This is a genomic window from Kitasatospora sp. NPDC051702, from assembly GCF_040681575.1.
Taxonomy (GTDB): domain Bacteria; phylum Actinomycetota; class Actinomycetes; order Streptomycetales; family Streptomycetaceae; genus Kitasatospora.
Genome location: NZ_JBFAZB010000053.1, coordinates 1 through 57,671 on the forward strand (window position 1 = coordinate 1; position 57,671 = coordinate 57,671).

Genomic DNA, 57,671 nt, shown 5'->3' on the forward strand with positions numbered 1-57,671 from the left:
CACCAGGCGCTTCGCCCTCCCGGAAGTCGGCGGGTGACTTTGCTGAAATGGGTCGGCCGCCCGGGTGCGCTGCGCGGGGACGGCGGGGTCGTCGGTGCGCCGTCCCGCGTCCTGGTACGGCGTTCTCGCCCGCTGCCCGGCCATGCGCACTTCCCTCGGTCGATTCGGCTGCCACGGCGCGTGCACGCCGTCCTGCGTGCCGGGACGCGGTCGTCCCGGCGGCGACTCCCACCGGCTCCGGTCCGGTGGAGCCCGGACCGGAGCCGACCGACCCATTTCAGCAAAGTCACCCGCCGACTTCCGGGAGGGCGAAGCGCCTGGTGGGCCGTCGTGAGGACGGGCATGATCCCCGCCACGTCGGCACACCATCAGGAACGCGCCAGAGGAGCGGAGCGTCACCATGTCGGAGGGTCCGGAGGACCTCGCGGACGGGGCGGCCGGCCTCGGCCGCGGCCACGGCGGGGTGGTCGGGCGGCGCCCGGCGGAGGTCGGCGACGTGGGCGACGACCGCACGGACGGCAGGTGCGACGGCGTCTTCGACACCGTTGTCGAGCATCCGCGGGAGCTCCCGGGCGGCCTCGACGGGGCGCACGGGCCCGCCGAGTAGCCTGCAACGGGGCACGATCACCGGTGCGAGGGTCGCACACGGGTACGGGACGACGGGGAGGGCCGGAAGCGGTGAGCGAGGAGCAGCAGGGGCCGCGCTGGGGGCGCTGGCTGGTCGTCGGCGTCCTGGTCGCGGCCGGCTGGGGCATCGTGCGCGGCGGTGGCCATCCGACCGACCCGGTGCCGTCCGGCGCCCCGTCGACGTCCGCGCCCGCCGACGCGGGCCGGGCCCCGGGGGCCGCCGACGGGCCGTCCGCGTCCGCCGCGCCGGCGAAGCCCTCGAAGCCGTCCGGGCGCTACGACCCGGCCGACTACGCGGCCCCGGTGCGCCGGTTCGCCGCCGAGGCCGGGGTCAACCCCCAGCTGCTGATGGCGATCCTCTACAACGAGTCCTACAAGCCGCACGACCCCGAGCTCGAACGGGCCTGGCAGCGCGGCAAGCCGGACGCCTCCTTCGGCATCGCCAACATGCACCGCGCCGCCTTCGACGACACCAAACCGGGCCGCCCGTTCGCCTCCCGGCAGTGGGAGGAGCTGCCCGACGACCGCGACCTGGCCGTCCAGGCCGCCGCCTGGCACCTGCACGACCTGGCCGCCCAGCTGCCGGCCCGCGTGAGTGCGCCGCTGAACCACGACGAGCTCCTCGCGCTGGGCTACAACGCCGGCGCCGGGAACATGCTGGCCTTCGCCCGCGGCGTCAAGGTGGGCGCGCAGGCGCAGTCCTACCTCGACCGCCTGCACGACAACTGGGCGAAGTCGGGCACCGCCGTGCAGTGAGGCCTGCCGCGGCCCGCGGGGCGGACCGCCCCGGGTGCCCGAACGCGGGGCCCGGGGCGGGCGGCGCGGCGGCCCCGGGCCGGGGCCGCCGCGGTGTCCGTCAGCTGGCGCCGAGGCGGGCGGTCCACGCGGCCCGCCAGGCGAGGGCGTCGGCGACCCCCTCGGCGATGCCGCGCTGCGGCTTCCAGCCGAGCAGCTCGCGGGCGGTGTCGACGGCGGCGTAGCAGCCGATCACGTCGCCGGGGCGCGGCCCGGCCTCGCGGACGTCCAGCTCGGCGCCGACGGCCTGCTCGAAGGCGGTGACGAGCTCCCGGACGGTGGTGCCCTCGCCCGTCCCCACGTTGACGACCCGGTAGCGGTCCGCGGCGCCGTCGGCGATCACCTCGTCGAACCGGGTGAGCGCCGCGACGTGCGCCTCGGCGAGGTCCTGGACGTGGATGTAGTCGCGGATGCCGGAGCCGTCCCTGGTCGGCCAGTCCACGCCGGTGACGGTGAACGGGGTGCCCTCGGTGTGCGCCTCGATCAGCTTGCCGAGGACGTGGGTGGGCTGCAGGTTCTGCAGGCCGGTACGGAGCTGCGGGTCGGCGCCGATCGGGTTGAAGTACCGCAGGGCGATCACCCGCTGCCGCTCGGCGCCCTCCCCCCGGGTCCAGTCCTCGAGGACCTGCTCCATCATCTGCTTGGTGCGCGCGTAGGGGCTGCCGGCGTCGACCGGGCTGCTCTCGTCGACCCGGGCGTCCGGGGTGGGCGCGTAGATGGAGGCGGAGCTGCTGAAGACCACCCGGGTGCAGCCGTGGCGCTGGAGGGCCTCCAGCAGCTCGACGGTCTTGGCGACGTTCTCCCGGTAGTAGTACAGCGGTTTGGCCACCGACTCCGGGACGACGATCCGGGCCGCGCAGTGCACGGTGGCGTCGATGTCGGGGTGCTCGGTGAAGATCCGCTCGAGCAGCGCGGCGTCGGCGATGTCGCCCCGGTAGAAGACCCGGCCCTCGACGAACTCGGCGCGGCCCTGGGAGAGGTCGTCGAGGACGACCGGGGTGACGCCCCGGTCCAGCAGGGCGGAGGCCACCGTACTGCCGATGAATCCCGCACCACCGGTGATCAGGACCTTCTTCATGCGCGGACGCTCCCTCGCGGTCGGCCGGGCGCCCGGTGGCGCCCGGTGACCACTGGGACGGTGGTTCGGGCCCGATGGTTCCCCGGCGGGCCGGCGACGGCCCGCCCGGGGGGGGGTGTTTACGGCCGCGAGCGGGGGGGTGCTACGGCCGCGAGCGGCGGCGGAGCCAGAAGCCGGTGGCGACCAGCAGGACGGCCGCGACGGCGGTGCCGATGGCGGCCCAGGTGGCGGAGTCGGGGGTGTCGGCGGAGTCGGCGCCGCGGGCCGGGTCGGTGCCCCCCGCGACCAGCGGGACGGCCGGAGCGGTCGAGCCGGTCGGGGCCGTCGAGCCGGTGGCCGAGCCGGTCGGAGCGGTCGTCGGGGCCGTCGAACCGACGCCGACGGTCGGCCGGGGTATCGGCGGGGCCGGGCTCGGCGTGGTGCCCGTCGTGCCCGTCGAGCCTGTCGAGCCTGTCGTACCCGTCGAGCCTGTCGTGCCCGTGGTACCCGCCGGGCCCGTGCCCGGCCCGGTCGCGCCGGTGGAGCCCGTCAGCGGCGGGTCGCTGATCACCGCCTGCTCGACGTCGAGTTCGCGCTCGGCGTGCCCCAGCGAGGGGAACGCACAGTCGACGGTCACCCGCCAGTGGCCGGCCGGGACGATCTCCCGGGTGGTGTACGTGCCCGGCTCGCCCGGGACGGCGACCAGGCGCCAGGGGCCGATCGAGCGGCCGTCCGGGGAGGTCGCGGACAGCGAGCCGGCGAACTCCTCGGTGACGAGGTCGTGGTCGTTCTCCCAGGTGGCGACGGTGGTCACGTGGCCGTTGCGCTGGCCGGAGACGTCGAGGTGGACGGTGTCGCCGTGGGCGGCGGCCGGTGCGGCTGCGGGCAGCAGGGCGGCGAGGGCGAGGGCGGGAGCCAGGGCGGCGACGAGGGGGCGGGTTCGCATGGCGGGCATTCCTCGTGGGTGGGGGCGGGGAGCGGCAGCGCCGGGCCCGGACGCCACCGTGGGGTGGTGGCGTCCGGGCCCGGCGTCCCGGGGCGGTCTCAGCTGGTCTTCAGCAGCGACCAGCTCTGGTAGGGCTTGCCGTTCGGCTGCTGCAGCTCCAACAGCCAACCACCGTAGTACCAGCGGTCGCTGAGCCCGAGCACCAGCGATCCGCCGTTCGCCGTGACGGTGAACCCGCCGTCCTTGGCGGCGAGCTGCCACTGCTGCGCGGCGTTGCCGGAGCAGGGCTGCTGCGCGACGTACTGGCCGGCGACGGGCGTGCCGCCGAGCTGGAGGCACTTGCCGGAGCGCGCGGACTTGATCCGCACGGCGCCGTTGCCGGCGTCCTCGAACTGCCACTTCTGGTTGGCGTAGCCGGTGCGCTGGTAGGCGATGGCGACGGTGCCGTCGTTCATCGAGCTGCCCCACAGGTCGGCGGCCTGGCCGGTGAGGCCGTTGACCATCGTGTAGTTGGCGCCGGGCTGCGGGCGGCCCGCGTCGGCCAGGGTGCGGAAGGTCGCGGCCCGGCCGGGCTTGCCGACGGTGCCGGCGGCGTCGCGGGCGGCGATCGCCACGGTGTACGAGGTGTCGGGCGCGAGGCGGACGACGCCGACCAGGGTGGCCTTGACGGTGCCGATGGCCTGGCCGTTCAGCAGGACGTCGTAGCCCGCGGCGGAGTTGACCGCCGGCCAGCTCAGCACGACGGAGTTCTGGGTGATCTGACTGGTCGTCACGTCAGGGCCCGCCGTCCCCGAGGTCGGGGTGGCGGTCGGCGACGGGGTGCCGGTCGGCGTGGCGGTGGGGCTGCCGGTCGGCGTCGGGGTCGGCGAGGCCGTGCGGGTGGGCGTTGCCGTCGCGGTCGGCGAGGGCGTGCCGGTCGGCGACTTGGTCGGCGTCGGGGTCGCGGTCGGCGTCGGGGTCGGGTTGGGCCCGGTGCCGTTGCCGGCGATCAGGAAGCGGTTGTTGGCGACGTTCCAGTGCGTGGCCAGGTAACTGCCCGGCTCGGGCGAGGTGTTGTAGTAGTCGTCGTGGCGGCAGTCCAGCCGGTCGTCGTGCGAGCGGTCCGGGCAGACGGTCCGCATCTGCGGGTAGTTGGGCGCGTCCGAGTAGCACATGATGTCCCACTCGTCGACGCAGTGGCCGGCCTTGCTCGAGTTGGGCGCGCTGTTGTTCACCGCGCCGAGGTTGTGGCCGAGTTCGTGCGCCGCGGTGCTCCCGCCCCAGCAGCCGGAGTCGGTGCGGCCGTAGGAGGGGCCGAAGTTGCTGATGTTGTCCTGGCCGGGGCGCTCGTCACCGGCGAAGGTGCCGATGCCGCAGTACACCTTGGCGTCGGTGAACATCATGTACTTGCGGTCCTTGCGGTTGTACCCCTGCGCGGCCAGCGCGCGGTTGCTCGCGTTGAAGTCCTGGATCTCGGAGTCGGAGATCTGGACGTTCAGGACCGAGGCGGTGCAGTCGGACTCGGTGACGAAGCGCACGTGGCGCACGCCGCCGGTCTCCTGGGCGCTGGCGTTGTAGATGGTGTCCACGTCCGCCGCCCACTTCTTGAACGAGGGCAGGTACTGGGCGAACCGGTCGTTCCCGGGGGTGTGCACGTACACCGCCTGGACGCGGTTGCCGCTGCTGCCGTCACCCTCGCAGACCAGGCCCGACCCGGCGGGCGCGGCCGCGCCCTGGGGGGAGGAGGAGGGGCCGGCCGCCGCGCCGGGCTCGCTGAGCAGCGTCTTCCCGGCGGCGTCGATGACGGGCGCGCCGCCCTTCAGCAGGTCGGCCGCGGCCGGCGCCTGGGCGTTGGCGGTGGGGGTGAGCGCGGGCGCCTGGGCGGCGGCCGCGACCGGCGGGACGTCCTTGCGGATGTCGACGTCCTTCGGCGGCACGTCCGGGCCGTGGCTGCACTGGCTGTTGTCGCCGGCGACCTCCAGGGTTCCGGCGCAGCGGTCGCTGCTGGGCAGGCTCAGACCCGTGTAGACCAGACCGCGGTCGGGCTGGTCCTTGGGTATCTCCTTGATCGGAGTGGCCTTCTGGTCGTGCTTGGGCGTGGGCGGGCGGGTGCCGCCCTCGGCCGTGCCGGTCTCGCCCGGGCGGCTGCCGTCGGCGGAGACCTCGCCGGCCTGATCCGCCCCCGCGCGGTCGGCCGATCCGCTCGCCGCGGTGACCGAGCTGCTCATACCGGCCGGCTCCAGCGCGCTGCGGATGCCGAGCGTCCCCACGACCAGTCCGGCCGCCACTGCCACGGCGACCAGGGTGCTCTTGCGGGTGAGCCGCCGACGTCGGCGCCGGCGAAGCTCCGTGCTCCGGTGTCCCATCGCGTTCCTTTCCTCGTGCGACGGTCCGGGCCCCCCGTGGTGACGGGGGCTCGGACCTTCCGACACTCCGGAGAGCGGATGGGACGGGTGGGGATAACAGAAACCTTTTTCGAAATTTCCGGACCGGTGTGCGAGGAGGCTCGACCGGGTAGAGAAAAGGGCCGCCGGGACGGCCGCGGGAACGGGCCCGGACGCGACGGTGCCGGGGAGCGCGCCCCTCCGCGGGCACTCCCCGGCACGGGGTGGCGACGGGCGCCCGCCCGGGGCGCCCGCGCGGGCGACTCCCCCACCGGACGGCCCGGCTGACGGTCCCGCAGGAACGCCCCGCCGGCCCGGCGACGGGCGGCTCCTTCCGGCCCGAACCAAGCCCGAACCAAGCCCGGACCGAGCCCCGCACGCGCCCGGACCGAGCCCCGGCCAACCGGGCTCCCGGGCCCGGCTCAGGCCGCCGCGTACGCCGGTTCCGACCGCGCGGCCCCCGACCGCACCACCGCGTCCCGCCCGCCCGCGCAGCCGCCGTGGATCCGGCGCAGCCCGTCGGCCAGCACCGCGCCGTCCCCGGCGAGCCACAGCCGCAGCGCGGCGGAGAGCGCCGCACTGGCCGGGCTCGCCGCCGGGCCCGCCGTGCGCGCGATCCGCTCGCCCAGCAGCGGCAGCAGGTCCGCGACCGGGGAGGGCAGCCAGAGGGTCACGGCGCAGGGGGCGGGTCTGGCCAGGACCCGCCGCAGCGGGAGGACGGAGGCGTCGTCGTGCAGCGCCGGGATGACCTCCAGCAGGCCGTCCACGGCCACCTCGGAGACGTCCCCGCCGTGGCCGCGGGCGAGCGCCCGCAGCAGCGCGCGCTCGCCGGCGGTGATCCGGACGGTCAGCATGACCTCGTCGCAGTCCATGGTCCCGGTTCCCCTGTCGTGGCAGTGGTGGAAGTCGTGGCGGCCGTGGCGGTGGTGGCCGTCAGGACCGTCGTGGTGCGTGCGTGCCGTCCGGTCTCCTGCCCGTCAACGGGCTTGCGATACCGGCGTTATCAGGCCGTAGTGGCCGTCGTAGCGGCGGTAGAGGACCCGGGTGCGGCCGACACCACCACCGGAGCCGCCGCCGTCACCCGCCGGGGCCGCGGCCTCGGCCTCGGCGTACGGGACGAACGGGGCGCCGGTGAGCCAGAGCCGCCGGGCCGCCTCGGCGAGGCCGTCCGGCCGGCCGTCGTCGGCGCCGGTGGGCCACGGCTCGACGGCACCGCTCAGCGGGCAGCGCCGGACCAGGCCGTCCCGGCCGGTCGCGGCGTCCGTGAAGAGGTGGAAGCGCCGGTCCAGCGCCAGCAGTTCGCGGGCGGCCTGCTCCGGCGTGCGGCGGGTGAGGACGACGGCCTTGCGCCGGGCGATCCGCCGCTCGGCGAGCGGACGGGCGGCGTACTGCGGGCGGTAGACGCTCTCGTGGACGGCGGCGAACCCGATGTCGCCCTGCTCGCGCATTCGGGCGGCGCGGCCGGCGAGGGTGCCCAGGGCGAGGTCGACGGCCTCCCGGGCCGCGCGGGTGGCGAGCTGCACCCGGACCGGTCCGGCACCGTCCAGGTCGACGTCGGCCTGGGCGAGCACGGGCCGGGTCACCGACGGATGCAGGGCCCGGGTGAGCCGGATGCGCAGCAGCCGGGTGCCGGGGCCGAGCGCGGCCGCCGTCTCCAGCGCCTGCGCCCGCGCGTACTCGGCGTCCTCGTGCGGGAGCTCGCCGCGGATCTCCACCCGGACGTCGAGTGCGGACGGGTGGCGCAGACGGGTCATCAGGTTCCTCCTTCTCCGCCACCATGCTGGCCTCCGCACGGCCGGGCGGCGAGGGTCCAAAGACCCTGCCCGCCGGGTCCGCTACGGGACTTCCGGACGGATCCGTCGTCGCAGGTCAGCGCCGTCCCGGGGGGCGGTCCGGGGTGGTCCGGGCGCTGGCCCGTTGGAGTGATCCGCCCGCGTTCGGCGCAACGCCCGTCCAACCCGGCGCGTTTCCCATGGCGTGCGCCCTCTGGCGAAGGTGCGCGCGGGGGTCCCGCGCTGGCCGGCCCCCGCCTCCCGGCCGGCTGCCGGTGCCCCTCCCGGCACCGGTCGCACCGGCCCCTCTGGTGAGAGGTGATGTCATGACCCTGATGACCGAGACCCGGAAACCGGTCGTCCCCCCGAGAGCCGCGCCGCCCTCGCCCGGACCGGCCCGCACGGCCGTCCCCCCGCTCGCCCCGGGCGCCGTCCCCGGGCTCGGCCACGCCGGCGCGCTGCTGCGCGATCCGCTGGGCTTCCTCGGCTCGCTCGCCCGCCACGGCGGGGTCGTCCGCGTCCGTCTCGGGCCGCGCACCGTCTGCGTGGTCACCGACGCCCGGCTGGTCCACACCCTGCTCGTCGCGCTCGCCCACGACTGCCCGCGCGGCGCCGTCCAGGACACCCTCAGGACGGCCTTCGGCGACGGCCTGCTGATGTCCGAGGGCCAGGCCCACCGCGACCGGCGCCGGGTCCTGCAGCCCGCGTTCGGGCCGGACCGGATGGCCGAGTACCTCGCCGTGATGCACCAGGTCACCGAGGAGCGGGCCGGCCGCTGGCGCAGCGGGCAGGTCCTCGACGTGGCGAAGGAGATGAACCACCTCGCCCTCGAGATCGTCACCCGCTCGCTGTTCGACGCCCGGCTCAGCGAGGACGCCACCCAGGCCTTCCACCGGGCGCTTCCGGACCTGGTGAAGGGCCAGATCGTCCAGTCGCTCTACCCGCACCCGGCCCTCGCCCGACTGCCGCTTCCGGTCAACCGGCGCTTCGACGCCGCGGTCCGGGTGCTCAACCGGGTCGTCGACCAGGCCGTCCACGGGACGGAACGCGGCGAGCGGCCGGCCGCGGGCCACGGCGCCACCCTGCCCGCGCTGCTGCGCGCCGCCACCGACCCGGCCACCGGGCGCCCGCTCACCGAGGCGGACGTCCGCTCCGAGGCGATCACCATGTTCGGCGCCGGCACCGAGACCGTCTCCACCACGCTGACCTGGCTGCTCGACGAACTCCTGCGCCACCCCGAGGTGGAGACCCGGCTGCTGGCCGAACTCGACCGGCACCTGCCCGCCGGCACCGTGCCCACCCCGGAGGCGCTCGGCCGGCTCGCCTACACCCGCAGCGTCACCCAGGAGGTGGTGCGGCTGCACGCCCCCAACGCCTTCCTCATGCGCACCGCGCGGGTGCCGGTGGAGCTCGGACCGTACCGGATCCCGGCCGGCACCGAGCTGCTGTACAGCCTCACCGCCCTGCACCGCGACCCGCACCTCCACCCGGACCCGCTGCGGTTCCGCCCGGAGCGCTGGCAGGACGGCGGCGGCGCCGGGCGGCCGTCCTTCCTGCCGTTCGGGGCGGGCAAGCACAAGTGCATCGGGGAGGCCTTCGCCTGGGCCGAGCTGACCGTCGCGGCGGCCGCGATCCTGCGCCGGTGGCGGCCGCTGGCCCTGCCCGGGGCTCGGGCCCGCGAGGTGGTCTGGACGACGGTGCAGGCCCAGGGGCTGCGGGTCCGGCTGGTCCCGCGCGGCCCCGGGGGCCCGCGTCCGGACGGGGCGGCCGACGCCGGGGCGGACGCGCTGGCGACCCGACCGGCGGGCGGCGCCCGGCCGGTGGACCGGTGCCCGGTCACCGCGCCCCCGCCGCCACCCCCGTCACCACGCACCCCGGCCACCGCAGCCGCCCCGGCGCCCGTGCCCGTGCCCGTGCCCGTGCCAGCCTCGCCCCTGCGGCACCGAGCCCCGCGCCGCCCCGGCGAACTGCACACCGCCGGGCTCCGGCACGCGGACTGGGTGCTCGAGCGGGGCCTGCTCACCCCGGCCGAACTGCCCCGCTACCGCGCCTACGCCCTGCACCGGCTGATCGGCCACGCCTTCCCGCGCACCCGCGGCGACGACCTCGACCTGCTGGTGGACGTCCTGGGCTGGTTCACGATCCTCGACGACCGCTTCGACGGCCGGCCCGGGCGCCGACCCGCCGAGGCCCGCGCCCTCGTCGATCCGCTGACCGCCGTGCTGCACGGCACCCCCGGCCCCGCGGAGCACCGCCCGCAGGCCGTCGGCCGGACCGGTCCGGAGCCCGACGGGGACGACCGGCTGCTCGGCGCCTGGCGGGACCTGTGGGACCGCCAGACCCGCGGAATGTCCCCCGCCTGGCGCGCCCGGGCCGCGCTGGAGTGGCAGACCTGCCTGGAGACGTTCCCCGCCGAGGCCGGGCACCGCTCCCGCGGTACCGTCCCCGCCCTCGGCCTGCCCGAGACGATGCGCCTGCGCCGCCACGGCAGCTGCCTCTACCCGTTCATGAACATACTGGAACGGGTCCACGGCGCCGACGCCCCCGCCGCACTCCACGCGGACCCGGCGCTGCACCGGCTGCGCGCCAACACCGCCGACGCCGCCACGCTGATCAACGACCTCTACTCGCTGGAGCGGGAGGAGCGCCAGAGCGCGGCCGCCTTCAACACCGTGCTCACCGTGCAGCGGGCCCGCGGCTGCACCCGTGGCCGGGCCGTCGGCGCCGTCCGGGCCCGGATCGCCCGGTTGCGGAGGCAGAGCGACGCGCTGCGCGCCGAGCTGGGCCGCCGCCACCCGGCGGGGCGCTGGTACCTGGACGGCACCCGCGAGCTGGTCGAGGGCGCCCAGGCGTGGACCAGCACCAGCGACCGCTACCTGGTGGCGGAGGACGCGGGCCACTGAGGCGCACGCCCGGCGGCCGCGCAGCGGCGGTCGATCACCGGCCGTCGATCACCGGCAGCCGCTCACCGGCCATCGCTCAGTGGCGGTCGCCGAGCGCGAACAGCAGCAGGACGAAGCCCGCGAACAGGTGCGTGGCGAAGATGTAGATGCCGGCCCGGATCAGCATGGCCCGGCGCCTGTTCCGCTCCTCGCTGGTGCCGTCGCCCGGCCGGGCGGCGGTGCCGTCGCTGCTGTCGCTCATGGGCGGGGTTCTCCTCGGGTCGGCCGGCCGGTGGGCGCGGGCTCAGCGGGTCGGCCGGCCGCCGGCGGCGCGCAGCTCGGTGAGCAGCGCGCCCTGGTCGGTGATCAGCTCGGTCAGGATCCGTCGTGCGGCGCGCAGCAGGTCGGCCACGTCCGGGGTGCTGAGCGCGTACACCACGGTGTTGCCCTCGCGGGTGGCCACGACCAGCTGGGTGCGACGCAGCACCGCGAGCTGCTGGGAGAGGTTCGACGGTTCGACCTCGATCTCGGCCAGCAGCTCGCGGACGGGGCGGGGCCCGTCCTGGAGCAGTTCCAGCACCCGGATGCGGACCGGGTGGCCGAGGGTGCGGAAGAACTCCGCCTTGGCCTGGTACAGCGGGACCGGCATCGTCCGCGTCTCTCCCCTCGGGTGCGGCTGGGTGGGCGTCCGGCCGGGCGTCCGCACCGCGGCCGGCAAGCATCATCGCGACGGATGAAGATTTCTTCAAGTCGTCACAGTGATCGCGAACGGGCGGCACCCTGCGGCCGAGGAGCCCGCCGGCGTGCCGTCGCCCCACCGCCAGGGCGCGCCCGGCGGAGCCCGCCGGGCGCACGACGCCGCGCGGAAACACCGGAAGCCGAGCCCGGGACGCTGCCAACTCCCGGACTCGGCCGTCATGGTGACGTCCCGTCAGCAGACTACAGGTACATCCACCGTGACCGGGGCCGGACCCCGCCAGATCGCTTCCACACCGAAGGTCGCGTGGACGGTGGAGCCGCACGGGGCCGTGGCGGCGATGCCGTCGACCCGCAGGGCGCCGCCCGTGAACACGGCACGCCCGTGCACCGAACCGAGCTGGGCACCGCCGACGACCTCGGCCGACAGGGTGGTCAGCAGCTCCTGCGGCTTCGGCGGCCACGGGGTGTCCGGGGTGGGCGGACCGGCCAGGCCGATCTTCCCGTAGATCACGACGCCGTCGCCGGTGACGTCGGCGCAGACCTTGGTGGACAGCCCGGCCTGCAGGCCGCTGTAGCCGCAGGTGGTGACCGTGGCGGTGTCGGCGGCCGCGGCGGCCGGTGCGGCGAGCGCCGGGACGGGCGCGCCGAGCAGGGCGACGGCACCGGCCGCGCCCACCGCGATCCGGGTGATGCGGTTCATGGGCTCCTCCTTCGGAGGGTGTGAGGAAACGGATCAGAACAGGTGATGTGGCACATGTGACATTTCACAGCTGCCAGAAGGAAACTTTGCCATGCGATTCCTTTGCCATGACTCGCTTTGACCCTTGGAAGTACCGAGCGGACTCAAATCCGACCTTCGATGGCGCAATCACGCCCCGGGCCCACCCGGGGCCCTCCGCCCCGGTTCACCCGGCTCAGGACGGGGCTCGCCCGGCTCAGGACAGCGAGGCGCGCAGGTCGTCGATCCGGGCCACGGCCGCCGCGAAGGCGCCGCGGTCGAGACGGCCCGAGCCCAGCGCCGCGGCGAGCGCCTCGGTGGCCTGCTCGGCCTGCTGCGGATCACGCGCCGAGCAGAGGATCAGGTCCATCCCGGCCGCGGCGGCGGCCACCGCGCGGGCCCCGGTGTCCCCGTAGGGGTCGAGGGCGCCGGCCTCCAGGGCATCCGTGACGGTGACGCCCTCGAAGCCCAGGCGCTCGCGCAGCTCGCCCTGCACCACGGTGGGCGACAGCCCCGCCGGGCGGGCCGGGTCGAGCGCCGGATAGACCGCCCAGGAGGCCATCACCAGGCGCACGCCCGCCGCGATGGCCGCCCGGTAGGGCTCCTCGCCGCGGGCGCGCAACTCCTCCAGCGGCACCGGCAGGGTGACCGGGCGCGCGTCGGTGTTCTCCTCCTGCGCGGCCGACCCCAGCCCGGGGAAGTGCTTGGCGGTGGCGGCGACGCCCAGGCCCTGCTGGGCGGCCAGGAACGCGCTGCCCAGCCGGGCGACCACGGACGGGTCCCGCCCGAAGGAGCGCTCGTGGTGGTCGATGAAGTCGTCCGGGGCGCCGGAGACGTCGAGCACGGGGGCGAGGTTGACGTTCAGTCCGGCGTCCGTGAGGGTGGCGGCCGCGCCTGCGCCGGCCTCGGTCGCCGCGTGCAGCGGGTTCGGGGCGGCGCCGACCCGGCGGGCGGAGAGCTCGGGCGCACCGGGCAGCCGGCGCACCCTGCCACCCTCCTGGTCGGTCATCAGCAGCAGCGCCCCCGGAACGCGGGACTCGGCCGCCGCCTGACGCAACTGCCCGACCGCTTGAGCCAGTTGTTCGGGGCTCTGGACGTTCTCGCCGAACAGGATGACCCCGGCCGCCCGGCCCTCCCGAATGGTCCGCAGCACCTCGGGCGGCGGGGTCGGGCCGGCGTAGGAGAGCACGATCCGGCGCCCCGCCAGCTGTCGGTCCCGCTGCTGCGCGTCCGCTCCGGACACCGCCACCGTCCTCTCCGCAGGCGCCCGCCGCGACACCGGGGCCGACCCGGCCGGCACCGGCCCGAGCACGGCCGACAGCACCACCAGCACCGCCCCGAGTCGGACGGTGTACCGGAGCGGGTTCATCACGCCTCCAAGGGGGCGGGGGGTACGGTCCGTCAGCGTACCCAAGCCCGGCCGCCGCGGCGGCCCGCGCCACGCGCGGCCGCGGGCCCCGTCCGGCCCGGCCTCCTGCCGGCCTCCTGCCGGTCGGCGCCGGCGACCGGCCGGCGACCGCGCGGGGCGGCGGTACCGGCCGGTCGTCGGCGCGCGGCATCAGGTGGCCAGGCTGGCCACCGGCTCCAGGCCGTAGGTGCGGGCGTAGCCGTTCTCGACGCCCACCAGCAGGTCCACGACCTCGAAGTAGCGTTCCCAGAAAGGGGTTTCGCGCAGTGCGTCGATCAGCAGCCGGTAGGCGTCGTGGTCGTCCGCCTCCCAGACCCAGACGTCGGTGACCCGTGCCGAGTAGAACTCCGTGTCGTAGAAGCGGGAGCGGACGCCGCGGGTACGGGCCTCGATCACCGGGACGACCCGGGTGGTGAAGGCCTCGACGCGTTCGGCCACCGTCATCGCCAGCCACTCGGGCGTGGTCTTGACCAGGATGAACGCGGTGACGGGTGCGGTGCGGTCAGTGGACATCGGTGGCCTCCGGGGCGGCGAGGACGGCGGGCTTGAGGGTCTGTGCGCACCACTGCGCGAATCCGGTGGCCGGGCCCGCCAGCGGCGAGCGCTCGACGCCCGAGTCCAGGCCCTCGTCCTTGGCCCGCTTCATCTCGACGAGGGCCTCGACGAACGCCCCGTCGAGGCCGTGGCCCAGCAGGTCGGACCGCAGCTCCTCGAGCGGCTGGCGCCGGTAGCGGACCGGCCGGCCCAGCTCCTCCGTCATGATGCGGGCCAGGTCGTCGGGCGACAGGTCCTGCGGGCCGAGCACCGGGACGCTTCCGACGCCGCTCCACGAGCGGTCCAGCAGCAGCCCGGCCGCCGTCGCGGCGATGTCGGCGACGGCCACCAGCGGCACCGGGCGGTCCGCGGCGAGGGTGTCGGTGAAGACGCCCTCCGCGCGGATCGAGTCGGCCTCCTCCAGCAGGTTCTCGTAGAAGGACGGGTTGGCCAGGGCGCGGTAGGCCACGCCCGAGCCGGCGATCAGGTCGTCCATGGCCAGGGAGGCGGTGACCAGTCCGGCCCGGGCGGCCAGCGGGGTGCCGCGGCCCAGCGCCGAGACGCCGACGACGTGGCCGACGCCGAGGGCGGCGAACGCCCGGGCGGCCGGGCGGGTGAAGCCGCTGAACCCCGCCTCGGGCGTGACCGAGGCGTCCGGGGGCACCAGCCAGAAGACGGCGTCGGCCCCGGTGAAGGCGCGCTCGACGGTCGCGGGGTCGCCGTGCGAGCCGGTGACCACCTCGACCCGGCCGCGCACGGCCGCGGGGAGCCGGGCGGGATCGCGGACCACGACCCGCAGCTCCTCTCCGTGGGCGGGCGCGGCCTCGACCAGCAGCGACAGCAGTCGCCTGCCGATGTTTCCGGTGGGGGCGGTGATGACGATCATGAAAACCTCTGTGTCCGGATCGGATCTCTGGGGCCCCCTCATCGTGCGGACCGCCACCGCATTGCCACAATGGGAACCTCAGCAAGGAATCATTGCCCGAAACGGAACGATGCCGGTGAGCAGCCCAGTCCCGAACCTCGACGCCAATCTCGCCGTCGCCCTCGACGCCCTGCTGGCCGAGCAGAGCGTCACCCGTGCCGCCGCGCGGCTGCGCACCTCCCCGGCGGCGATGAGCCGCACCCTGGCCCGGCTGCGCCGGGTGCTCCAGGACCCGCTCCTGGTGCGGGCGGGGCAGGCGATGGTGCCCACGCCCCGCGCCGAGGAACTGCGGGACGAGGCCGCAGCGGTGGTCCGGCGGCTGGAGGCACTGCTCGCCCCCGGTGGCGGGATCGACCCCGCCGAGCTGCGGCGCACCTTCACCGTCCAGGCCTCTGACCTGGTCGGCGCGGCGCTGGCGCCCGGTCTGCTCGGCCTGGCCGCGCTGCAGGCGCCGGGCGTCTCGCTGCGGGTGCTGGCCGAGGAGTGGGAGGCCGGGCCGGCCCTGCGCGAGGGCCGGGTCGACCTGGAGGTCGGGGCCATCGACCACGTCGACCCGGAGACCCGGGTCGACGAGCTGGTCACGCTGCGCATGGCGGCCGGCGTCCGGGCCGGACACCCGCTCGCCGAAGGGCCCCTGACGCCCGCCCGGCTGGCCGCGGCCGAGCACGTGGCGGTCAGCCGGCGGGGGCGCTTCACCGGCCCGCTGGACGCGGCCCTGGCCGACCACGGGCTCAGCCGCCGGGTCAGCGCCGTCCTGCCCGGGCACCTGGCGGCGATGACGCTGGCCGCGGCCGGCGACGTGGTCTGCCTGGTACCGACCGCGCTGCCGGGCGAGCCCCCCACCCCGCTCAGCGACGCGGCGCACGCGCTGGGGCTGCGCCTGCTGGAGATCCCGGTACCGCTGCCGCCCCTGTCGATCGGCATGGCCTGGCACCCGCGGCACACCGCCGACGCGGGCCACCGGTGGCTGCGCGGCGCCGTGCGCCGGGTGATCCGGCCGGGCCGCGCCGCGGGGAGGGGCGGGTCCGACGCGTCCTGAGCCGCACGGCCGCGGCGCGGACCGCGGGGCCGTCCGCTGCTCACCGTCACCCACCACCGACCGTCGGGTGCCCGGCCGGGTGACCGGCTCGCGGCCGGCCCCTCGGTTCGCCGTCGCCGTCACCGGCGGGTGAGGCGCCCCAGTACCGCGATCCCCTCCTCGATCTCCCCCGGCGCACCGGCCGCGTAGCCCAGCACCAGCCCCGGCGGGTAGGGCAACCGGGTGTGCCAGGACAACGGGTGCACCTTCACCCCGTGCGCCAGGGCCGCCGCGGCCAGCTCGGTGTCGGAGCCGTGTGCTCCGGGCGGGAGGGTGACCATCAGGTGCAGGCCGGCCGCCGCCCCGTGGACGGTGGCACCGGGCAGGTGGGTCCGGACGGCCGCGATCATCGCGTCCCGGCGGCGGCGGTGGCGGCGGCGCAACAGCCGCAGGTGGCGCTCGAGTCCGCCGGACTCCATCAGGCGGGCCAGCACCAGTTGCGGCAGTACCGGGTTGCCCAGGTCGGCGAAGCGCTTGGCCTCCAGCACCGCCGCCCGCAGCCGCGGCGGCACCAGCAGCCACCCGGTGCGCAGGGCGGGAGCGAGCAGCTTGGAGACGCTGCCCGCGTAGCAGACCTGCTCGGGCAGCACGGCGCGCAGCGCGGGCAGCGGCGGGCGGTCGTAGCGGTGCTCGGCGTCGTAGTCGTCCTCGATGACCAGGCCGCCCTCACCCGCCCAGCGCAGCAGTTCGCGCCGCCGCTCGCCGCCCAGGACGACGCCGGTCGGGTACTGGTGAGCGGGCGTGAGCAGGACGGCGGAGGCTCCGGTGGCGCGCAGCATGTCGACCTGGATGCCCTCCGCGTCGACCGGGACGGGCGGGGTCGCGTCCAGCCAGTGCGCGAGGTGCTGGCGGGCACCGAGCGAGCCCGGGTCCTCGACGGCGACCTCGGTGACGCCCGTACGGCCGAGCGCCCGCCCCAGCAGGGCGAGGGCCTGGGCCGTCCCGGCGACGACTAGCACCTCGTCCGGGTCGGCGCGCACGCCCCGGTTGCGGGCCAGCCAGCGGGTGACGGCCAGCCGCAGCTCGGGGGTGCCGCGGACGTCGCCGTAGCCGAGGTCGTGGGCCGCGAGGCCGTCCAGGACGGCACGCTCGGCGCGCAGCCAGGCCGCGCGGGGGAAGGCGGTGAGGTCGGGGCGGCCGGGGGTGAGGTCGATCCGCGCGGGGGTGCCGCGCAGCAGGTCGAAGACCTCGGCGTCGGGCTCGCCCCGGAAGAGCTCCGGCGCCACGCGGTCGGGCGGGGCGGGCGAGTGCGGGGCGGACGAGTGCGGGGCGGGCGCGGGCGGGGCGGGCGCGGGCGGGGCGGGCGCGGGCGGCGCCGGGTCCGCGACGACGACTGTGCCGCCCCGGCCCCGGCCGGCGAGCCGGCCCTCCTCCGTCAGCCGCCGGTAGGCATCGGTCACCACCCCGCGGGAGACGCCGAGTTCGGCCGCCAGCACGCGGGTGGCGGGCAGCCTGCCGCCGGCCGGGAGGCGGCCGTCGGCGACGGCCTCGCGGAGCCGGCCGGCCAGCCAGTCGGTGAGGCCGCCGCGCGGGGCGTCGGCGGTGTCCAGCTGGAGGAAGTCGGCACCCGGATCCGCCGTTATGGACCTCTCGGCCCGCGTGTCTTTGGACCTGTTCACCGGGCCATTGTGGCGCGAGGGTGGGGCCATGACCACGGAGACGGCAGGACGGAACGATCAGCGGGACGACGCGGCGACGGCGTACGTCCACGGGTACTCGGACACCGAGGCGCAGCGGCTCGGCGACCAGGCGGACACCCTCGCGGAACTGCTGCACGCGGGCACGGCGTACCCGGCGGGCAGCCGGGTGCTGGAGGCGGGCTGCGGGGTCGGGGCCCAGACGGTGCACCTGCTGGCCGCCAGCCCGGGCGTGCTGCTGACGGCGGCGGACATCTCGGCGGACTCGCTGGCGCAGGCCCGCGTCCGGGTCGCCGCGCAGGCGCCCGCCGCACGGGTCTCCTGGCACCACGGGGACCTGCACCGACTGCCTTTCGCGGACGGCGCCTTCGACCACGTCTTCCTCTGCTTCGTGCTGGAGCACCTGGCCGATCCGGCCGCCGCGCTGACCGCGCTGCGCCGGGTGCTTCGGCCCGGCGGCACGATCACGGTGATCGAGGGCGACCACGGCTCGGCCTTCTTCCACCCGCGGAGCCGGGCGGCCGACGACGCGGTCGAGCTGCTGGTGCGGCTCCAGGCCCGGGCGGGCGGCGACGCCCTGGTGGGGCGCCGCCTGCACCCGCTGCTGGCGGACGCCGGATTCCAGGACGTGACGGTCCGGCCGCGCACGGTCTACGCCGACGGCGCCCGCCCCGCGCTGGTGGAGGGCTTCACCCGGCGCACCTTCGTCCCGATGGTCGGGGCCGTCCGCGCGGAGGCACTGGCGGCCGGGCTGACCACCCCGGAGGCCTTCGACCGGGGCGTCGCCGAGCTCGGCCGCGCCGCCGAGCCGGGCGGGACCTTCCACTACACCTTCTTCAAGGCCGTGGCGGTCAACCCGTAGCGACGCCCGGCGGGTGGAGCGGGGCGCCGCTCCGCGACGACCGGGAACGGCAGCGCTGCTCCGCGACCACCGGGAACGGCAGCGCCGCCCCTGGCACGGGCAACCCCGGTGCCGCCCAGCACCCACGGGAACGTCAGCGCTGCTCCGGACTGTCGTCGAGGGCGGCCAGCATGGCGCGCATCGCGTCGACGAGGGCGGCCGTCCGGGCCTCGTCGAGGCCCGCGAGCAGCCGGCGCTCGGTGGCCAGGTGGTCGGGCAGCGCGCGGTCGATCAGCGCGTGGCCCTCGGGGGTGAGGCCGACGACGCGGCTGCGGCCGTCCTGGTCGCTCTGGGTCCGGGTGACCAGGCCACGGGCCTCCAGCCGGTCGAGGCGCTGGGTGATCGCGCCGGAGGTGACCATCGCGGACTGCATCAGGCCGGTGGGGGTGAGGCGGTAGGGCGGGCCGCTGCGGCGCAGGGTGGCGAGGACGTCGAAGGAGGCGGCGTCCAGGCCGTGCTCGCCGAAGGTGCGGTTGAGCTCCCCGTCGACGAGCCGGTACAGCCGCTTGAGCCGGCCGAGCACCTCCATCGGGGAGACGTCCAGGTCTGGCCGCTCGGCGGCCCATTGCGCGACTACTCGGTCCACGTGATCTGCCACGGGTTCAGGGTAGGGGATGCCGCCCGAATTCCTTAGCAGTGAGATAACTGTGAGCCATGTCACGCCGGACCGGCCGTCACATGCTTTAGCGCTGAGATATATTGGCTTAGTGCTAAGGAATCGACTCGGAATCGTGCTGGTGACCGCCATCGCCCCCGCAGTGTGGGGGTCGACCTACCTCGTCACCACCGAACTGCTCCCGCCCGGCCGCCCGCTCCTCGCCGGCGTCCTCCGCGCCCTGCCCGCCGGGCTGCTGCTGATCGCCCTCACCCGCACGCTGCCGAAGGGCAGCTGGTGGTGGCGCTCACTGGTCCTCGGCGCACTGAACATCGGCGCCTTCCTCGCCCTCCTCTTCATCGCCGCCTACCGCCTCCCCGGCGGAGTCGCCGCCACCGTCGGCGCCGTCCAGCCGCTCATCGCCGCCGGGCTCTCCGCCGCACTGCTCGGCGACCGGCTCACCCTGCGCACGGTGCTGTCCGGCATCGCCGGCATCGCGGGCGTCAGCCTGCTCGTCCTGCGGGCGAGCGCCCGGCTCGACGCCGTCGGCGTGGCCGCCGCCCTCGGCGGCGCGGTGGTGATGGCCACCGGTGTCGTCCTCGCCAAGCGCTGGACCTCGCCCGCCCCGCTGCTCGCCACCACCGGCTGGCAGCTCACCGCCGGCGGCCTGCTGCTCGTCCCCGTCGCCCTGGTCGTCGAAGGCGCCCCGCCCTCCCACCTCAGCGCCGCCAACCTGCTCGGCTACGGCTACCTGAGCCTGATCGGCGCGGCCGTCACCTACGCGCTCTGGTTCCGCGGGATCCGCGCCCTGCCGCCCACCTCCGTCGCCTTCCTCGGCCTGCTCAGCCCCGTCGTCGCCACCGCACTCGGCTGGCTGGCGCTCGGCCAGGACCTCTCCCCGCTCCAGGCCCTCGGCGCCGTCGTCGTCCTCGGCTCGCTGCTCGCCGCCCAGACCCAGCGCCCGCGCCCCGCCGCCGCCCCGGCGGCCGCCACCGCACCCGAACCGGCGGCCGCCACCGGCCCGCAGCTCCGGTCGGCCGGCGAGGCGCTCCGCGAGAACGCCTGACCCCTCGCAACACCCGCCTCACCGCACCCGCACCCGCACCCGCACCACCAACCCGAGGAGATCCCCATGCGCATCACCGTGTTCGGCGCCACCGGCAACGTCGGCCGACGCGTGGTCGCCGAAGCGCTCGCCCGCGGCCACCGGGTCACCGCCGTCCTGCGCGACCCGGCCAAGCCGCACGGCCTCCCGCCGGCCGTCACCCTCGCCGTCGGCGACGCCCGCCGGCCCGAGGACGTCACCCGTCTCGCCGCCGGGCAGGACCTCGTCGTCAGCGCCACCCGTCCGGCCCCCGGCAACGAGCCCGAACTGGCCGCCGCCACCCGCGGCCTGCTGGCCGGACTCGCCGGGTCGGACGTCCGGCTGCTCGTCGTCGGCGGCGCCGGCAGCCTCACCCTCCCCGACGGCACCCCGCTGGCCGACGCACCCGACTTCCCCGCCGAGATCCTGCCGATCGCCCGCGCCTGCAACGAGCAGCTGGACCTCTACCGGGCGGACACCGTCGTCGACTGGACGTACCTCAGCCCCGCCGCCCTGCTCGAACCGGGCGAGCGCACCGGCCGCTTCCGCCTCGGCCGGGACGAACTGCTCGTCGACGGCGACGGCGCCTCGACGATCTCCATGGAGGACCTCGCCGTCGCCCTACTCGACGAGGCCGAGCAGCCCGCGCACCGCCGCGCCCGGTTCACCGCCGCCTACTGAACCGGGGGCGGGCCGCAGGTCCGGGGTGTACCCAGCACCACCCCGGACACGGACGCGGGCATGATCGACCGTCACGAGGCGCTCGGACAGGATCGACTCCGTGAACACCACGCCTGACAACGCCCAGCACAGCACCCGGACCAGCGCCAGGGCCGGCGCCGAGGCGACCGCCCCCGCACTGCGGGCGGTCGCCTCCCGCGTCCGCCGCGCCGCGGTGACCGTCGCCGCCGCCACCGCCGTGCTCACCGGCCTCGCCCTGCCGGCCGGCGCGGCCCCGACCGGCAACCCCGGCGACTCCGACCCGGCACCCGCCCGCTACACCCGGCAGACGCTCGCCTGGGCACCCTGCGCGCAGCAACCCGCCCTGGAGTGCGCCACCATGGCCGCCCCGCGCGACTGGCACCACCCCGGCACCGGGGCCGACCTCACCATCGCCGTCTCCCGGCACCGCGCCACCGACCCGGCCGCGCGGAAGGGCACCCTGCTGATGGCCGCCGGCGGCCCCGGCGGCTCGGGCCTGCTGCGCCCGGCCGACCTCGCCACCGCCGCACCCGCCGTCGGCGCCGCCTACGACATCGTGGGCTTCGACCAGCGGGGCGTCGGCGCGAGCACCCGCGCGGTGTGCCAGACCCCGCAGGAGTTCCAGGACTTCCTGGCCGGCGACTACCGGGACCAGTCCCCCGCCGCGATCGACCGCGTCATCGCCAACTCCCGTAAGCTGGCCGCCGGTTGCCAGGAGCGCAGCGGCGACCTGCTGCCCTATCTGAACACCGGGCAGACCGCCCACGACATCGACCTCTTCCGCTCCCTGCTCGGCGAACGGAAGATCAGCTACTACGGCCCGTCCTACGCCTCGATGATCGGCGCCTACTACGGGACGCTCTTCCCGCGCCGCGTCGAACGGATGGTCCTGGACAGCAACATCGGCTTCGACGGCAGCTGGGAGACCTTCGAGCTGGGCCAGCCGATGAGCTTCCAGCGCCGCTTCGACGAGGACTTCGTGCCCTGGCTCGCGGCCCGCGACGCCACCTACCACTGGGGTTCCACGCCCGAGCAGGTGCAGGCGCACTGGGAGCAGCGGCGCGCCGCGCTGCACGACCGGCCGATCGTCGACGGGCCGTTGACGATCGGTCCGAACCAGCTCGACAATGGCGCGATCAGCGCGATCTACCGGGCCGACTTCTTCCCGCTGCTCGCGCAGGCACTGACCGCCGTCGACGACTGGCAGACCGCCGACCCGGCGGCCAAGGCGATGGCCCGGAAGGCCTTCGGCCAGTACCTCAGCCCGGAGTTCCTCGCCGAGTACTTCTCGGTGACCTGCTCCGACACCCCGTGGACCAGGGACCTCGACACCTGGGTCGAGCGCGGCGCGCAGAACGCCGCCCGCTGGCCGCTGGCGGGTGCGCGCACCCTCGCCTTCAGCGCCGTCTGCGCGGCCTGGCCGGTCGCGCCCGCCCCCGAGGTCACCGTCACCGGCGCGCACCTGCCGCCGGTGCTGATGCTCAACTCGGTGCACGACCCGGCCACGTACTACGAGGCCGCGGTCGGCGCCCACCGGGCCCTGCGCGGCTCCCGGCTGGTCACCGTCACCGGGAACGGCGACCACGGCCAGTACCCGGGCACCAACTCCTGTGTCACGCAGACCGTCGAGCGCTACCTGCTGGACGGCCGCGCCCCGGAGCACGACCTGGTCTGCCCCTCCCCGCAGGCGGGGTGACCGGCCGGCGGCCGCTCGGGCGCGAGCTCAGGCCTGAGCCCCGGACCGCAGCCTCGTGCGGAGCCAGGCGCAGGCGGCCGCCAGCCCCGCGAATCCGCCGACGACGAGCTTGATGCCGGCCTTCGCGACCATCCAGCCGATCCACGGGACCCCGAAGCCCAACCAGTGGAACACGGCCAGCAGCACGGCCGCACCGCACACGGCGGCCAGCACCGTGGTGACCACGGCGGCGGTCCGCGAGAGCTCCCGCGGACCGTCGTCGGGGCCGCCCGTCGGGTCGGGCGTCAACTCGGCCGCCCGGTCGGCGAGTCCGTCCGCCGGACCGTGCGGCTTCTCCATCGGAACGCCCACCGGGCCACCGGTCCGGCCGGCCGTCCTGTCGTTCGTGTCCCCATCACCCATGCGGGCGATCCTACTCAGCGGCCTCAGCGGCGGCCGTGACGGGTGGCGCCCTCAGCGGCCTCAGCGGCGGCCGTGATGGGTGTCGCCGAGGTGCTCGCCGGTCTCGTCGTCGGGAAAGCTGACGGCCAGGGTCACCCGGTACTCGTACACGTCGTCCCGGTGCCCGGGCACCCGCGCCCAGGCGAGCGAGTGCACCTCCGCCTCGGGGGCCTGCCGGCACCAGGAGGCGGCCTCCTCCAGCGCCCGGGCCGCCGAGCGGCCCGTGCAGACCACGGCGGTGTACGCGGCGACGGCGACGTCCCCGCCGCCGCGGCCGACCCTCGACACCGCCCGCACCGCGGCGGCGGCCTGGGTCAGGTCGCGGGCCAGGTCGTCGACCACCCGGCGGGGCGCGGGCAGGACGAGCGTGCCGTCGGCGGCGACGGTCTCCGGCAGGTTCGCGCTCACGGTCTGGGCCTCCATCCGCATCGTCACGGGGCACAGCATGCCGGGCGGTGATTCCTGGCATGCCCACTTTCACCAGAACGTCACCCGTCCAGGGCGGAGTTGGGGCCGCCCCCTGGCGTCCGGGCACCCGTCCTGCTAAGGCACGCCGATCGGGGCGCCAGGCATCGGCGCAGGTCAGCGCGGTCGCCGGCGGGCGCCGCCGGGGAGCCCGGAACGACGCGCACGTACCACCCCCGTGCCCCGGACCGCCCGTCCGGCCCCCTCCGCGCGCGGCCCTCCGTCGTTACGCTCCCGGTCAACTCCCGTTACGGAAACCGGAGATCCCGCCGACCTCCAGCCCGTAGCATCCCTGCCTGTACCGCCTCCGCGAGCCGATCGGGCCCGACGGACAGGACTTTGGGGGAATCGCATGCACCGCAACTCGGTTATCCGGTACGGCCGTCGGCTCGCCTGGGTGCCGGCCGCCGCACTCACGGCCGCCGTCCTGACCGGCTGCTCGTCGTCCTCCCCGAAGAACGACTCCGCCGCCCCGCCCGCGACGACCGCCGCCACCGCGCCCGCCACCGGCGCCACCGAGCCCGCCACCACCGCGGGCACCCCGCCGACCGGTGCGCCCGCCGCGACCGGCGCGCCCACCGCGGCCACGCCCCCGACCGGCGCGCCCGGCACCCCGGCACCCGCCGGGAAGCGCCCCGCCGACGCCTGCACCCTGCTGACCTCCCCGCAGGTCGTCCAGGCCATCGGCACGACCGGCCCCTTCACCGGCACCCACCCCGACCCGGGCACCGACGGCACCCGCCCCTGGGGGTGCACCTGGGGCTCCCGCGAGTCCTACGCCGCCGTCCGCGAGGTCCCGCCGTCCACCCTCGCCACCGTGCAGGCCGACCCCGACCTGACCGTCACCCCGATCAACGGCGCGGGCCGCCAGGCCGTCCTCGCGACCCGCAAGGGCGGCGGCCACCCGGTCGTCTACCTCCAGGCGGACGGGCACGTCTACTCCGTCGAGGCCGTCAAGAGCCGCGCCCCCGGCGACGAGGCGAACGCCCCGGCCGAGGTCGTCGCGGAGACCGTGCTCGCCGGGGTCCTGGCCACCCGGCTGGCCTCCTGACCCGCACTGACCTGCGGCGTCGGCCCGGCCGCCGCAACCCGCAGGCCGTCCGGCGGCCTCTCCGCCGTCAGATCGTCGTGATACTAATCGTTGCGACGGTGGGAGCCGTCGGCCGACGGCGGGCACGATGACGTGTACCCGTCCGTTCCGGGGAGGAGCGGACGGCAATGGGGAGGGGCAGGGCATGACGACGAGGTTCGGCAAGGCCCGGGGCGGGCGTGCGACGCGGCTAGGCAAGCGGGTCACGGGGACGGCGGCGGCCTTCACCGCACTCGCCGCCCTGACCGGCTCTCAGGTGACGGGCCTCGGCCTCGCCTCCGTCGCGGCCGCCGACGCGGCCACGCCGCCCGGCGCCACCACCCAGGGCGGCGACCGCTACGGCACCGCCTCCGCCCCGGTCGGCACCGCCACCCCGGGCGGCACCTTCGGCACCGGCGTCCCGGCCGACGGCGGCGGCACCGTCCTGCTGCCGCAGCCCCCGAACACCCTGCCCGGCGCGCCGGCGCCCGGCCCCTTCGCCGCCACCGGGCCGGCCCTGCCCTCGACGGTGTTCGCCGCCTACCGCCAGGCCGAGGCCTCCGCCGCCCAGCGCTCCCCCGGCTGCCACCTGCCCTGGCAGCTCCTGGCGGCGATCGGCCAGGTCGAGTCCGGCCAGGCCAACGGCGGCCAGGTGGACGCGGCCGGCACCACCCTCACCCCGATCCTCGGCCCGGCCCTCGACGGCAACGGCTTCGCCGCGATAGCCGACACCGACGGCGGTCGCTTCGACGGCGACGCACGCTGGGACCGCGCCGTCGGACCGATGCAGTTCATCCCCTCCACCTGGGCGACGTGGGGCGCGGACGCCAACGGCGACGGCAAGGCCGACCCGAACAACGTCTTCGACGCCGCCGAGAGCGCCGGCCGCTACCTCTGCGCCGGCGGCCGGGACCTCGCCGACCCGGCGCAGCTGGACCGCGCGGTCCTCAGCTACAACAACTCCGGCGAGTACCTGCGGACGGTCCGCACCTGGATGGCGCACTTCGGCAGCGGCACCGTCACCACCGTGCCGAACCGGCCCTCCCCGCTGCTCCCGACCACCTCCTCGCCCTCGCCGCTGCTGCGCCCGACCGGCGCCGCCACCGGCACCACGGGCGGCGCCGGCACCACCGGACCGGTCGCCCCGAGCACCGTCGCCCCGAGCACCGTCGCCCCGAGCCCGAGCGCGCAGCCGACCTCCCCGGCCCCGACCCAGCAGTCGGACCAGCCCTCGCCGCAGCAGCCGGCTCCGCAGCCGACGACCAGCCCGAGCGCCACCCCCACGGAGACGCCCGGCACCGCGCCCGCGCCGACCACCACGCCGACGGGCACCACCTCGCCGTCGGCCACCCCGACGGGCACTCCCAGCGGCACCGCGTCCCCGAGCGCCACCCCGACCGGGACGCCGAGCGGCACGCCGACGGCCACCCCCAGCGGCACGCCCACCGCGACGCCCACCGGTTGCCCGAGCCCGACCGCCACGGCCACCGCCACGCCGACCGGCACGCCGTCCCCGACCGCCACCCCGAGCGGGACTCCGGCGGCCACCCCCAGCGGCACGCCCACCGGCACGCCCACAGGCTGCGCCACCGCGACGCCCACCGCCGCGGCCACGCCGACCGGCACCCCGTCGGTCCCGTCCGCCGCGACCGCCCCGGGAGCGGGCACGACGCCGAGCGCGTCCCTCTCCCCCTCGGCCGCTCCGACGGCCCGCTGACGGCACGACGAAGGCGGCGGCCCGCACCGGGTGGTGCGGGCCGCCGCCTTCGTCGTCCTGCAGTGGCCGTGCCGTGGCCGTCGTGTCACCGTCGCCGTGTCACCGTCTCCGTGTCACCGTCGCCGTGCCGCGGCTGCCACGCCCTCGCCGTCCGCTCGCGCCATCCGCTCGCGCGCGGCCGGGCCGCGGCGGCCCGGTCACAGGTGCTTGACCAGCTCCGGCATCAGGTCCTGGAACGTCCGCCCGCTGGCCGGCTGCCCGATCGCCGTCATCTGCCAACCGGCCGGCGTGCGCTGCACCTTCGCCATGATCTGCGCGGTGTACGGTCCGCCGCCGGTCAGCGTGTAGCGGGCCAGCTCGGCCCCGGTCTGCTCGTCGACCAGCCGGCAGAACGCCGCCTCGACCTCCTGGAAGGTCTGGCCGGTGAAGGAGTTGACGGTGAAGACGATCTGGTCGACCTCGGCGGCCATCCGGGTCAGGTCGACGGTGATCGACTCGTCGTCGGTCGCGTCGCCGGCGCCGCCGACCAGGTTGTCGCCGCTGTGCCGGACGGATCCGTCGTTGCTGGTGAGGTGCTGGAAGAAGACCACGTCGACCGGCCGCCCCTGGGAGAAGAGCACCGCCGAGGCGTCCAGGTCGATCTCCCGGCCGGCGGCCAGCAGCTTGGCGAAGAAGCCCTTGGGCTGCGCGGCCTTCCAGCCGAGGCCCATCCGGACCACACCCAGCTGCCCGCCGCCCGGCTTCTCCAGGCTGATCTTCTGCCCCTTGGCCAGCGAAACGCTCATCGCGCCCTCCTCGTTCCTGCCGCCGCTCGTGCCGCGTTCCCGTCGCGCCCGGCCGCCGCTCGTGCCGTGAATCTACAGCACTGTCGAAGGCGTTCCGATCATCCGACGGGCGTACTGCGCAACCCCTACCCCGCAGCCCCGCGCCCCTCACCACCTGCACTGGTCCGAACACTGTCAAGCGCCGCGGGGAGGACCCGCCCTCCGTACCCGAGCGATCCGGCTCGCCCAACCGGGGACACGGCGGTCCGACGTCTGGCGTAGCCGTCGACGCGGCCCGAACACCCGGGCGATCCGGCGTCTAGGGTCGGCGCGGAGGCGCCGCCCACCGGGAGCACGGCCGCCTCCGCACCGAGCGCACCGCGCACGTTCCCGGGATCCGCCGACTCACGCTGGGGGACCACCATGTCCGAACCCGAAGGAACACCGCCCGCACCCGCCACCTCCCGCCCCGGCCGCCGCCGCCTGCTGCGGGCCGGCCTCGGCACCGGCGGCGCACTCGCCGCCGTCCGCCTGCTGCCCGGCGGCCGGGCCTGGGCCGCCGCCCCCGCCGCCGGCCCGAGACCCGCCCCGGCGGCCCCGGCGGCCCCAACCACTACGACGGGCGCGGCGGGCGGGGCCCAACCCTGGCCGGACTGGGCCCGGTTCGCCCGGATCGCCGACGGCACCTTCAACGAGCCCGCCGACATGCAGAGCGCCGTCGACGCGCTGAAGGCGCAGAACGTCAGCGTCATCGAGCTCGACACCCTGCTCTCCAACTGGCTCACCGACGCCGAGTTCGCCGCCCACATGGCCGAGGTGAAGACCTTCACCGGCCTCGCGCACGCCGCCGGCCTGAAGGTCGTCATGTACTACCCGTCACTGGAGCTGATCTCCCCCGGCGGCGAGAAGGGCCGCTCGTTCTACAAGAACGACCAGGGCGGGAACTGGGTCCAACGCGACCTCGCCGGCCGGCCCAACGTGTTCTACGGCAGCGTGGTGGTCTGGGTCGACCCGGGCGACGAGAGCGTCTGGCTCAGCCCGAACTCGCCCTGGCGGGACTACTACCTCAAGCGGATCAAGGGCGTCGCCGCGACCGGCGTGGACGGCATCTGGCCGGACGTCCCGATCTACTTCGACGGCGTGCTCTCCTGGTGCGACGCCTCCACCTGGGGCGCGGCAGCCTTCAGGGCCGACACCGGCCTCGCCCTCCCCAAGGCCGCGGACTTCGCCGACCCGACGTTCCGCCGCTACGTCGAGTGGCGCCACCGCAACCTGCTCCGGTTCCAGCTCGACATCGCCGCCGCCGGCCGCTCCGTCAACCCCGACCTCGTCACCTTCGTCGAGACCGTCTCGATGGACTACCGCTACGCCACCTCGATCGGCCTCGACGGCGGCTACCTGCGCCAGGCCGAGGGCGCCGTCAGCCAGGTCTGGGAGGTGGACATCCTCGGCAACTACGACGGCATGCGGCACGCCACCGCCACCGACTGGGTCTGCCTGATCTCGATGTACAAGTACGCACGCGGCGCCAGCGGCACCAAACCCGCCTGGGCCTTCTCCTACGGCTGGCAGGCCGACGACGCCTCCCTGGTGATGTCCCAGCTGATCGCCGCCGGCTGCAACCCGTACGAGGTGAAGACCCCGTTCAAGAACGACACCGTCGACGCCGCGATGCGCACCCGGATGTACGCCTTCGTCCGCGCCAACCAGGAACGCCTCTACGACGCCGCCCCGATCGCCGAGGTCGGCGTCTACCACTCCAGCCCGTCCCGCGACTACGTCGCCCCGGGCGCGGGCATCGGCATGTACGCCAACGCCACCGCACCCGCCGGGATCACCGACTGGTGGGGCGGCGACGACCCGGAGCAGAGCTGCGCCGCCGTCCCCTGGCTGGGCGAGTTCCGCGGCACCGTGAAGGCCCTCGTGTACGCGCACGTCCCCTTCGACACGGTGCCCAGCCCCGGCCTCACCGCCGCCGACCTCACCCGCTTCAAGGTCCTGCTGCTGCCCGACCTGCAGGCCGTCTCCGACGCCGAAGCGGCCGCGCTGCGCGGCTTCGTCGCCGCCGGCGGCACCATCGTCATCACCGGCCCGGCCCCCACCGCACTCGACGAACTCGGCGGCCAGAGAACCGAGTTCGCCCTCTCCGACGTCCTCGGCCTGCGCCGCGCCGACCCGCTCCCCGCCACCCGGCAGAACACCTACGGCGCCGGCACCTGCTGGTACGTCCGCAACCGGGCCGGCCTCAGCTACCTGACCAGGACCGACCAGGCCTCCGCCGACCAACTGCTCGCCGCCGTACGGCAGTCCGCCCCGCCCGCCGTCACCCTGGCCGGCGACCGCCGGATCTACCTCGACGCCCGGCGGCTCGGCGCCGACACCGTCGTCCACCTGGTCAACTTCACCAACTTCGGCGACACCCCGGCCGCCTTCCGCACCACCCCCGCCAACTGCACCCTCTCCTACACCCTCCCGCCCGGCACCACCCCCACCGCCGTCACCGTCGCCACCCCCGACGGCACCGACCCCACCCCCAAACCCGCCCCCCACACCGTCACCGGCACCACCCTCAGCATCCCCCTCACCCTCACCCAGTACTCCGTCGTCACCATCACCACCCGCTAGAACGCCCGCGGGGCGGCGCCCCGAACCACCCGGAGCCCCGCCCCACGGACGTCCTCGTTCACCTCATCGCGGCCTCACGGCCGTCCCCTTCAGGGAGTGTGCTGCTCGTACTGCAGGCTCCACTGCTGGTTGGCCTGCACACCGGGGCAGTCCCAGATGCCGAGCCGGGTGCCCTGATCGGTGGCCCACCCGGGCAGCTCGAGGCACCGGCCACCCGGGTTGCCGGCGGGATCCACCGTGGCGGGCAGCACGATCCTGCCGTCGGAACGGACGCTCCACTTCTGGCCACTGCCACCGGTGCAGGTCGCGAGGACGACCCGGGTGCCGTTGCCGAGCGCGTCGTCCTTGGTGGACAGGCAGTAACTGCCCGCACGGATGGTGCCGTCCGTCGCCGGGCTGAACCGCTGGGCGGCCGTCTCCCAGCAGCTGTAGATGGCGACCTCGGCACCGTCGTGGGGCCCGCCGACGGCATCCATGCACTGCCAGCTCGCGGTGGCGGGGTGCACGGAGACACTGGCGTCGGCGTAGCCGAGGAACTGCCAGTCACCGAACCCGTCGACCTTGTTCCTGGTGCCGTCGCTGCTCTTCCCGGGGAAGACGGTGATGGCGTTCGCGCCGTTCACCGCCCAGAGGTCCGGGTAGCCGTCGTTGTTGAGATCGGCGGCACCGACCTGCGGCTGGGCCGCGGTGGTCCAGTTGGCGCCGGTCAGGATCGGTGTGCCGGCGTCGGGCCTGGTCAGCGCGGAGTAGTCGACGGTGCCGTCGGCCTTCCAGGTGAGCGGGTAGGCGTAGACGGTGCCGTTGGTGCGGTGCCGCGCCCATATGGTGGTCTGGTACGTGGTGTTCGCCGTCCCGGGCACCGTGGTCGCGCCGTTGGCCGAGCCGGGGGTGAGGATCTCGTAGTCCGACCAGGTGCCGCTCGTGGTGGGGATCAGCGTCGCGCTGTCGAGGCCGTCGCTGAGGCCGTTCGGTTGGAAGAGGTAGAGGTTCCCGTTCTCCACGGTCAGGAGGGAGGTCTGGGTCATCATGACCCGGTGGGAGGGGTTGTTGGGCTCGCCGCCGACCGACTCGCCCTCCGGGGTGCCGATCGCCACGACCTGGGAGACGTTGCTCCAGACCTTCTGCGTGTAGGCGGCGCAGCGTGCGCCGGTGCCGTAGGTGGTGCAGCTGGTGGGGCGGTTCAGCGAGGCCGATGCCTGGGCGCCGAATCGGCCCGTGCCGTCGTTCGGGATCAGGTACATGGCGTCCTTCAGCTGCGGCGCCTTGTCCTTGGTGTAGTGCGCGACGATCTGGTCGACCGGCTGGCCGACGGCGAAGGTGCCGTGATGGCTGATCTGGAAGTCGGCCCAGGTGGCGCCGAAGTCACGGTTGCCCGGCGCCGCGGAGGCGGGGGCGGCCAGGGAGTTCGCCGGGTCCGTGGTGCCGCCGATGATCCGCAGGTCGCCGTTCTTGTCGGCCAGGACGATGTCCGGCTGCTGGTCGTTGGTGACGTCACCGAACAGCGGCTGGGTGCCGGGCTTCCAGGGGACGTAGAAGTTGTAGAGCGCCGGCTGGCTGTAGTTGCCGGCGTTGTCCATGGCCCACGCGTAGAGCGTGTTGGTGCCCCACTGCCGCGGCTGGTAGTCGTAGGGCTGCCCGGGCGCGAGCGTCCCGTTCTGCCCGCAACGCCAACCGACGACCGGGGTCGGGTCGGTGCTGACTCGCACGCAGGCGATGCCGGAGGCCTGCAGACCCTGGCCGGGGGCCGGGTCCTCGGCGTTGACGGTGAACCTGCCCCAGTCGTTCATGTACTTGGCCGGAGTCGGGTTCGGAGTGCCGGAGGGCGGGAAGTCGGTGGAGCCGATGCTCACCCGGGGGTTGGTCCGGTCGATGCGGAAGTAGCACGCGGCGCTGCCGGGCGAGCTGAGGATGCCGTCGCTGGACTGGGCGTACCAGCCGTACTGGTGGCCGTCGCTCAGTGCGCCGGGGGAGACGGCTTCGGCGGGGCTGTTGTAGGGGCCGCCCCAGTGTCCTTCGGTGAAGGAGTAGTTGCCGTCATTGTCGTCCCACATCCGGTAGCTGGTGTAGAGGGACTGACCGGCCGGGGAGTAGCTGTTCGCAATCAACGAGATGCTCTGATTGCTGCTGATCCAACCGGGGTTGTCCCAGGGGTGGGTACCACCGCTGGTGCACTCATTGGTGCTGTTGTTCCACGCGAAGCCGGGTGCGGGGCTGGTCCGCGGGTACCAGACGGTCGGCGTGATGTCGTACGTGGTGGTGATGAACGGGTTGTTGGCGAGGTAGTGGCGGTACGAGGCCTCGAACTCGTTGTTCATCGGCGCGATCCCGACGGTCCACCAAGGCCACTGGCCGGCGACGGCCTGCTTCATCATGGCGGTGACGTCGACGGCCAGTGGGCCGGTGCCCTTGAGCCACTGGCCGTTGACCGTCGGGCAGTTCTCCATCACGACGGTCTTGCTCGTGCCGCAGGGCTGGTCGTTCCAACTGGTGTGCTCGTGGATGGGCTTGGGCGCCGAGTACACCACGAACGGCGTGTCCGTGTCAGGGCTGGAGGCACCGGTGACCTGGGCGCTGAGCGTGGAGGTGGAGATGGTGGGCGGGCTCTCCGCCCCACCGGGCTTGGTGTAGAGCGCGGGGTTGATGCCGAACTGGAAGTAGGCGCGCTGACGTCCGGTCACGCCGCAGTCCAGCGCCGGGTCGCTGCTGTGGTAGCCGCAGAACCCGGTGGCCAGGTTGGTCTTCTTGTTGAAGTTCTCGGCGGTCTTGTGGTTCTCCTGGACCTCCACCGACCCCTGGACCGAGCTGGTCGCGACCAGGGACGGGTCGAGGTACCACGGGCCGGTGCCCGACCCGAGTGCGCCCTGGTTCGGCGTCAGCTCGATCGCCGCCGGGGTGACCTTCGTCCCGATGGCGGCCACGTTCGCCCCGTCGCCTGGCGCCTCGGCGGAGGAGCGGATACCGCCCGCCGGCGCAGGCCCGGGGTCGGCCGCGGGTGCCGCCGCGGCAGCGGCCTTCGCGGCCTTCGGCGCCGTGGCGGGCGCCGCGGTCGTCGACGAGTCCCACTGCAGCGCCGACGGGGAGCGGAAGCGCAGGGCGCCCTTGTCGTCCTTGACGTCGATGCGGCCCTGGTCGTCGGAGGTGACCGTCAGGCCCTGGGCGGTGATCGGGAAGCGCAGGGTCTTCAGTGCCGGGTTGACCGCCGCCTCCGGCGTGCGGACCACGATCACGTCGCGCCATCCCCCGATGGGCAGCGCGGTCAGCTGCAGGTCGACGCCGGGCAGGACGTCGGCGTAGGTGGCGGTGGATCCGTTCAGCGCCGGCTTGGGCAGGGGGAACGGGGCACCGACCGAAAGCTTCTTCCCGTCGGCGGTGGAGATCGTGGCCATGGGTCCGCCGCCACCGCCCGAGAGCGCCAGGGCCGTGTTCGAGACGGCGGGGCCGACGGTGCCGTCCGCGTTCGCTCGCAGGGTCGGGTCGAGGTCGGCCCAGGCACCGTTCTGCCGGGTTCGCACCGGCTGGGCGTTGTCCGTCGTGGTGAGGGTGCCGTTCGCGTTGGCGACGGTCTTCGACACCTCGTTGGTCATGGCCTCCACGACGACCGCCTTGCCGGTCGACCGGGCCTTGGCGACGGCGTCCACCATCGCCTGCTGCAGGGGTGTTCGGGCCGGGCCCTGCGTCGGGGGCACCAGCGGCGGGACAGTGCCGCTCGGGCCGTGCGGGGCGGGCGGTGCGGCATCGGCGGCGACCGCGGCAGGCGCGGTCAGCAGACCGACGCTCAGGGCGCAGCTCGCCGCGAGGGCGGCGAGTCGCGCCGCTCCCCGACGCGCCGAGCGCGGTGGAGGCATGTTCGGAAATGTTCGCGAAGTGATGGACATGTCTGCTTCTGGGCTCCCCTCCCATGCGCGATCCCCCTCCGGGAGATGCGTTCGGGTCGGAACGATGCGTCCTGACCAGCGGGTAGGTCAAACGCTTTGCAGGATTGGGTTGACATGTCCGGATAAGGCCGGACCTCCAAGTCAAGACTTCGCAAACATCCCCTGCACGGCTCTCGAACTGCCTGGCGACGTGTCAGAGGCGGCACGTAGTGTCACGTCCAATCTGGCACACAGCTATGTCCATGTGACGCTGTGTCGACATCAGCGAGGGAGCGCAGGTGGGGGTCTTGTCTGCCCGGAAACGGGCTCGAACGACAGCAGCACGAGGCCGGTGGCGGTCACCCGTCACGGCCGCCATGGTCGCGCTGGCCATGACTGGGGTGGCCGTGCCACCCGCGGCGGCGTGGACCTATCCGGCGCCCGAGGGGGAGGTCTGGACACCGCCCCGCACACCGCTGGGCGGCGCCACCACCTCCGTGGAGGGACACGACGCCAAACCGGCGGCCAAACCCGCCGCGAAGCCGGCCGACTGGAAGCCGGAGACGGCACCGCCCGTGGTGACCGGGACGGAGACCGTGACGCTCGGCCCGGACAGCCCGGGGGCGAAGTCCGCCCGGTCGGCGACCGGCGGCGCCTCCCCGGCCTCCGGCGGTGGCACCGGCTCCAAGGCCGGGGCACTCGCCGTCTCGGTCGCACCCGGAAACGGCACGGGCGAGAGCGCTCATACCGTCACCGTCCAGGTGACCGGTCAGGACACGGGCAAGGCCGCCGGTATCACCGGCCCCCTCGTCGCCCTGACCGACGCCGAGGCGCCGGGCACGGGTGACGGACGCGCGGCGAGCGTCACGCTCGACCTCAAGGCGCTCCAGGCCGCAGGCTGGTCGGACCGCGCCACGCTCGTGGCACTGCCCTCGTGCGCGCTGACCACCCCGGAGCGGGAAGAGTGCCGAACCCGGACACCCGTCCCGGCGGCGCTCGACGGACACGGCAAGGTCACCGCCGACGTCAGGCTGCCCTCCGCATCCAGCCCGCAGCAGCCTTCAGGAAAGGCCAACCCGCAGGACGCCGTCAACGCGTCCTTCACATCCGCGCAGAGCCCGGCCACCGCTCCCGCACCGGCCGGGCGAGCGCTCGTGCTGGCAGTGGCTCCCGCTCCGTCCGGCCCCGGCGGGTCGTACACCGCGACACCGCTCTCGCCATCGGCGGGGTGGAAGGCAGGGTCGAACTCGGGCAACTTCACGTACAGCTACCCGATCCAGGTACCGCCGTCCCTCGGCGGCGCCGCCCCGGCCGTGGGACTCGACTACAACTCGGCCGCGGTGGACGGCAGGACGTCGGCCACCAACTCCCAGTCCTCGTGGGTCGGTGACGGCTGGGGCTACGAACCCGGCTACATCGAGCGGTCCTACCGCGGCTGTGACAAGGCCGGCATCACCGGCTCCGCCGACCAGTGCTGGGCCGGCCAGAACGCCACGCTCTCGCTCGGCAGCCGCTCCGGCACCATCGTGCGCGATGACGCCACCGGCCTCTGGCACCTGCAGAGTGACGACGGTTCCAAGATCGAGCAGCTCACCGGCGCACCCAAGGCGGCCGGCGACACCGACTACCGGGACATGGAGTACTGGCGGATCACCACGACCGACGGTATCCAGTACTACTTCGGCCGCAACCACCTCCCCGGCGGCGACGGCAGCGATCCGTCCGCGAACTCGGTCCTGACCACCCCGGTCTACTCGCCGAACAGCGGCGACCCCTGCTACGGCGCGGGCTCCGGCAAGAACTCGTGGTGCCAGATGGCCTGGCGCTGGCAGCTCGACTACGTCGTCGACCCGCACGGCAACCTGACCACGTACAAGTACGCCACCGAGGGCAACAAGTACAGCCGCGGCGGCGCCCAGAACAACGGCAACGGCAGCCTCACCGACTACCAGCGGGCCGGCTACCTCACGGAGATCGGCTACGGCCAGCGCCTGGACGACCAGAAGGCCGCCAAGGGGGCGCTCAACCCCGCCGCCAAGGTCCTCTTCACGGTCGACGAGCGCTGCAAGGCCTCCGGCTCGATCACGTGCGCGGAGAGCCAGCGCACCACCGCCAACGCCGACGCCTGGCCCGACGTGCCGATCGACCAGATCTGCACCGGTTCCGGGGCGTGCTCGAACTACGCGCCGACCTTCTTCACCACCAAGCGCCTGACCGCGATCACCACCCAGGTCCTCGTCGACTCCGCCTACCGCGACGTCGACACGTGGGCGCTGTCCCAGTCCCTCGCCGACCCCGGTGACGGAACCAAGCGCACCCTGCAGCTCGACTCCGTCCAGCGCACCGGCTCCAACGGCCAGGCGCCGATCAGCCTGCCGGCCGTCTCGTTCAGCTACGTGATGATGGCCAACCGCGTGGACGGCCTCGTCCCGGCCGCGCCGATGTTCATGCGCCCGCGCATCCAGGGCATCACGACCGAGACCGGCGGCCGCATCAACGTCATCTACAGCGACCCCGAGTGCTCCCGGGTCAACAACCACATGCCCGCCTCCGAGGACAACAACTCCATGGCGTGCATGCCGGTCAAGTGGTACCTCCCGGGCCAGTCCTCGCCCGACCCGGTCAACGACTGGTTCAACAAGCCGCTCGTCAGAACCATCACCGAGCAGGACCTCGTCGCCACTCCGCCGATCGGCAGGACCACCGAGTACACCTACAACGGCGGCGCCGCCTGGCACCGCAACGACGCCGAGTTCACCGACCCCAAGACCCGTACCTGGGACAACTTCCGCGGCTACCAGTCGGTGACCACCACCACCGGCAGCGGCTCGGTCAGCGAGGCACCCAAGACCCAGCAGACCACCACCTACCTGCGCGGCATGGACGGGGACTACCTCCGCAACGGCAGCCAGCGCAGCGTCCAGGTGGCAAGCCCCCTCGGCGGGAACGTCGCCGACAACGACTGGCTCGGCGGCCGCGTCGTCGCCACCGAGACCTACGACAAGGCCGGCGGCAGCGTCCAGTCCGTCTCCGGCACCACCTACAACGGCCAGCAGATCACCGCGACCCACACCCAGAGTGCAGGCTCGTCGAAGGTCTACGCCCGCTACCCGGACTCCCAGACCACGGACGTCTCCAAGGCGAAGCTCGCCGACGGCAGCTGGCGCACCTCCACGGTGACCACGACCACCGACCCGACCCGCGGAAACCGGGTGACCCAGGTCAACGACAAGGGCGACGGCAGCGCCACCGCCCCCGAGACCTGCACCACCTCCGGCTACGCGACCAGCGACAACCAGCAACGGCTCATGCTGGTCTCGGAGATCGTGACCGTCCAGGGCCCGTGCGGCACCGCGCCGTCGGCCTCGAACACGGTCGCAGGAAACCGGACGCTCTACGACGGCAAGCCGTTCGGCCAGGCGGGCGCCACCGGTGACCCGACCAGTACCCAGGTGCTCGACCACTTCGACCAGGCCGGCGGCCCCGTCTACGCCCACCAGGGCAGCGCGGCCTTCGACGCCTACGGGCGGAGCACCACGTCCGGGACCACCGACGGATCCACCTACGACCGCTCCGGCAAGCAGCTGAGCGGCCCCTCGGTCACCCCGGCCGTCACGACCTCCGCCATCAGCCCGGCCTCCGGCGCCCTGCCCACCGAGGTCCGGAGCACCGGCCCGCTCGGGTCCGACTGGACGACGACCGTCACCCAGGACCCGGCCCGCGGCTCCCCGTTGACCAGCCGGGACCTCAACGACCGCGTCACCACCGCGCAGTACGACGCCCTCGGCCGCATCACCGCGGTGTGGGCGCCGGACCGGCCGACCGACGGCGCGGCGAGCAAAAAGTTCACGTACACCGTGCGGGGCACGGACGGGCCGGCAGCCGTCAAGACCGAGACGATCAACGACGACGGCGTCACCTACTCCGCGACCATCGACCTGCTCGACGGCCTCGGGCGCCCGCGCCAGAGCCAGAGCACCAGTGCCGCCTACCCGACCGGCCGACTGATCACCGACACCGTCTACGACACCCACGGGTGGGTCATCAAGACCTCCAACCCGTACTACGAAGGCGGCTCGTTCCCCACCGAGTCCATCTTCGTCCCGGTCGGCGACGGCCAGATCCCCGGCCAGACCTGGAACACCTACGACGGCACGGGCCGGGTACTGCGCGCGGAGTTCCGCTCCTACGGCAACCTCCAGTGGGCCAGCACCAACGCCTACCCCGGCGCCGACCGCACCGACGTCACCCCGCCCACGGGCGCGACCCCGACCTCGACCGTCACCGACGCCCGCGGCCGCACCGCGGCCGTGTGGCAGTACCGCACTCCCACCGCCACCGGCAACGCCGCCGACGCTGACGTCACCACCTACGGCTACACCCCGGGCGGCCTCGCCTCCCGGCGCACCGACAGCAGCGGCAACACCTGGAACTACACCTTCGACCTGCGAGGCCGCCAGACCTCCGCGTCCGACCCCGACACGGGCACGACCCGGACCTTCTACGACGCCAACTCCCGCGTCGACCACACCACCGACGCCAAGAACACCACCCTCGCCTACACCTACGACCTCCTCGGCCGCAGGACCGGCTCGTACAACGGCAGCGTCGCACCGGCGAACCAACTGGCCTCCTGGACGTACGACACGATCCTCAAGGGCCAGCCGACGGCGTCGACCCGCTACGTCGGCGGCTCCGACGGCGCCGCCTACACCAAGGCCGTCACCGGCTACGACACCGCGTACCGGCCGCTCGGCAGCTCCGTCACCATCCCTTCCGCCGAGGGAGCACTGGCAGGCACCTACACCACCGCCAACACCTACAGCGACGTCATCGGCGCCCTGAAGAGGGTCAGCATCCCCGCCGCGGGCGGCCTGCCGGCCGAGACCGTCAGCTACGGCACCACCATCACCGGACTGGTCACCTCGGCGGCCAGCCTCGGCAAGGCGGTGATCGCCAAGGTGAGCTACGACGCGCTCGCCAGGCCCGTCCGGTCGACCGTCGGCGAGTACGGCACCCAGGTCGTCGCCACCACGCAGTACGACTGGGCGACCGGGCGCGTCATCAACAACTTCGTCGACCGCCAGCTCGGGACGGTGTCGGTCGACCAGACCAGCTACACCTACACCCCGTCCGGCCGGATCACCTCGGCCACCACGGTGCAGGACGCCACCGCCACCGACACCCAGTGCTTCACGTACGACTACCTCGGGCGGCTGACCGGCGCCTGGACCGACACGGGCGGCACCTCCACCACGGCGGACTGGACCGACTCCGCCGGTGCGACGCACGGCACCGGAAGCTCCTCCACCGTCCCCGGAGTCGGCGGCTGCAACAACGCCAACGGCCCCGCCACCACCAACCCCGGCGGACGCAGCATCGGCGGCCCCGCCCCGTACTGGACGACGTACAGCTACGACGCGACCGGCAACCGTACCAGCCTCGTCCAGCGCGACATCACCGGAAACAGCCTCAACGACAGCACCACCACCCAGACCTTCGGAGCCGCGAAGAGCACCAACAGCCCCACCAACGCGCCCAACACCGGCGGCGGAACCGGCGGGCCCCACGCCCTCCTCACCTCCACCAGCACCGGGCCGGCCGGCACCAAGACCGTCTCGTACCAGTACGACGCCAAGGGCCGGACCACCTCCATCACCGACACCGGCGGCACCAGCACCCTCACCTGGAACGGCGAGGACAAGCTCGACAACCTCGCCAGGACCGGGCAGACCGACGCCACCACCTACCTGTACGACGCGGACGGCAACCAGCTCATCCGCCGCAACCCGGGCAAGACCACGCTCAGCCTCGCCACCGACGAGCTCACGCTCGACACCGGCAGCGGCTCGCTGAGCAACGTCCGCACCATCGCCGCCCCCGGCGGCCTCACCTACACCCGCGTCACCGCGGCCATCGGCGGCGGCAAGGTCCTCATCCAGGCCTCCGACCCGCACGGCACAGCCAACCTCCAGATCAACACCACGTCCGACCAGGCCGTCACCCGCCGGCCCAGCGACCCGTTCGGCAACCCCCGCGGCACCCAGCCGCAGACCTCCGACTGGGCCGGCACCAAGGGCTTCATCGGCGGCAGCAAGGACGACACCACGGGCCTCACCAGCCTCGGAGCCCGCCAGTACGACCCGGCGACGGGACGCTTCATCAGCCCCGACCCGATCCTCGACGCCGCGAACCCGCAGCAGTGGAACGGCTACGCCTACAGCGAGAACGACCCCGTCAACCTCAGCGACCCGAGCGGTCTCAAGTCTGAGGAATGCGGCACGCTCTACGACTGCCACGGCGGAACCATCACGGTCAGCAACACGGCGGCGACCAGTGACTACGTCAGCGTCGACGCCCAGCACCGCTACTACGAGACGGCTGTCGACACCAGCCGGGCGTCGAACCGGGAATACGTCTACACCCAGGTCCTGAAGAACGGCAGGGTCAAGGACCGCCGTGCGAGCGGCTTCGACGTGGTCAAGGGCTTTGCGAGGGCCGGATGGGCCATCGCGAAGGAGGTCACACCGCTCGGCGACGCCCAGGGATGCATCGAGGGGGACAAGGCCTCCTGCTTCTGGGCCGCCACCTCGCTCGTCAAGGGCAAGTGGGTTGCGGAGATCGCCGGAACAGTCATCAAGGACCTCCGAAAGGCGCCGGAGATCCCGACCCCGAAGACGCCGCACGGCGGATCCGCGCCGGCCGGTTGCCCGTGGCCCGCGCACAGCTTCCCTCCGAGCACACCGGTGCTGATGGCGGACGGAAGCGCCAAACCGATCGGCGACCTCCAACCCGGTGAATCCGTCACCGCGACGGACCCCCAGACCGGCGAGACGACCGCCGAACCGATCACAGCCAAGATCACCACGCCCGACGACACCGAGTTCACCGAACTCACCGTCGCCACACCCCACGAGGACGGCACCACCTCCGAGGCGACCACCCTCGTCTCCACCGCCCACCACCCGTACTGGGACGACACGGCCCACCGCTGGACCGAGGCCAAGGACCTCCAGCCCGGCCACCACCTCACCACCCCCGACCACACCCCCCGACTCGTCCTCCACACCCGCCCCTACACGACCACCCCCCAACCCGCCAACGACCTGACGGTCGCCAACCTCCACACGTACTATGTGCTGGCGGGGACCACGCCGGTCCTGGTTCACAATTGCGGGAAATGGACAGGCCAGGGCGAGCACCCTCTTGAGGATTCCGTGGCTAATGCCATCGAGGACGCTCACCCGGATCTCGTGAAGGGTATGGGGCGGAAGACGCTTCGCGAGGATGGAACAACCTGGTCAGATCACGATGTCTACGGAGACAACTTCGTCATTGAGGTAGCCAGTGGAAAGGGGTCTGGCAAGACTGCGCAAATCCGGGATCGAGTCTTGCCTACAGCTGGCGGGGCCCGTGTCGCGGTATATGGCCCAAAGATGGGCGGCCATGTTGCGCGAGGAATTGAAGAGCTAGGCGTACCTGTCTTCAGGAGGATGGAAGACCTCGTGGCCTGGGCGGCTGGCGGATAACCGCCGCTGCGCGCCGGCCGAGGATAAGAATCCTCGGCCGGCGCGCAGTCGTTTCAAAGGAGTGCAGTCGATGGAGACGCTTGTAATTGTTATCGCCGCAGAAGGCTGGGGTTTTCAAGCGGTCGCGAATGCGCTGGAGTCCTCGCATCAAGTCACCTTGGTAGACGATAGGTACCTTGAGGTCTCGCAGGGAACCTCGAGTGCCTATGTGTGTGTTATGGATCCGCAGGAGGACGGCCTCTTTGAAGATTGGCCCGAGGTGCTGATCCCCAAGGGGCCGTTTTCGGCCTTCTCGGTTGACTATCGAGATCCTATGCTCATGGAGTCAATCGTTAGAGAGATTTCCGCTAAGGTAGCTACTGCCATTGATACAAATTTTGGCGACGTGGTGGCCGGTGGCGAATTTATTGCTCGGATTGATTGCGATAACCCTCGATGGGAATGGTGGCATTGGCTGCATGATTGATGATTCATTCACGTAGGAACCCGGCTCATAATCAACTCCCCGAGTTGATTTTTTAGCTTCGCCGAGCCTTGACCTGCGGGTCGTATTCGATCCAGGTGATCCAAGGTTTCACAACCCGAGAAGCTGTCTGCCGGTCCTCGAAGTGCGCGCAGCTCTTGAAGAATTCTGTCGAATGGGCACGGGTAACCGTCCAGAGTGTATTCACTGGGTCCGCGGATACATGAACGGATATTGCCTCTCCGAACGTTAGTGGCGATCAGAAGTGGCCCCACCGGATCGTTTCCGGTGGGGCCACTTGGCGTCTTGACGGCAGTAGCTGACGGCAACGTCAGCGGACGGGCGCTGCACAAAGCGCTGGATCGTCGCTGTCGTTGGGCTCGGTGGTGGCGGCTGCGGGATCGCGGAGGGCGTTGCCGAGGAGGTCGATGGCGTCGCGCTGGAGGCGGAGGCGGACGTGGGCGTAGACGGTGGCGGTGACGCCGATGTGGGCGTGGCCGAGGAGTTCCTTGATGACGATGAGTTCGACGCCCTGTTCCAGGAGGAGGGTCGCGGTCGAGTGCCTCAGGTCGTGGAAGCGGATCTGGCGGAGGCGGGCGCAGCGGAGTAGGGCGTTGAAGTGTCGGGTGAGGGTGGCGGGTTCGATGGGGTGGCCGTCGGGGCGGGTGAAGACGTGGCCGCTGTCCACCCAGCCCGCGCCGGCCTCCTCCTTTTCCTGGGCCTGCTGCTTGCGGTGGGCGCGGAGTGCGAGGAGACAGGGCGATGGGAGGGCGATGCGGCGTTCGGAGCTGATGGTCTTGGTGGGGAGGGTGGTCAGGCCGCTGCTGCGGGTGCGCTGGAGGGTGCGGCGGATGCTGGCGGTGCCGCTGACGTGGTCGAGGTCTTCCCAGCGCAGGCCGAGGAGTTCGCCCTTGCGTAGGCCGGTACGGAGAGCGAGTTCGAACAGCGCGTGGAGGCGGTGGCCCTGGGCTCCGGCGAGGAAGGTGCGGGCCTCGTCGGCGGTGAGGGGGTTGAAGCGGCGGGGTCGGGGTGTGCCGGTGCGGACGTTGCGGGCGACGTTGCGCGGGATCTCTTCCTCCCGGACGGCGTGTTCCAGCGCGGACTTGAGGACGGAGTGGATGTAGGCGAGGGTCAGCGGGGAGAGCCGCTTGCCGCAGCACGTGCCGGTCGCGCAGCAGCGGGGCTGGTCGCGGGTGGTGTCGAGGCCGCGGGCACAGCACTGGCAGACGGTGCGGAGCTCGTTGAGCCAGGTGCGGACATCCTTGGCCGAGAGCTTGGCGAGCTTCTTCTTGCCGAGGCCGGGGATGAGGTAGCGGTTCGTGCAGGCGGTGTAGCGGGTGTGGGTGGTCTCGCGGAGCTGATGGACTGCGACGTTCTCCAGCCAGTACGTCAGGTAGGCGGCCAGGCTGCCCTGGGCGGAGACCACTGGGATGCCGCGGTTGCTGGTGGCGGTCTTCTCGGTGAGCTTGGCGAGTGCTTCCTTGCGGGTGGTGCCGTAGACGCGGACTCGCTTGCGGGTGTCGCCCGGGGCGAGGACGTATCCGGCGGCTTCCCAACGTCCGTCCTTGCGCTGGTAGACGGTGCCGTCGCCGTTGGCGCGGACCCTGCGCGAGCTGGTGCCGGGAGTCGAGGTGGGGCCGGTGGTCATCAGGATGCCTCTTCGAGGTGGTGGTGGACGAGGGCAGTCAGAGCGTGGGCGGGGATGCGGCGGGCGCGGCCGATGGTGAGGGAGACGAGCTGCCGAGTGCGGATGAGGTCGTAGACGGTGGAGCGGCTGATCTTGAGCCGGGCCATGACCTCGGGGACGGTGAGGAGTTCGCTGTCGGCGGTCACGCGATCGCCCCCGTCTGGACGGGGGTGGTCAGCGGGTCGGTGGAGTGACCGGCCCGGTCACGGGAGCGCTGTGCGTGCCGGGGGCGGCTCGGCTGCTCGGGCCGGGGGCGCGGTGTGGTGGCCAGGAGGTCAGCGAGGTGGGCGAGTTCGGGCAGGAGGCCGGTCCCCGCGTACTGCCAGTGCGAGATCACCAGAGTCGTGTCCGCGCCGCCGGATCGCCCGTCCTTCGCGCGGTGACCTGCGCGGTGACCGGGGCCGGGGTCGGTGTGACCGGCGGTCAGGTCAGCGCGGTCCTCGCGGTCACCGTGCCGGTCAGTGACCGACCAGCCCTCACCGATCGGCAGTCCGGCGTGCCGGTCGACCATTGACGGGTCGGTCGGTGTCGAGGCAGCGGTTTCGGGTTGGCGGCTACGCCAGGCGGTGCGTTCGGCCCGTAGCTGGGTGAGGGTGGTGGAGTAGTGGCGGGTGCGGGTGGAGAAGTGGCCTCGGAAGCCGAGCATGTGGGCCCACTGGCGCAGGCGGAGGTGGGCGTGCTGGGGCTGGGTGCCGAGGTGCCAGGCGGTGTGGATCATGCGGCGGGCGTGGTCGGTGAGGTCGTGCTGGGCGAGTTCGGCGAGGAAGCGGAGTCGGCGGTCGAGGGTGCCGGTGGTGGTCTCGGCGCCCTTGGTGGCGTACTTGGCGATGTAGGCGGCGACGTGCCGGTCGGTGACGGGGCCCTCGCCGGTGAAGTCGGTACTGCGGATGGCGCGGACGTCGATCTGCCGCCCGAACCGGAACGCCATGGGCCCCGCCGGCTGTGCCGGGTCGGCCTCCCCGGCCCGGGACGGATGCTGGTGCTGGACGCGAGTGCGGTTCGCGGCTGCGCGGACGGCGTGGTCGAGGAGTTCGGTGGTGGCCCAGGCAGGCGGAGTGCTGGCGGGGCCGGTGGGTCCGTCGATGCGGATGACGGTGTGGAAGTGGATCTGGCCGCGCTTTTGGTATTCGGCAACCTTGGCGTAGGAGAGCGTGGCGTGGTGGCGCAGGGTGCGCTGGGTCAGTCCGGCGGCCTTGGCGATCTCGCGGCGCAGGTGGGTGGTGAAGCGGGCCCACAGCGCGGGGGCGTGGGCGTTCCACAGCACCGCGCCGGTGTAGTCGTACCGCTGCGGGTTCAGCGGGGTGCCGAGTAGCGGGTCGCCGTCGGCGTGCCGGGTGCCGCAGGTGCAGGGGGTGGTGCCGGGTTGGTTGTGGACGGGGCCGAAGCCGGGGGCGGTGAGGGTGGCGAACACACGGGGATGGGTGGCGACGCTGGTGGGGACGGTCTTGCCACCGCGTAGTCCGGCGGCGATGAGCTGGTAGGTGTCGTAGCGGTAGAGGGTGGAGCAGGCGGGGCAGCGGGTGGTGCGGCGGTTGCCGCACCGCAGCAGGAGTTCGCCGGCGGGCAGGTGGCGGGTGTCGAGGTGGTCGAGGATCTGGCCGGTGGCGGTGTCCAGGCGGGTGCGGTGGCCGGTCATGCGGATCGGGCGGGTGCAGCCGCCCAGTGAGCCGATCTGGCGGGCCAGGGGTGCGAGGTATCCGGCGGCGGCGAGTTTGGCCAGCCTGGCAGTCAGCCGCGCCCGGCGTTCCAGCGCCGAGTTCCTGTTCGCGGACGTGTCGGGGCTGGTGGTGAGCGCCGGTGCGGCGAACGCCGTGCTGGCGGGAGTGGAGGTGGTGGCGGGGGTGGGGAGTTGGAGCTGCGCGGGCATGGGGACAGACCTCCGGCAGGAGTCGGGAGAAGAGGAGAGGCGATTGAGGGGCGACCCGGGTGATCGGCGCACGTGGGCACGGTGCGCGTGACGGCGGGTGCGGATGGTGGGCCGGGGACGTCTGGCCTGGTCAGCGGTGGTGTTCACCAGCGGTGCGTGAAGGTAGCATCGCTTCAAGCGCGCATTCAAGTGCATCCCTCCTCATCTATTTCGGTGGCCGGTGGCGACGCGAGTACTCTGGCCCCGGTCTTCCGTTTTGGACGGGCCGGATTTCAGTGGTAGTGGCACAGAGAAGGCGGGGTGACCTGCGGTGACGGTGGGGCGGCGGGGGCGTAGACCGGCGGGCGGCACGGTGTTGCTGACGTTCGAGGTCATCGCCGAGGCCCTGCGGGGGCGGATCCGCTCCGGGGAGCTGAAGCCGGGGGACGCGTTGCCGACGCAGGCCGTGTTGATGGCGGAGTACGGGGCCTCCAGCCTGTCCGTGCAGAAGGCCATGGCCCTGCTGAAGCAGGACGGCTACGCGATCTCCCGCCCCGGCAAGGGAGCCTTCGTCGCCCACCCCGGCGCCGACGGTGACTCAGGTGACGGGGAGGCGGGTAACACGCCCGTCGGCGGGACGGCGGCGCGCGTCGAGGCGCTGGAGCTGGCACTGGCCGAGACGCTTGATCAGCTCACCGCTCTGCGTGCCCGCGTCGAAGCCCTCGAAGCGGGCGGCACCGAGCGAGGTTGCTGACCCGTCGGCCGCTGGACGGCGGGGGCTGGAGCTGTGCGTCCAGATTTTCTCTACGAGGTTCAAGGCGGGCCCCGCCCGCTGGAGGTGGCCCGACGTCGCCGACCGACCCAGGGTCGGACCGGCCCCGAGGTCTTCACGGGTGTCGGCGGTCAGCGGTCCGCCAGGTCGTGAGCGGGGGCTCGACTGGTGCCCGATGGGAGCAAGTTGTGGGGTAAGCGCTGCTTACCCCAGCACCGCCCAGGGTCGGAGCAAGTTGTGGGCTATGGACTCCTTGCCCGCGACGCGGAGCAAGTTGTCGCCTGCGACCGTCCTACGGCCGGATCGCGGGCAACAGGGTCGGCCAGGGGTCCGACCCGTTTCTATCGCCGGGCTCGCCGAGGGCGGTGGCTGACGTCGCCTCCGGCACGGAGCGAGGCTCCCCGCAGACCCGCAGACCGCACCCGCGCCGAGCGCCCAGCCCACGCACGAGCCGTGCCGCGTGCCGAGCCGCCGACCAGCAGCAGTCCGAACTCGCCCCCGCGATCGGGAGGGTCAGGACGCCAGAAGTTCGGCGACTTCGGGGACGTCGCGGAACGCCCGCAGCCGGTCCAGCACGATCCGCGTGCGCTCCGTGGTGCGCTCGCTGCCGCTCTGCCCCAGGGCGAGCATCCGGCCCGCCGTCCCCGCTGCGGCCTCAGGCTCGTTCGCATCGGCGTAGGCCACGGCCAGCCAGGACAGGTACAGCGCCAACTCCCTCGCATGACTGGCGTCGTAACGACCCAGGACGTCCGTCAGCAGCGGAACGGCGCGAAGCGGCCGGTGCAGCTCGGTGTAGACGCGGGCCTCCATGACCTGCAGTTCCCCGGCGTCCATCCAGTACAGGTACGAGGGCGACTCGGTAGCGGCCGAGTCCTGAGCCAGGGCCTCGCCGGCTTCCCCGAGGGCAGCCATCGCCGGGCGGTCCTGGCCGGCGCGGGTGTGCGCCCAGGCCACCCGGTCCAAGTACAGCGCGCGGGCCTTCGCCGGAGCATCCGGACCGGCCTCCGCCACGGCGGCGGTGGCGAGGTCGACCGCGTCGTGGGGGCGTCCGGTGTTGCTCCACTGGTAGGCCAGCGAGCCCGCCACATTTCCCGACAGCACGCCGTCCCCGCCTGCGCGGGCGGCACTGATCCCGAGCCGGTAGATCCGCTCCGCCTCGGCGTGCTCGCCCGCATCCGAGGCCACCCAACCGGCGATCTGCGCCAACTCGCCAATGGCCCGTAGCAGTTCACGGCCCACCTGCTCGGTGTGGGTGCCCTCGCGGTAGAGCGTGACCGCCGCCCGCAGTTCCCGCAGGGCGGGGGCGATCAAGTCCTTCCCGTACACCACATCGTCGGCCAGCCGCAGGCCGTGCACCCGCTGGGCCAGGTCGGCGACCTGCCCGGCGCCGATCCGCCGGCCGGTACGCGCACTCAGTGGGGCCAGGGGGTCGCCCTCGGGGAGGAAGTCCGCGACGGTCAGCACCCGAGGCGCGGGCGCGGGTGGGCGGACGGCCTTGGCGGCCTCCAGCAGCTCGCGCGGCACCTCCAGTACCTGGGCGAGGAAGGGCAGCCACTCGCGCGGGAACCGCGTGCCGATCTCCCAGCGGGACACGTCATTGCGCGTGGGCGGGATACGCCCGGGAGCGGCCTGGGCCAGCACGTCGGCGAGCCGCTGCTGACTCCACCCCCGCGCCAGCCGCAGCCGCCGCACAAGCTCCCCGACCGATTCCCGCGCCACCTGGCCAGCTTGGCAGACAGCAGGGCAGACACGCTGGCTACTCCGCAAGGTTCAGGCCAACGGGGACCCTGAATCGACAGAGCCGAACCGAGGAAGGGACAGCAGCATGGCTGAGGAGGCGACACGTCAGTTCGACGTGAGCAGGGTCGAGCCCGCAGCGGAAGAACTACGCTTGCTGCCGTGGGCCACCCCCGACGGGCTCCCCTGCTACCTGAGCACAGACGGCGAGGGCTACCTCGCGACGCTCGCCGACGGCATCGAAGAGGTCCAGCTCACCATGGGCCAGGAATTGCTCGACCACACCCGGGGCGTCCTGACCCCTGGGGCGCGGGCACTGACTGAGGTCGAATACCGGTGGCTGGCCTGTCGGCTGACCGAGGCCCTGTCGGACGCACTCAGGGTCGCGGACTCACGCGGGCAGCGCATCCCCTCCCTGTCGGACACGGCCGAGACTGACGGCTCTGACGAGCAGGGAGCACACTGATGGGCACGACCACCCGCTACCGGTTCCGCGAGTACACCGTCACCACAGTCGCGGACCCGATGGCACTGCCGACCTTCGAGGCCGTCTGCGTCACCGGAGAAGAGCAGGACTGTGGAGCCGCCTCCGGCCAGACACACACCCCCGAGGAACTGACCCGCTGGATCGCCGCGCACTGCGCCCAGACCGGCCACACAACCTACGAGCGCACCACCCGCGCCACCCTCCGTGCCGAGCCCGGAGAGTGGAAGTGAGGCTGCCGAGCGCCAGCACCTCACCGAGAGCAGCATGCGGGCGCCATTGAGATCAAGTGGTCTACACCTCTGACGGCAGTAGTGACGGCAACAACCACGCACGCCAGCGCACAACCACGGACACCGGCGGACCGTCAAAACGCCGCTGACCTGCGAAAAAGCAGGTAGAGCAGGTCGCCGTGCCACACGTACTATGTGCTCGCGGGGACCACGCCGGTCCTGGTGCACAACTGCAACGGCGATTCTGTATCTCCCGCCTTCGAGGGCGATCCGTATCACCCCGATGTCGTCAAGGCTAGGAGCGCGGCGAACCAAGACTTCTACTCGGTCCACCCGGATACTCACGAGCTGGTGAATATGGTGACCGCGAATCCCAACATGCCGCCGCGCCTCAACCCGAACGGCAGTGTCGATAGGTTTCTGGGGAACGATCTCAGTGGCCCTGCTAGGAGATTTTGGAATTCTTGGATAAATTCGCCGATCTACTGGAATGGTCGACCGGGAAGCCAGATCAGAATCATGATCAACCAAACGACTGGCCAGATCGCATATTTCCCTCTGACGAGGCAAGGTGTGCACAACTATGGGTCCCCAAACCTCTATAATTGGTAGTCGCTAGAAAAGAAAGCAGTGCACGGCACCCCTCAAGGGGTGCCGTGCACTGCTTCGTCGGTACATCCGTGGATTTACGCGAGCAAATTTCTAGAAAGGTTCAAGCAATGGAGCACCTTGAGCGACTCGCTCCCGGCGGCCTGATTTTCCTGGGGCTGATGGACTCGGAGTGTCCGCTCATCCCGCCGACGATTGCCACTCTGGCTCCGGGATACACGTCTACATCTGGGACATGGCCGAGATCGGTCGTAAACAGTGATGCTCCGGATTTTGTCGCTAAGGCGAACAAGGGCTGGTTCGAGCTTTCCAGCGGAGGCGGGCTTTTCGGTGACGCTCGAGAATTCCTGGTCGCCGTCGAGGTCCATGAGGGTGAGGGCGACTGGTGGTGGGCACACGTCAGGCTGGCCGAATCCTGGGACATCATGGGAGCGGGCTCCGCCGCCGCACTCGGAACCAGTTTCGGTGTGCCAGAGTTCGCCATGCTGTCATTTGCCGGAGACGTTATCGTCTGCGGCACGGCGGGGGAATCCACGATCGGCACCGTCCTGGTGAACGGCTTCCAGAAGCTCGGTGGCCTTCGCGAGCTCGCGGATTGGAAAGCGGGCTGGCCGGGAACACCGCTGCAGGAGAGGGGCGCTGCCCGGCGGTGGCTTGAGTCCATCAGTAGCTAAATATAAGTTACAATTCGGCGCTCATTAGGCTAGTGGGAGTTCTGACATGAGTTTCATGGTTCGAGCGTATGATGTTGGAGTGACCATCATGGGGAGTTCTAGAGCTGTCTGCCTTCTTGGTGAAGCCTGATTCGTGGGATTTCCTTGAATTGAGATCGCATACGTATGAAGCCCTCCCTGAATCGGCTCCAGGGAGGGCTTCATGGGGTCTTGACGGCAGTAGTTGACGGCAACGTCAGCGGACGGGTGCTGCACAAAGCGGCGGGTCATCGCCGTCGTCGGGCTGGATGGTGGGCTCTGCGCGATCACGAAGGGCGCGGCTGAGGAGGTCGATGGCGTCGCGCTGGAGGCGGAGGCGGACGTGTGCGTATACCGTCGCGGTGACGCCGATGTGGGCGTGACCCAGCAGCTCCTTGATGACGACGAGTTCGACGCCCTGTTCCAGGAGGAGTGTCGCAGGTCGTGGAAGCGGATCGCCCGCAGGCTGGAGCGGCGAAGGAGCGCGTTGAAGTGGCGGGTGAGGGTGGCGGGTTCGATGGGGTGGCCGTCCGGGCGGGTGAAGATGAGGCTGTTGTTCACCCACTCTGCGCCGGCTTGCTGCTTCTCGCGGGCCTGCCGCTCACGGTGTGCACGGAGCGAGGCGAGGCAAGGGGCTGGGAGGGCGATGCGGCGTTCCGAGCTGATGGTCTTGGTCGGCAGGGTGGTGAGGCCGCCGGTGCGTCCGCACCGGCACTCCCCGCCCACGCCGCTTCAACCCCCTCACCGCCCACGAGGCCCGCACCTTCCTCGCCTCCGCACAGAGCCACCGCCTCCACGCACTGTTCGAACTCGCTCTCCGCACCGGACTCCGCAAGGGAGAACTCCTCGGCCTGCGTTGGGAAGACCTCAACCTCGACGCCGGCACCGCCAGCATCCGCCGCACCCTCCAGCGCACCCGCTTGCGGGCGACGTTGCGCGGGATCTCTTCCTCGCGGACGGCGTGTTCCAGGGCGGACTTGAGGACGGAGTGGATGTAGGCGAGCGTCAGCGGTGAGAGGTGCTTGCGGCAGCATTTTCCGATGGCGCAGCAGACTACCTCATCCCCGGCCTCGGCAAGAAGAAGCTCGCCAAGCTCGCCGCGAAGGACGTGCGCACCTGGCTGGCTGAACGGGCTGCGGACCGTCTGCCAGTGCTGCGCTCGCGGCATCGACGCCCGGCGCAAGCCCGACGCGCAGGCCGACCGCCGGCCGCGCTTGACGCAGGCGGTGTAGCGGGTGTGGGTGGTCTCGCGGAGCTGGTGGACGGCGACGGTCTCCAGCCAGTAAGTGAGGAACGCGGCGACGCTGCCCTGCGCGGAGGGGGCGGGGACTCCGCGGTTGCTGGTGGCAATCTTCTCGGTGAGCTTGGCGAGAGCCTCCTTACGGGTGGTGCCGTAGACGCGGACTCGCTTGCGGGTGTTGCCGGGGGGCGAGGACGTAGCGGCGGCTTCCCATCGGCCGTCTTTGCGCTGGTAGACGGTGCCGTCGCCGTTGGCACGGACGTGACGGGAGGCGGGGGTGTCGCGGGGTGTGGTCATCAGGCGGCTTCCTGTTCGAGTCGGGTGCGGATGAAGTCGGTGAGCGCGTTGGTGGGGATGCGGCGGGCACGGCCGAGGGTGATGGAGGCGAGCTGGCGGGTGCGGAGCAAGTCGTAGACGGCGGAGCGGCCGAGCTGGAGGCGGGCCATGACCTGGGGAACCGTCAGCAGGTCCTCGCTCATGCCCGGTCCGGGGAGCAGAGCGCTCACGAGGGGCCGCCCTCTGCGGTGAACTGCCGTGCCAGTTCTCTGCGGTGCCACACAGCGGCGGCGAGGAGTTCCACGCCGGGGCTGTAGCCGGAGCCATGGTAGGCCCAGTGGCTGATGACGAGGGTCGCGCTCGGGTCAAGGTCGGGCAGGCCGGCGTGTGCACGGGCTAGTTCGGTGCGCCAGGTGCGGCGGGCCTCGCGCAGCGCGCCGAGGGTGACGGAGTAGCAGCGGGACTTGGTGGGGAAGTGGCCCCTGAATCCGAGCATGTCATCTGCCGTGCATGGCGTTCGATGGCGAGGCGGGGCAGCGGGCGGGCCTGTCCGGTGCCGCCGCAGGCGGTGCACTGAGTGGGGTTCCGCGTGTGGCCAGAGTCATGCCGCGTCCCTGGCAGGGGCGGCAGAACAGGGCGCGGTCGAGAGCGCCGGATGAGTCGGCGGACTTGGTGGCGTACTTGGCCACGTAGGCGGCGACCGCGTGATCGGTGAGCTCGGAGTTGGTGCCGAAGGCGGCGATCTCCCGCACGTCGAGCTGTTCGCCCCACGCGAGTTCGCGTTCCCCGACCGCGTCCGAAACGACGCTGATCGAGACGCGGGCGGCGGCGGCCCGGATGGCGTCGGCGAGCAGGGTCACGGTGGCGGACGGTGGTGGGGGTTGGGTGCTGCCGTCCGGGCCGTCGAGACGGATTACGGCGTGGAAGTGGACCAGGCCGCGCTTCTGGTACTCGGCGACCTGGGCGAAGGATACGCGCAGCACTACGCGGGCCGGCTTCTGGGTCAGGCCGGGACAGGCGGCGATCTCGCGGCGTAGGTAGATCGTGAAACGAGCCCACAAGGCTCCGGCGTGGGCGTTGAACAGCTTCGCGCCCGGGTAGTCGTAGGTCTTCGGGACCAGCAGCGTGCCGAGCAGCGCGTCCGCGGGTTCGTGGAGCTTGCCGCAGCGGCACGGCCGGAGGGCCCCGCTCATGCCAGTGGGGCGGTTGTGGACGGAACCGAAGAACGGCGCGGTGAGCGCGGCGAAGACACGAGGGTGCGTGCGGAGGGTATCCGGTACATTCTTGCCGCCGGTCAGGCTGGCCCGGATCAGTTGAAATCTTCCCGCTCGACCGCGCGACTGCGGTCGAGCTCTCGACCTCGAACGGAAGGAGGATTCGTGATCGCGGCGTGCGCTGTTCGGGATCCGTGCACATTTGCCGAGTGAAACTGCCGCCACTTTCGGCCGGCAGCTCGGATGCACTTTCGAGCAGCGAGAGAGCCACTATACCGGCGACTACTGGACGGCCACCATCGGACCGACAGTGGTGAGGATTGTGACTCAGCCGGACTCCTATGGCGATCCAGTGGAACTGGAATTTCCGACCCACCGGACACTCATTTACGTAGACGGCGATCAGTCACATATGCGCCTTGAAGGAATTATGGTGGGCGACTACAGCGTGGAGCGGCTTTCCGGTCACGTTTTCCGGCTTTGACGGGTCAAGCCGTTCTGAGCCTGTCGTGAGGGGGCGTCAGGTGTCGCCGGGGAGGAGGTGTTGGGGGAGTTGGTGGAAGGTCCAGGGGCCGGTGGTGGGGCGGGTGAGGGTCCAGATGAGGTCGAAGCGGTCGGGCCAGGTGGTGGGGGCGCCGCTGGTGGTGGCGCCGAGGGCCTCGATGATGCGGGGGATCCGGGAGTGCTCCCAGCTGATCAGCACGGGTTGGGCGCCGGCGAGGGCCGCGGTGGCCAGGGCGGTCTCCTGGGACTCGGCGTGGGTGGTGTCGACGGTCAGTCCGAGGCGGGCGGCCACCGGGGTGACGGTCTGGCGCATCCGGTGGGCCCCGGCGAGGGGGCCGCGGTCCGCGGCGGCGAGGATCCGGGCCGGGGCGCGCAGGCCGGGGGCGGGCGGGTCGAAGAGGGTGGGCAGGGCCTTGGCGCGGGCCCAGCCGCGTTCGGTGAGGGACTTGCCGTCGTGGGCGCCGTTCTCGTCGAGGCCCGGGTGGTCGCCGTCCGGTTTCTCGCCGTGCCGGACGATCATCACGAAGGCGGCGCCGCCCGCGTCGCTCGCCCGGGCCGCGGCGGCCTCCCCGGCCTTGTGGCCCGCGGCGGTGGAGCAGCCGGCCAGCAGTGGCGGGACGGCGCCGGCGGCGGCCGCGGCGGCGAGGCCGGTGAGCAGGGTGCGGCGCCCGGGCCGCGGGGCGGGCGCGCTCACGCGGTGCCCCGTTCCAGCCGTACGAGTGCGTCGATCGCGACGCCGCGGCCCTCGCGCTCGTGCCCGCGCTCGTGCCCGCGCTCGTGCCCGGGTTCGAGGCCGGGTTCGAGGCCGACCGGCCGGTGCACCCGTTCGGCGCGGACGGTGCGCAGTCCGCGGTCGGCGAGGTCGGCGAGGACGTCCTCCGGGGTGAACAGCACGGCCGGGTCCTGCGGGCCGCCGACGCCCTCGGTGAGGTTGCTCAGGTCGTGGCCGACGACCAGGAGGGTGGCGCCGGGGGCGAGCGCGTCGGCGGCGTGACGCAGGGCGGCCCGGCGGTCCTCGGCGGGGAGCTGGAGGTAGGCGACCAGGATCAGGTCGTAGCCGGCGGCGGGGGCGTCGAAGCTGCGGGCGTCGCCGTGCCGCCAGGTGAGCCGGTCGGCGACCTCGTCGGGCAGGTCGGCGGTGAGCCGTTCGGCGCGTTCCAGGGCGACGGCGGAGAAGTCGAGGCCGGTGACCTCCCAGCCCCGGGCCGCCAGCCAGATGGCGTTGCGGCCCTCGCCGGCGGCCAGGTCGAGCGCGTGGCCGAGCGATCGGCCGGGGGCGCCGGAAGGGGTGCCGGAAGGGGCGTGTGCGGGCTGGTGGTCGGCCAGTTCGCGGACCACCCAGCGGTTGGGCTCGATGCCCCAGAGCAGCTCGCTCCTGGCGTAGCGGTCGTCCCAGTCCTTGCTGTCCATGGCGAGTCCTCCGTCCGGCGGGCCTGCTCGGTAGCGGTCAACCTACCCGCCCCGGGTCCGGGCGGCCGGGAGCGGTCCGGCAGACGGACATCCTCGACGGCGGGAGCGAACACCCTTGACGGCGAATATTGGTCCAGTCCAATCTGTGATGTCGTGACGCGAGCGGTTCAGTCGGCCCGCCGCGCCCGCGCACCGTCCGTCAGCCCGCGCCACCCTGCCCGCGCGCCCCCACCGCGCCCGGGCCGGCTCCCCCGGCCCACCCGGGCCACGCACCGCCGGAAACCCCACACATCCGGAGGACACACCGCATGCACGACCGCGTCATGCCCGCACGGCCCGCCGAGCGGGCCACCGGCCGCCGGGCCGCCTCGCGCAGACGGGCCACCGCCCTCGCCCTCGCCGCGACGCTCAGCACCAGCGGCGCCGCGCTCGCCCTGACCCTCGGCCCGGCCTCGGCCGCGACCGTCAACCTGCTGGCCAACGGCGACTTCGAGACCGGCACGCTGGCCGGCTGGACCTGCACCAACGGGTCGGTCGTCACCACCCCGGTGCACGGCGGCGGCCACGCGCTCAGCGGCGCGGCCTGGGCCTCCGACACCGCCCAGTGCCAGCAGACCGTCGCCGTCCAGCCGAACACCACGTACACGCTGTCCGGCTTCGTCCAGGGCAGCTACGTCTACCTCGGCGCCACCGGCACCGGCGTCAACGCCTCCACCTGGACGCCCGGCGGGACCGGCTGGAACCAGCTGAGCACCACCTTCACCACCGGCGCGGCCACCACCTCGGTCAGCGTATTCACGCACGGCTGGTACGGCACCGGCACCTACTACGCCGACGACCTCACCCTGACCGGCCCGGCCGGGCCCACCTCCACCGGCAGCCCGACCGCGACCGCCAGCCCGACGGTCACGAGCAGCCCGACGGCGACCAGCCCCACCGCCACCGGCAGCCCGACGGCGACCACCAGCCCGACCGCGACCGGCAGCCCCACCGCCTCGACCAGCCCGACGGCGACCACCAGCCCCACCGCCACCGGCAGCCCCACCGCGACGGCCACCGCGACGGCCACGGCCACCGGCCCGGCCGGGGACGGCAAGGTCACCACGCCCACCGGCCTCGCCGTGGGCAAGGTCACCTCCGGCGCCGTCGTGCTCACCTGGAAGCCGTCCACGCTGACGTCCGGCGACGGCCCGGTCGCCTACAAGGTGTGGTCCAACGGCCAGCTCGTCGCCACCTCGATGGGCACCTCCGTCGCCGTCAGCTCGCTGCTGCCCGGCCGGAGCTACACCTTCAGCGTCCAGGGCTACTCCGGCGGCCACGCCTCCGCCCAGTCCGCCGCGGTGAGCACCACGACCGCGGCCGCCCCCGCCCAGAAGCCGGTCCGCTCGGCCTACTTCGACCAGTGGGGCATCTACGAGAACGCCTACACCCCGAAGAGCGTGGACACCAGCGGGGCCGCCGCCAAGCTGGACGTCGTCCACTACGCGTTCGCCAACATCGACCCCACCAGGTTCACCTGTTTCCAGGCGGTGAAGGCCTCCGACTCGGCCAACGAGTCCAACCCCAACGCCGGTGACGGCGCGGGCGACGCGTACGCCGACTACCAGGCCGACTACAACGCGGGCACCAGCGTGGACGGCAGCGCCGACACCTGGGAGCAGCCGCTCAAGGGGAACTTCAACCAGCTGCGCCAGCTGAAGGCCAAGTACCCGAACCTGCGGTTCACCATCTCGATCGGCGGCTGGACGTACTCCAAGTACTTCTCCGACGCGGCCGCCACCGACGCCTCCCGGAAGGCCTTCGTCTCCTCCTGCGTCGACATGTTCCTCAAGGGCAACCTGCCGACCGGCGTGGCCGGTGACGCCTCCGGCGGCGCCGCCTCGGCGGCGGGCCTCTTCGACGGCGTCGACCTCGACTGGGAGTACCCGGCCTCCGCCGGCGGCCACACCGGCAACCACTACTCCCCCGCCGACAAGCAGAACTTCACCCTGCTGCTGAAGGAGTTCCGCACCCAGCTGGACGCCCTCGGCTCCGCCCAGGGCAAGCGCTACCTGCTGACCGCGGCGCTGCCCAGCGGCCAGGACAAGATCGCCCAGCTGGAGACCGACAAGATCGGGGCGTACCTCGACTACGCCGACGTGATGTCCTACGACATGCATGGCGCCTGGGACGCCAAGGGCCCGACGAACCACCAGGACCCGCTGCACGACAGCCCGGCCGACCCCACCACGCCGATCACCCCGGGCACCCGCAAGTACAACGTGGACACCATGCTCGCCGCGTACACCACCGGCCTGCCGGAGTACGGCATCCCCGGCGGGTTCCCGGCCGGCAAGATCGTCCTGGGCATCCCGTTCTACTGGCGCGGCTGGACGGGCGTCCCGGCCGGCTCCGACTTCGGGCTCTACCAGAGCGCGACGGGCCCGACGGCCGCCAAGCCGCTGAGCCAGGAGGCCGGACTGGCCGCCTGGAAGGAGCTCAACCCGACCGCCGCGAACACCCACTGGGACCCGGTCACCGAGAGCAGCTGGGTGTACGACGGCACCAACTTCTGGACGGGCGACACCCCGCAGGCCGTCCAGGCCCGCGGCGCCTACGCCAGGAGCAAGGGTCTCGGCGGCATGTTCGCCTTCTCGCTGGAGAACGACGACGCCTCCGGCACCATGCTCAACTCCCTGGACTCCAGCCTGCGCTGACGTCCGGCACCGGTGACGGCGGAGGGCCCGCGCGGAGGTCGCGCGGGCCCTCCGGCCGTGGCGGGTCGGCTCCGCCTCACCGGGCCCGGGCAGCCCGGGCGACTCGGTTGCGCCAGACCGGCCCGCGGCGGTTCAGTCGCTCAGCCCGAGGGACGGGAAGAGGTCGACGAACGGCTGGGTGGTCACCGAGACGCTTCGGCCGAACGGGTCGTCGAAGTCCCAGATCATGAACAACAGGAAGGCGATCAGCGCGCTGAAGCACCCCGCTAGGACCAACTCCCTCGGGGTGCGCCGGATCTGCAGCGCGAACAGCATGCCGACGGTCACCACGGCGCCGCTGATCAGGCCGAACCAGACCACGCCCGGCATGGTCGGGCCGGCGTTCTGTCCGCGGGAGTTGCGGGCGGCGTCTGCCTGGCTGATCCGGTCCATGATCGGCTGGTAGGACTGCGCCTCCAGCTCGGAGGCCGGCGTCCGGGTGGCGACGTCCGACCGCAGTTTGTCCAGCAGTTCGGTGCCCTTGTCGGAGATCTCGCCGTTCTCGCGCATGTAGTCCCACTCGACCTTCACCACGTACGAGACGTAGGCGTCCACGTCGGCGCGGACCTTGTCGCGGAACTCGGCCGGGTAGATCTGCGCCCGGTCGCTCACCTCCTGCAGGGCCTGCGCCTCCTGGAACACGTCGTCCTGGGCGGCGCCGCGCGCCTCCCAGACACCCGCGATGGCGAGACCGAGCACGATCGCGTAGACCACGCCGATCATCATCGTGATGTACTCGATGACGTCCGGGGTCTCGTCGGCGTTCTTCTCGGCTCCCACCCGGCGGTGCCGCAACAGCACCACGGCGACCACGACGGCACAGGCCGCCGCCATGGCGATGGCCAACGCCACCCATTCGGACATGGGAACTCCCTTCTCTGACTTG

46 protein-coding genes and 1 pseudogene are annotated in these 57,671 nt (G+C 73.0%); 20 read left to right on the forward strand and 27 right to left on the reverse strand.

What is annotated here, in order from left to right; all coding sequences use genetic code 11:
* Positions 1-400 precede the first annotated feature (400 nt).
* Together AB0N04_RS32365 and AB0N04_RS32370 are read left to right on the forward strand one after the other, a co-directional pair.
* Positions 401-607: a hypothetical protein gene (locus AB0N04_RS32365; protein ID WP_360220587.1), complete on the forward strand. Its 207-nt coding sequence runs from the start codon at positions 401-403 to the stop codon at positions 605-607.
* Positions 608-678: 71 nt separating this feature from the next.
* On the forward strand, positions 679-1,383 hold the full coding sequence (locus AB0N04_RS32370) for a lytic transglycosylase domain-containing protein (RefSeq protein ID WP_360220590.1): 705 nt from the start codon (positions 679-681) through the stop codon (positions 1,381-1,383).
* A gap of 100 nt (positions 1,384-1,483) precedes the next feature.
* Here the strand turns inward: AB0N04_RS32370 and galE are convergent, their stop codons facing one another.
* The 5 genes from galE to AB0N04_RS32395 form a co-directional block, all read right to left on the reverse strand.
* Positions 1,484-2,500: a UDP-glucose 4-epimerase GalE gene (gene galE, locus AB0N04_RS32375; protein ID WP_360220593.1), complete on the reverse strand. Its 1,017-nt coding sequence runs from the start codon at positions 2,498-2,500 to the stop codon at positions 1,484-1,486.
* 142 nt (positions 2,501-2,642) lie between these two features.
* Positions 2,643-3,425: a hypothetical protein gene (locus AB0N04_RS32380; protein WP_360220596.1), complete on the reverse strand. Its 783-nt coding sequence runs from the start codon at positions 3,423-3,425 to the stop codon at positions 2,643-2,645.
* A gap of 98 nt (positions 3,426-3,523) precedes the next feature.
* Positions 3,524-5,770: an RICIN domain-containing protein gene (locus AB0N04_RS32385; protein ID WP_360220599.1), complete on the reverse strand. Its 2,247-nt coding sequence runs from the start codon at positions 5,768-5,770 to the stop codon at positions 3,524-3,526.
* A gap of 440 nt (positions 5,771-6,210) precedes the next feature.
* On the reverse strand, positions 6,211-6,660 hold the full coding sequence (locus AB0N04_RS32390) for a hypothetical protein (RefSeq protein WP_360220602.1): 450 nt from the start codon (positions 6,658-6,660) through the stop codon (positions 6,211-6,213).
* A 105-nt stretch (positions 6,661-6,765) separates the two neighbouring features.
* Positions 6,766-7,542, reverse strand: coding sequence for a sigma 54 modulation/S30EA ribosomal C-terminal domain-containing protein (locus tag AB0N04_RS32395; protein WP_360220605.1), 777 nt, complete (start codon positions 7,540-7,542; stop codon positions 6,766-6,768).
* 344 nt (positions 7,543-7,886) lie between these two features.
* On the opposite strand from AB0N04_RS32395, the gene AB0N04_RS32400 reads away from it, so the two are divergent.
* Positions 7,887-10,463 (forward strand): cytochrome P450, encoded by a 2,577-nt coding sequence (locus tag AB0N04_RS32400; protein ID WP_360220608.1) that lies wholly within the window; start codon positions 7,887-7,889, stop codon positions 10,461-10,463.
* Between the two features lie 76 nt (positions 10,464-10,539).
* On the opposite strand, the gene AB0N04_RS32405 is transcribed toward AB0N04_RS32400, so the two are convergent.
* The 6 genes from AB0N04_RS32405 to AB0N04_RS32430 all read right to left on the reverse strand — a co-directional run bounded on the left by AB0N04_RS32405 (position 10,540) and on the right by AB0N04_RS32430 (position 14,687).
* The gene (locus AB0N04_RS32405; RefSeq protein ID WP_360220611.1) at positions 10,540-10,704 is read right to left on the reverse strand and encodes a DUF6126 family protein; all 165 of its coding nucleotides are present in this window, start codon (positions 10,702-10,704) and stop codon (positions 10,540-10,542) included.
* Between the two features lie 42 nt (positions 10,705-10,746).
* The gene (locus AB0N04_RS32410) at positions 10,747-11,091 is read right to left on the reverse strand and encodes a metalloregulator ArsR/SmtB family transcription factor (protein ID WP_360220614.1); all 345 of its coding nucleotides are present in this window, start codon (positions 11,089-11,091) and stop codon (positions 10,747-10,749) included.
* 282 nt (positions 11,092-11,373) lie between these two features.
* Entirely contained in the window at positions 11,374-11,841 is a 468-nt protein-coding gene (locus tag AB0N04_RS32415) for a hypothetical protein (RefSeq protein ID WP_360220617.1), read from the reverse strand.
* 235 nt (positions 11,842-12,076) lie between these two features.
* Positions 12,077-13,228 carry a glycoside hydrolase family 3 N-terminal domain-containing protein gene (locus tag AB0N04_RS32420; protein ID WP_360220620.1) on the reverse strand — a complete coding sequence of 384 codons (1,152 nt, stop codon included), beginning with the start codon at positions 13,226-13,228 and terminating at the stop codon, positions 12,077-12,079.
* A 189-nt stretch (positions 13,229-13,417) separates the two neighbouring features.
* Positions 13,418-13,780 carry a darcynin family protein gene (locus AB0N04_RS32425; RefSeq protein WP_360220623.1) on the reverse strand — a complete coding sequence of 121 codons (363 nt, stop codon included), beginning with the start codon at positions 13,778-13,780 and terminating at the stop codon, positions 13,418-13,420.
* Positions 13,770-14,687, reverse strand: coding sequence for an NAD(P)H-binding protein (locus tag AB0N04_RS32430; RefSeq protein WP_360220626.1), 918 nt, complete (start codon positions 14,685-14,687; stop codon positions 13,770-13,772). Before AB0N04_RS32430 ends, AB0N04_RS32425 begins: the two co-directional genes overlap by 11 nt.
* 115 nt (positions 14,688-14,802) lie before the next feature.
* Between AB0N04_RS32430 and AB0N04_RS32435 the strand changes: the two genes are divergently transcribed.
* Entirely contained in the window at positions 14,803-15,765 is a 963-nt protein-coding gene (locus tag AB0N04_RS32435; protein WP_360220629.1) for a LysR family transcriptional regulator, read from the forward strand.
* Positions 15,766-15,884: 119 nt separating this feature from the next.
* Here AB0N04_RS32435 and AB0N04_RS32440 read toward each other — a convergent pair whose 3' ends face one another.
* Entirely contained in the window at positions 15,885-17,423 is a 1,539-nt protein-coding gene (locus AB0N04_RS32440; RefSeq protein ID WP_360220632.1) for a PLP-dependent aminotransferase family protein, read from the reverse strand.
* A 28-nt stretch (positions 17,424-17,451) separates the two neighbouring features.
* Here AB0N04_RS32440 and AB0N04_RS32445 point away from each other — a divergent pair, with 28 nt between their 5' ends.
* Positions 17,452-18,303: a methyltransferase domain-containing protein gene (locus AB0N04_RS32445; protein ID WP_360220635.1), complete on the forward strand. Its 852-nt coding sequence runs from the start codon at positions 17,452-17,454 to the stop codon at positions 18,301-18,303.
* A 133-nt stretch (positions 18,304-18,436) separates the two neighbouring features.
* Here the strand turns inward: AB0N04_RS32445 and AB0N04_RS32450 are convergent, their stop codons facing one another.
* The gene (locus tag AB0N04_RS32450; RefSeq protein ID WP_360220638.1) at positions 18,437-18,940 is read right to left on the reverse strand and encodes a MarR family transcriptional regulator; all 504 of its coding nucleotides are present in this window, start codon (positions 18,938-18,940) and stop codon (positions 18,437-18,439) included.
* A 109-nt stretch (positions 18,941-19,049) separates the two neighbouring features.
* Here AB0N04_RS32450 and AB0N04_RS32455 point away from each other — a divergent pair, with 109 nt between their 5' ends.
* From AB0N04_RS32455 to AB0N04_RS32465, 3 genes are all read left to right on the forward strand, one after another.
* A complete protein-coding gene (locus AB0N04_RS32455; RefSeq protein WP_360220641.1) occupies positions 19,050-20,003 on the forward strand; it encodes an EamA family transporter in 954 nt (317 codons plus the stop codon).
* A gap of 66 nt (positions 20,004-20,069) precedes the next feature.
* The gene (locus AB0N04_RS32460) at positions 20,070-20,702 is read left to right on the forward strand and encodes an NAD(P)H-binding protein (RefSeq protein WP_360220644.1); all 633 of its coding nucleotides are present in this window, start codon (positions 20,070-20,072) and stop codon (positions 20,700-20,702) included.
* A 100-nt stretch (positions 20,703-20,802) separates the two neighbouring features.
* A complete protein-coding gene (locus AB0N04_RS32465; RefSeq protein WP_360220647.1) occupies positions 20,803-22,419 on the forward strand; it encodes an alpha/beta hydrolase in 1,617 nt (538 codons plus the stop codon).
* Between the two features lie 27 nt (positions 22,420-22,446).
* Here AB0N04_RS32465 and AB0N04_RS32470 read toward each other — a convergent pair whose 3' ends face one another.
* Both AB0N04_RS32470 and AB0N04_RS32475 read right to left on the reverse strand, forming a co-directional pair.
* Complete coding sequence (locus tag AB0N04_RS32470; RefSeq protein ID WP_360220650.1) at positions 22,447-22,821, reverse strand: hypothetical protein; 375 nt, start codon at positions 22,819-22,821, stop codon at positions 22,447-22,449.
* 60 nt (positions 22,822-22,881) lie between these two features.
* Complete coding sequence (locus AB0N04_RS32475; RefSeq protein WP_360220653.1) at positions 22,882-23,295, reverse strand: hypothetical protein; 414 nt, start codon at positions 23,293-23,295, stop codon at positions 22,882-22,884.
* A 382-nt stretch (positions 23,296-23,677) separates the two neighbouring features.
* Here AB0N04_RS32475 and AB0N04_RS32480 point away from each other — a divergent pair, with 382 nt between their 5' ends.
* Complete coding sequence (locus AB0N04_RS32480) at positions 23,678-24,376, forward strand: hypothetical protein (RefSeq protein WP_360220656.1); 699 nt, start codon at positions 23,678-23,680, stop codon at positions 24,374-24,376.
* Between the two features lie 184 nt (positions 24,377-24,560).
* The gene (locus AB0N04_RS32485; RefSeq protein ID WP_360220659.1) at positions 24,561-26,111 is read left to right on the forward strand and encodes a lytic murein transglycosylase; all 1,551 of its coding nucleotides are present in this window, start codon (positions 24,561-24,563) and stop codon (positions 26,109-26,111) included.
* A gap of 197 nt (positions 26,112-26,308) precedes the next feature.
* Here AB0N04_RS32485 and AB0N04_RS32490 read toward each other — a convergent pair whose 3' ends face one another.
* Positions 26,309-26,896, reverse strand: coding sequence for a TerD family protein (locus AB0N04_RS32490; protein WP_360218934.1), 588 nt, complete (start codon positions 26,894-26,896; stop codon positions 26,309-26,311).
* A gap of 402 nt (positions 26,897-27,298) precedes the next feature.
* On the opposite strand from AB0N04_RS32490, the gene AB0N04_RS32495 reads away from it, so the two are divergent.
* Positions 27,299-29,500: a hypothetical protein gene (locus tag AB0N04_RS32495; protein ID WP_360218937.1), complete on the forward strand. Its 2,202-nt coding sequence runs from the start codon at positions 27,299-27,301 to the stop codon at positions 29,498-29,500.
* An 89-nt stretch (positions 29,501-29,589) separates the two neighbouring features.
* Here the strand turns inward: AB0N04_RS32495 and AB0N04_RS32500 are convergent, their stop codons facing one another.
* A complete protein-coding gene (locus AB0N04_RS32500) occupies positions 29,590-33,345 on the reverse strand; it encodes an RICIN domain-containing protein (protein ID WP_360218940.1) in 3,756 nt (1,251 codons plus the stop codon).
* A gap of 401 nt (positions 33,346-33,746) precedes the next feature.
* Here AB0N04_RS32500 and AB0N04_RS32505 point away from each other — a divergent pair, with 401 nt between their 5' ends.
* The 3 genes from AB0N04_RS32505 to AB0N04_RS32515 all read left to right on the forward strand — a co-directional run bounded on the left by AB0N04_RS32505 (position 33,747) and on the right by AB0N04_RS32515 (position 41,599).
* Positions 33,747-40,883, forward strand: a complete 7,137-nt coding sequence (locus AB0N04_RS32505; RefSeq protein ID WP_360218943.1) for an RHS repeat-associated core domain-containing protein — start codon at positions 33,747-33,749, stop codon at positions 40,881-40,883.
* A gap of 70 nt (positions 40,884-40,953) precedes the next feature.
* Positions 40,954-41,349 (forward strand): hypothetical protein, encoded by a 396-nt coding sequence (locus AB0N04_RS32510; protein WP_360218946.1) that lies wholly within the window; start codon positions 40,954-40,956, stop codon positions 41,347-41,349.
* 73 nt (positions 41,350-41,422) lie between these two features.
* Complete coding sequence (locus AB0N04_RS32515; RefSeq protein ID WP_360219007.1) at positions 41,423-41,599, forward strand: Imm1 family immunity protein; 177 nt, start codon at positions 41,423-41,425, stop codon at positions 41,597-41,599.
* Positions 41,600-41,677: 78 nt separating this feature from the next.
* Here the strand turns inward: AB0N04_RS32515 and AB0N04_RS32520 are convergent, their stop codons facing one another.
* Genes AB0N04_RS32520 through AB0N04_RS32530 form a run of 3 tightly spaced genes read right to left on the reverse strand, consistent with a single transcriptional unit; the run spans position 41,678 to position 44,765 of the window.
* Complete coding sequence (locus AB0N04_RS32520; protein WP_360218949.1) at positions 41,678-42,994, reverse strand: site-specific integrase; 1,317 nt, start codon at positions 42,992-42,994, stop codon at positions 41,678-41,680.
* Positions 42,994-43,179 (reverse strand): helix-turn-helix domain-containing protein, encoded by a 186-nt coding sequence (locus AB0N04_RS32525; protein ID WP_360218952.1) that lies wholly within the window; start codon positions 43,177-43,179, stop codon positions 42,994-42,996. Before AB0N04_RS32525 ends, AB0N04_RS32520 begins: the two co-directional genes overlap by 1 nt.
* Entirely contained in the window at positions 43,176-44,765 is a 1,590-nt protein-coding gene (locus tag AB0N04_RS32530) for a replication initiator (RefSeq protein WP_360219010.1), read from the reverse strand. The genes AB0N04_RS32525 and AB0N04_RS32530 overlap by 4 nt, the downstream gene beginning before the upstream one ends.
* Positions 44,766-45,252: 487 nt before the next feature.
* Between AB0N04_RS32530 and AB0N04_RS32535 the strand changes: the two genes are divergently transcribed.
* Positions 45,253-45,633: a winged helix-turn-helix domain-containing protein gene (locus AB0N04_RS32535; RefSeq protein WP_360218955.1), complete on the forward strand. Its 381-nt coding sequence runs from the start codon at positions 45,253-45,255 to the stop codon at positions 45,631-45,633.
* Between the two features lie 531 nt (positions 45,634-46,164).
* Here the strand turns inward: AB0N04_RS32535 and AB0N04_RS32540 are convergent.
* Complete coding sequence (locus AB0N04_RS32540) at positions 46,165-47,370, reverse strand: transcriptional regulator (RefSeq protein ID WP_360218958.1); 1,206 nt, start codon at positions 47,368-47,370, stop codon at positions 46,165-46,167.
* Positions 47,371-47,476: 106 nt separating this feature from the next.
* On the opposite strand from AB0N04_RS32540, the gene AB0N04_RS32545 reads away from it, so the two are divergent.
* From AB0N04_RS32545 to AB0N04_RS32560, 4 genes and pseudogenes are all read left to right on the forward strand, one after another.
* The gene (locus AB0N04_RS32545) at positions 47,477-47,854 is read left to right on the forward strand and encodes a hypothetical protein (protein WP_360218961.1); all 378 of its coding nucleotides are present in this window, start codon (positions 47,477-47,479) and stop codon (positions 47,852-47,854) included.
* Positions 47,854-48,105 carry a hypothetical protein gene (locus AB0N04_RS32550; RefSeq protein ID WP_360218964.1) on the forward strand — a complete coding sequence of 84 codons (252 nt, stop codon included), beginning with the start codon at positions 47,854-47,856 and terminating at the stop codon, positions 48,103-48,105. Before AB0N04_RS32545 ends, AB0N04_RS32550 begins: the two co-directional genes overlap by 1 nt.
* Before the next feature lie 719 nt (positions 48,106-48,824).
* Positions 48,825-49,388, forward strand: coding sequence for a hypothetical protein (locus tag AB0N04_RS32555; RefSeq protein ID WP_360218967.1), 564 nt, complete (start codon positions 48,825-48,827; stop codon positions 49,386-49,388).
* A 713-nt stretch (positions 49,389-50,101) separates the two neighbouring features.
* Positions 50,102-50,326 (forward strand): annotated as a pseudogene (locus AB0N04_RS32560) (tyrosine-type recombinase/integrase); the annotation flags it as partial.
* 616 nt (positions 50,327-50,942) lie between these two features.
* On the opposite strand, the gene AB0N04_RS32565 reads toward AB0N04_RS32560, so the two are convergent.
* The 5 genes from AB0N04_RS32565 to AB0N04_RS32585 all read right to left on the reverse strand — a co-directional run bounded on the left by AB0N04_RS32565 (position 50,943) and on the right by AB0N04_RS32585 (position 54,050).
* Positions 50,943-51,125, reverse strand: coding sequence for a helix-turn-helix domain-containing protein (locus AB0N04_RS32565; RefSeq protein ID WP_360219013.1), 183 nt, complete (start codon positions 51,123-51,125; stop codon positions 50,943-50,945).
* 23 nt (positions 51,126-51,148) lie between these two features.
* A complete protein-coding gene (locus tag AB0N04_RS32570; protein WP_360218970.1) occupies positions 51,149-51,496 on the reverse strand; it encodes a replication initiator in 348 nt (115 codons plus the stop codon).
* Entirely contained in the window at positions 51,420-52,385 is a 966-nt protein-coding gene (locus AB0N04_RS32575) for a replication initiator (RefSeq protein ID WP_360218973.1), read from the reverse strand. Before AB0N04_RS32575 ends, AB0N04_RS32570 begins: the two co-directional genes overlap by 77 nt.
* A gap of 271 nt (positions 52,386-52,656) precedes the next feature.
* Positions 52,657-53,334, reverse strand: coding sequence for a hypothetical protein (locus AB0N04_RS32580; RefSeq protein ID WP_360218976.1), 678 nt, complete (start codon positions 53,332-53,334; stop codon positions 52,657-52,659).
* Positions 53,331-54,050, reverse strand: a complete 720-nt coding sequence (locus AB0N04_RS32585; protein ID WP_360218980.1) for a class I SAM-dependent methyltransferase — start codon at positions 54,048-54,050, stop codon at positions 53,331-53,333. Before AB0N04_RS32585 ends, AB0N04_RS32580 begins: the two co-directional genes overlap by 4 nt.
* A 308-nt stretch (positions 54,051-54,358) precedes the next feature.
* Between AB0N04_RS32585 and AB0N04_RS32590 the strand changes: the two genes are divergently transcribed.
* A complete protein-coding gene (locus AB0N04_RS32590; RefSeq protein WP_360218983.1) occupies positions 54,359-56,746 on the forward strand; it encodes a glycosyl hydrolase family 18 protein in 2,388 nt (795 codons plus the stop codon).
* A 132-nt stretch (positions 56,747-56,878) separates the two neighbouring features.
* On the opposite strand, the gene AB0N04_RS32595 is transcribed toward AB0N04_RS32590, so the two are convergent.
* Positions 56,879-57,649: a hypothetical protein gene (locus tag AB0N04_RS32595; protein WP_360218986.1), complete on the reverse strand. Its 771-nt coding sequence runs from the start codon at positions 57,647-57,649 to the stop codon at positions 56,879-56,881.
* Between the last annotated feature and the right edge of the window lie 22 nt (positions 57,650-57,671).

Excerpts from the sequence above, each read along its gene's own strand:
- AB0N04_RS32490 (WP_360218934.1), bottom strand. The coding sequence starts at position 26,896 with ATGAGCGTTTCGCTGGCCAAGGGGCAGAAGATCAGCCTGGAGAAGCCG.
- AB0N04_RS32485 (WP_360220659.1), top strand. The coding sequence starts at position 24,561 with ATGACGACGAGGTTCGGCAAGGCCCGGGGCGGGCGTGCGACGCGGCTA.
- AB0N04_RS32395 (WP_360220605.1), bottom strand. The coding sequence starts at position 7,542 with ATGACCCGTCTGCGCCACCCGTCCGCACTCGACGTCCGGGTGGAGATC.
- AB0N04_RS32390 (WP_360220602.1), bottom strand. The coding sequence starts at position 6,660 with ATGGACTGCGACGAGGTCATGCTGACCGTCCGGATCACCGCCGGCGAG.
- AB0N04_RS32405 (WP_360220611.1), bottom strand. The coding sequence starts at position 10,704 with ATGAGCGACAGCAGCGACGGCACCGCCGCCCGGCCGGGCGACGGCACC.
- AB0N04_RS32470 (WP_360220650.1), bottom strand. The coding sequence starts at position 22,821 with ATGGGTGATGGGGACACGAACGACAGGACGGCCGGCCGGACCGGTGGC.
- AB0N04_RS32565 (WP_360219013.1), bottom strand. The coding sequence starts at position 51,125 with ATGAGCGAGGACCTGCTGACGGTTCCCCAGGTCATGGCCCGCCTCCAG.
- AB0N04_RS32595 (WP_360218986.1), bottom strand. The coding sequence starts at position 57,649 with ATGTCCGAATGGGTGGCGTTGGCCATCGCCATGGCGGCGGCCTGTGCC.
- AB0N04_RS32385 (WP_360220599.1), bottom strand. The coding sequence starts at position 5,770 with ATGGGACACCGGAGCACGGAGCTTCGCCGGCGCCGACGTCGGCGGCTC.
- AB0N04_RS32445 (WP_360220635.1), top strand. The coding sequence starts at position 17,452 with ATGACCACGGAGACGGCAGGACGGAACGATCAGCGGGACGACGCGGCG.
- AB0N04_RS32550 (WP_360218964.1), top strand. The coding sequence starts at position 47,854 with ATGGGCACGACCACCCGCTACCGGTTCCGCGAGTACACCGTCACCACA.
- AB0N04_RS32420 (WP_360220620.1), bottom strand. The coding sequence starts at position 13,228 with ATGAACCCGCTCCGGTACACCGTCCGACTCGGGGCGGTGCTGGTGGTG.
- AB0N04_RS32380 (WP_360220596.1), bottom strand. The coding sequence starts at position 3,425 with ATGCGAACCCGCCCCCTCGTCGCCGCCCTGGCTCCCGCCCTCGCCCTC.
- AB0N04_RS32555 (WP_360218967.1), top strand. The coding sequence starts at position 48,825 with ATGGAGCACCTTGAGCGACTCGCTCCCGGCGGCCTGATTTTCCTGGGG.
- AB0N04_RS32590 (WP_360218983.1), top strand. The coding sequence starts at position 54,359 with ATGCACGACCGCGTCATGCCCGCACGGCCCGCCGAGCGGGCCACCGGC.
- AB0N04_RS32520 (WP_360218949.1), bottom strand. The coding sequence starts at position 42,994 with ATGACCACCGGCCCCACCTCGACTCCCGGCACCAGCTCGCGCAGGGTC.
- galE (WP_360220593.1), bottom strand. The coding sequence starts at position 2,500 with ATGAAGAAGGTCCTGATCACCGGTGGTGCGGGATTCATCGGCAGTACG.
- AB0N04_RS32500 (WP_360218940.1), bottom strand. The coding sequence starts at position 33,345 with ATGCCTCCACCGCGCTCGGCGCGTCGGGGAGCGGCGCGACTCGCCGCC.
- AB0N04_RS32585 (WP_360218980.1), bottom strand. The coding sequence starts at position 54,050 with ATGGACAGCAAGGACTGGGACGACCGCTACGCCAGGAGCGAGCTGCTC.
- AB0N04_RS32545 (WP_360218961.1), top strand. The coding sequence starts at position 47,477 with ATGGCTGAGGAGGCGACACGTCAGTTCGACGTGAGCAGGGTCGAGCCC.
- AB0N04_RS32505 (WP_360218943.1), top strand. The coding sequence starts at position 33,747 with ATGACTGGGGTGGCCGTGCCACCCGCGGCGGCGTGGACCTATCCGGCG.
- AB0N04_RS32495 (WP_360218937.1), top strand. The coding sequence starts at position 27,299 with ATGTCCGAACCCGAAGGAACACCGCCCGCACCCGCCACCTCCCGCCCC.
- AB0N04_RS32365 (WP_360220587.1), top strand. The coding sequence starts at position 401 with ATGTCGGAGGGTCCGGAGGACCTCGCGGACGGGGCGGCCGGCCTCGGC.
- AB0N04_RS32510 (WP_360218946.1), top strand. The coding sequence starts at position 40,954 with ATGGAGACGCTTGTAATTGTTATCGCCGCAGAAGGCTGGGGTTTTCAA.
- AB0N04_RS32425 (WP_360220623.1), bottom strand. The coding sequence starts at position 13,780 with ATGTCCACTGACCGCACCGCACCCGTCACCGCGTTCATCCTGGTCAAG.
- AB0N04_RS32460 (WP_360220644.1), top strand. The coding sequence starts at position 20,070 with ATGCGCATCACCGTGTTCGGCGCCACCGGCAACGTCGGCCGACGCGTG.
- AB0N04_RS32415 (WP_360220617.1), bottom strand. The coding sequence starts at position 11,841 with ATGAACCGCATCACCCGGATCGCGGTGGGCGCGGCCGGTGCCGTCGCC.
- AB0N04_RS32410 (WP_360220614.1), bottom strand. The coding sequence starts at position 11,091 with ATGCCGGTCCCGCTGTACCAGGCCAAGGCGGAGTTCTTCCGCACCCTC.
- AB0N04_RS32400 (WP_360220608.1), top strand. The coding sequence starts at position 7,887 with ATGACCCTGATGACCGAGACCCGGAAACCGGTCGTCCCCCCGAGAGCC.
- AB0N04_RS32430 (WP_360220626.1), bottom strand. The coding sequence starts at position 14,687 with ATGATCGTCATCACCGCCCCCACCGGAAACATCGGCAGGCGACTGCTG.
- AB0N04_RS32480 (WP_360220656.1), top strand. The coding sequence starts at position 23,678 with ATGCACCGCAACTCGGTTATCCGGTACGGCCGTCGGCTCGCCTGGGTG.